Genomic DNA, 55093 nt, shown 5'->3' on the forward strand with positions numbered 1-55093 from the left:
CGCGGGCCGGCGCGCCCGCCCCCCCCCCCTCCCGCGTTTGGGGGCCGGGGGGGGGCCGGGGGGGGGGGGCGGGGGGGGGGGGGGGGGGGGTCTGGGGGGGGGGGGGGGGGGGGGCCCCCCCCCCCCCCACCAAAAGGGGTGAACGGTCGTAACTTTCCCGCGCGGGCGGCGTTCCGTCGCGCTAAGAGACGAAACGAACGCGAAACGTCACGCCTCGCGGGATGCGGAGGATTCCGTGGACGCGGAGGCGCCGTCCGGGCGCGCCGCGGTCGGCGCCCCGCCGTTCGTCAGTCGTTCGGGTAGGGCCAGGGGTTGGGCAGGCAGCGGATGCCGTCGTGCTCCAGGAACTTCGTCTGCTGCTGCATGACCGGAGCGAGGTCGCCGTCCTTGTCGCAGGTGACGTGGCCGTAGCCGAGCCGGTGGCCCACCTCGTGGTTGATCAGCATCTGACGGTAGGCGTACATCTCGTCGCCATAGGTCGCGGATCCCTGCGCCCACCGGTAGGCGTTGATCATCACGCGCTCGGTGGCGGCCGAGTCGCAGGAGACGTTGTCCTCGGTGGTGTCGAGGCCGGACTTCGCGCACCAGTCGGCGGTGGTGGCGGGGCCGGCGAGCGTGATGACGAAGTCCGGCTCCCCCGAGTGGATCCGCTCGAAGGTCCGCGCACCGCCGTGGGCCCAGCTGCGGTCGTCGTTGAGCGTCCTCTGCACGGCCTGTGCGAACAGTTCGGCGTCGAGTCCGAGCCCCTGCTCGACGTCCACGCGGTAGGTGTACTTCTGGCCCGTGCCGGGCGCCTTGTCGATCCCCGGCACGGCGTCGAACTTCCCCGACGCCGCGGACGTGGCCCCGAAGCGGTAGCGCACGTTCATCATCTGGTCGTACGTCAGCGGCACCGCACTGGGTGACGCCGACGGGCTCGGCCGCTCGGCGCCGCGCGCCGCGGCTTCATGGGCGTCACGGGCGGCCTTGTCGGCCGTGGTGCGCGACGGGGCGGAGTCCTCGTCGCGCGCGTCGGTGACCTGACCCGCGACGACGATGGCGAGCACGGTGGTGACGGCGGCGGCCGCGATACCGGTGAAGGCCCGGCCCTTGCCGCCACCGGCCGCCGGTTCACCGGTGGGCGGCTCGCCGTCGGCCCCGTCTCCCCCGTCGCCCTCGGGAGTCGGACGGGGGCTCGTGTCCCGGTCGGTGACGGAGGCGTAGGCGTCGGTGGGACGCGGGACGGCACCCGTGGCCGTGGCGAGTGCCGTGGCCGCCGCCACGGGCGCGCGGCGCTCGAAGACGCTGTCCTCGGTGAAGGCGTCGAGGTAGTCCTGGCGCGGACCCGCCGCATCGGCCGGTCGCCGGCGGGCCCCGGCCGCGGACTCGGGACGCTGGCGGGGGATCAGCGGGCCGGATCCGCTCGCCGTACGGCCCCGCAGCTCGCCCCAGGCGCCCCCGGCCTCCCGCTGCTCGGGGTGCCCGCCGCGGACCTGCGGGACGCCGTGGGCGGGAGTGCCGCCGGGGGCGCGGCGGGCGCCCGGGAGGGGCGTGCCGCGTGCCGGGGTGCCGTCGGACGGTCCGGGCACCCCCCGCGCGGGGGTGCCGTCGGGAAGCCGCGGCACACCGCGGGCGGGAGCGCCGTCGGGGGACCCGGACTTCGCCGGGGGCGCGTCGGCGGACCGGGCCGCCCCCCGGGGGCGGGCGTCCTCCTCCTCGCCGGGAGCGGCGTCCCGGGGGGCACCGCCGGTGCCCTGCTGTGCTGTGTTCCTGGGCGCGGGTCCGCGCCGGCTGTGACGTCCCACGGCCCCCTCAGCTCCCCGCGCCCGCGGATCCGCCGGCCCGTTCGGTGAACGCCCCGGCGCCCGAGCCGGTTCCGGGGCCCGCCTCCGGGCCCGCCCCGGCGTCCGTCTCCGGCCACGCACCGGCACCGGCGTCCGGCGCCGTCCCGTCACCCGCGGACCGCCCGGACCGCGCCCGCGGGGCCTTCCCGGCCCGCGCCTGCGCGGCCGCCCCGGTGTCCGCCTCCGTGACCGGCCCCGGGTCCGCCGTCTGCTCCAGCAGTTCACGGAACGCCGTGGCGACCGTCTCCGGGTACTCCATCATCGCCACGTGTCCGGCGTCCGGCAGGGTGAGCATGCGGGAGTCGCGGAAGGCGCGCGCCGCCCGCTGGGCCATGCGGAAGCCGACGAGCTGGTCGCGGCCGCCGTAGACGAGGAGGGCCGGGGCGAGGACGCGTTCGGCCTGGCGCCACAGGCTGTGCTGGCCGCCCAGCGTGTAGGCGCTGACCAGCCCGCGGGCGGAGCGCGACATCGCGTCCCAGAAGTACGGCAGCCGCATCCGGCGCTCGAGTTCCTCCACGGCGTGGTCGAACGCCTCCGGGGTGACCCGCCCGGGATCGCCGTAACACAGGGCCGTGACGCCGCGGACCCGCTGCTCGGCCGTCCACTCCCGGGTGAGCCGGGTGAACAGCGTGGCCACGCCGGGCACGCCGAGCAGGCCGGTGGGCACCGCCGTGCGCTGGACGCGCAGCTCCGGGAGGGCGGGCGAGACGAGGGTCAGGGTCCGGACGAGGTCGGGGCGGACCGCCGCGACCCGCGTGGACACGGCGCCGCCCAGCGAGTTGCCGAAGAGGTGGACGGGACCGCGGCGGGAGGCGTCGAGGTGACGGATCACGGCACGCGCGTGTGCCGTGACGGAGTAGTCGCCGTCGTCCGGTGGCGGGGAGTCCCCGAAGCCGGGCAGGTCGACGGCCTCGCTCTCGACGACGCCGTCGAGCTGCGCCATCAGCGCGGACCAGTTCTGCGAGGAGCCGCCGAGGCCGTGGACGTACAGTGCGGGCTGCAGTCCCGCGCGCGCGGCCGGCCTGGAGCGGACCGTCAGGGTGACGCCGGGCAGGCGGACCGACCGCAGCCTCTCGCCCTCCGCGATCCGGACCGACGCGGCCTCCGGCAGCACGCTGGTCGGCGGTACGGACGGCAGCTCTGTCGAAGACATGCCGCAATGTTACGAGACGATCACACGCGAACTCGTGTGTTCGGCGTCACAGGAGGCAGGTCGCGCGTCGCGCAGTTGACGGCGCGATTCCCGGGCACCTCGCATAGCGTCCGAAATGGGTGTCTCCTAGGGTCATACAGAGGGCACCCGCGTGTGACCCCTGCGTTTACAGGGACGTTCGTAGGAAGGGAGCCCGTCATGGCCGTCGACCCCACCGATCCCGAGGCGTTCGCGGACGAGGAGGAGGCCGCCGCGGAGATCGACGTCGAGGCGCCGGAGAACGACGCCGCCGAACAACAGGCCGCCGTCATGCCGGAGAGCGACGATCCGCTGGACGAGGTGGATCCGAGCCGGGCCAACGAGGCGGACGTCATCGAACAGGCGCGGGTCGTCTCGCAGGACGAGGACGACTACCGCTGAACAGGGCCGGGCCACCGCCCGGAGGGCACCCCGGAGAACATCGGGGACCGCCGTACGCCCGGCCGGAGCGGAGCGCCATTGTGCCCACTACGCCCCGCTATGAAACCTTACTTACTGCTTCTGCCGTCGTCCGGTCCGTGAAATTCTGCGCTCGCACCGCGCACACCACGGTTACCGAAAAGTACGATGGCGACGCGGCGGCACACCGCAAGAGGGACGACATTGGGAGGCGGCGTGACAGCCATCGAGCAGACCGAGGCGGCGCGCCCGCGAGGCACGCGCCTGCCGCGCCGTGCCCGACGGAACCAACTGCTGGGCGCCGCCCAGGAAGTCTTCGTCGCGCAGGGCTACCACGCGGCGGCGATGGACGACATCGCGGAACGCGCCGGCGTCAGCAAGCCGGTGCTCTACCAGCACTTCCCGGGCAAACTCGACCTGTACCTGGCGCTGTTGGACCAGCACTGCGAGTCGCTCATCCAGGCCGTGCGCAGCGCGCTCGCCTCGACGACCGACAACAAGCAGCGCGTCCGCGCGACGATGGACGCGTACTTCGCGTACGTCGAGGACGACGGCGGCGCCTTCCGTCTGGTCTTCGAGTCGGACCTGACGAACGAGCCCGCCGTGCGCGAGCGCGTCGACAAGGTCACCACCGAGTGCGCCGAGGCGATCTGCGAAGTGATCGCCGAGGACACCGGTCTCTCGCGCGCGGAGTCGATGCTGCTGGCCTCCGGCCTCGGCGGTCTCGCGCAGGTGGTGGCGCGTTCCTGGCTGCACAGCGACCGCAGCGTGCCGCGCGACCAGGCGGTGCAGTTGCTGGCCTCCCTGGCCTGGCGGGGTATCGCCGGATTCCCGCTGCACGGCATCGAGCAGCACTGAGGGACGCCGTCCCGGGCGTTTGTTCCCGTTCGCTGTTCGCTCCTGGCGTGGACGGCCGCGCCGTGCGCGTCCCCTCACCGGGCTAATGTGTGCAGCGTACGGCGCGGACGTCCGCGCACCTCGTGATCGTCGGAGGGACTTAGCCGTGGAGGTCAAGATCGGCGTGCAGCACGCGCCCCGCGAGATCGTTCTGGAGAGCGGTCAGACTCCCGAGGAGGTCGAGCGCGTGGTGGCCGACGCCCTGGCCGGGAAGTCGCAGCTGCTCAGCCTCACGGACCAGCACGGCCGCAAGGTCCTGGTTCCGGCCGACCGCCTGGCCTACGTGGAGCTGGGCGAGCCGGCCCCGCGCAAGGTCGGCTTCGGCGCACTGTAGGGCACGCTCGACGGAAGGGGCCCGGCGGCCGATCGGCCGCCGGGCCCCTTCCGCGTCCCGCCGCGCGGGAGCGCACCCGCGTTCCCGCACCGCGTCCGCCACGGACGGAGCACGGCCCGGCCGCGCGGGAGGATTGCCTTCCGCAGGTCACGGGTAGGACGGGCTACGACCTTGGTGCACGGCCCGGCCGCCTGGAGGGACCTCGGATGATCTTGGAAGCGCTCGGCTCCGCTGTGCTCGGTCTCCTGCTCGCGTGGGCGGCGGTCCACCGCCTGTCCCACCGGCTGCCCGTCCGCACCCTGGTGGTGGCGACGGGCGTCGCCGGGGCCCTGTTCGGCGACTTCGTCACCCACAGCGCGCTGGGCCCCGGCTCCGTGGTCGTCAGCCTCGCGGGCGCGGCGATCGTCTCCACCGCCTCGCTCTCACTGCTCCTGCGCCCGGCGGCAGGACTCCGCCGCCGGTCGGCGACCGCATAGCCACACCGGTCACGCGGAGCCCGGGCCGGGAAGGGACGCGGCGATCCGCGCCACCGACCGGGCACGGTCCGCGCCTGGCCCGCGCACGGCTCGCGGCCGCCCGGCGGGACCCGCGGGACGGCCCCTCTCCGGGGCACCGGCGCCGGCAGTTCCCGCGGAGTGCTACGCGGCCAGCCCCAGCGCGGCCATCCGCTTCGTGTGCGCCTCGGTGATCCGCGAGAACATGCGCCCCACCTCCGCGAGGTCGAACCCGTCCGCGACACCGCCCACGAGCATCGTCGACAGCGCGTCGCGGTCGGCCACCACCCGCTGGGACTGCGACAGGGCCTCGCCCATCAGCCGCCGCGCCCACAGCGCGAGCCGCCCGCCCACCCGCGGGTCCGCGTCGATCGCGGCGCGCACCCGGTCGACGGCGAAGCCGGCGTGGCCGGTGTCGTCGAGCACGGCCAGCACCAGGGCGCGGGTGTCGGTGTCCAGACGGGCCGCGACCTCGCGGTAGAAGTCGCTGGCGATCGAGTCGCCGACGTAGGCCTTGACGAGGCCCTCCAGCCAGTCCGACGGGGCGGTCTGCCGGTGGAAGCCGTCGAGCGCGGCGACGAACGGTTCCATCGCGCGCGTCGGCTCCTCGCCGACCTCCGTGAGCCGGTCGCGCAGCCGCTCGAAGTGGTGGAACTCGGCCGACGCCATCTTCGCCAGTTCCGCCTTGTCCTCCAGCGTGGGCGCCAGCTTGGCGTCCTCGGCGAGCCGCTCGAACGCCGCGAGCTCGCCGTACGCGAGCGCGCCGAGCAGGTCCACGACCGCGGCCCGGTACTGCGGATCGGCGGAGGCCTTCGCCCAGTCCTGGGCGGCGATACCGGTGGCGGCGTTCTCAGGCTTGTCAGAGCTCGTCATGAAGCGCACAATAGCCCGCTCGTCACGGGAGGGAAGTCCCTGGTCAGTCAGTGTGACGACGACGACGCGAAGGACCATGTCCGACGATGTGACAACCACAACGTGACCGGATCGGCCATCGCATGTGCGCGAATCCGGGGTATGGTGGTAATGCGCCTGCCGATTATTCGACGGGCCGCACGTATGAGGATGCCCGGTCGGTGGCCCGATCGGCTCCGACCCGACAGCCCTCCCTGGCCGTACGGCACATCGCGTACGACGACCGGAGGGACCCCTCAGCGGTACGAACGCTAGAGCGTCGGCAGAGGTCCCGCGTCTTGCCGGCTTCGCCCACAGGGCAGCCGACGTCCCCGGCGCGGTCCGCCACGACCCCCGCGCTCGCCTCGCACCGCGCACACAGAAGAGGCAGCACCCTGACTACCACGTTCCGAGAGCTCGGGATCCTTCCCGAGACCGCCGAAGCCCTCGAAGCCGTCGGCATCATCACCGCCTTCCCCATCCAGGAGATGACGCTCCCGGTCGCCCTCACGGGCACGGACGTCATCGGACAGGCCAAGACCGGCACCGGCAAGACGCTCGGTTTCGGCCTTCCGCTGCTGGAGCGCGTCACCGTCCCCGCCGACGTCGAGGCCGGGCGCGCCAGGCCCGAGGACCTGACCGACGCCCCGCAGGCGCTCGTCGTCGTCCCCACCCGCGAGCTCTGCACGCAGGTCACCAACGACCTGCTCACCGCGGGCAAGGTGCGCAACGTGCGCGTCCTCGCCATCTACGGCGGCCGCGCCTACGAGCCCCAGGTCGAGGCCCTGCAGAAGGGCGTCGACGTGGTCGTCGGCACCCCGGGCCGACTGCTGGACCTCGCGGGCCAGAAGAAGCTCGACCTGAAGCACATCCGCTCGCTCGTCCTCGACGAGGCCGACGAGATGCTCGACCTGGGCTTCCTGCCCGACGTCGAGAAGATCATCAACATGCTTCCGGCGAAGCGTCAGACCATGCTGTTCTCGGCGACCATGCCGGGCGCGGTCATCGGTCTCGCCCGCCGCTACATGTCGCAGCCCACGCACATCAACGCCACGTCGCCGGACGACGCGGGCGCGACCGTCGCGAACACCAGGCAGCACGTGTACCGCGCGCACAACATGGACAAGCCCGAGATGGTCGCGCGCATCCTCCAGGCCGAGGGCCGTGGCCTCGCCATGGTCTTCTGCCGCACCAAGCGCACCGCCGCCGACCTCGCCGACCAGCTCAAGCAGCGGGGTTTCGCCTCCGGCGCGGTCCACGGCGACCTCGGCCAGGGCGCTCGCGAGCAGGCGCTGCGCGCCTTCCGCAACGGCAAGGTCGACGTCCTGGTCTGCACCGACGTCGCCGCCCGCGGCATCGACGTCGAGGGTGTCACCCACGTCGTCAACTACCAGTCCCCCGAGGACGAGAAGACGTACCTGCACCGCATCGGCCGCACCGGCCGCGCGGGCGCCAAGGGCATCGCCGTCACCCTCGTCGACTGGGACGACATCCCGCGCTGGCAGCTGATCAACAAGGCGCTGGACCTGGGCTTCCCGGACCCGCCGGAGACGTACTCCACCTCCCCGCACTTCTTCGAGGACCTCGACATCCCCGCCGGCACCAAGGGTGTCCTGCCGCGTTCGGAACGCACCCGCGCCGGACTCGACGCGGAGGAGCTGGAGGACCTCGGCGAGCCGGGCGGCCGTGGTGGACGCGGCCGTAACGACCGGGGTGACCGCCGTGGCGGCGGCCGTGGCGAGTCCCGCTCCGCCGAGCGCGAGCGTCCCGCCCGTACGCCGCGCCGTCGCCGCCGCACGCGCAACGGCGAGCCCCTCGACGCGTCGGCCCCCGCCACCGCCGCACCCGCGGTGCCCGAGCAGGCACCCGTCGCGGAGGAGGCGGCCGCGTCGCGCACGCCGCGCCGTCGGCGCCGTACGCGTGGCGCGGTGGCACAGGAGGCCACCACGGCGGCGTCGGTGACGTCCGCCGACGTCCCCGAGGCCGCGCAGGCCGCCGTGGCGTCCGCGGAGGCCCCGGCCCTCGACGCCCCGGACGCCGCGAAGCCGCGCCGCCGCCGCACCCGCCGGAACGCGGACGCGCCGGCGGACGTGACGGAGACGGCCGTCGAGACCGTGGTGGAGACCGCGGTGGAGGTTCCCGCCCAGGCACCGGTCGCGGCCCCGGCCCCCGAGGCCGAAGCCGCCGTCGGGACGGCGGAGGCGACGGAGACCAGGCCGCGCCGCCGCACCCGCAAGACGGCGGCACCGGTGACGACCCCGGCGGAGGCCGCGGTCGACACGGCCGAGAGCCCCGCGGTGGCCACCGAGGCGAAGCCGCGCCGCACCCGCAAGACGGCGGCCGCCGCACCGGCCGTCGACACCGCCGGGACGGCCGAGGCCACGGAACCGAAGCCCCGCCGCACCCGCAAGGCCGCCCAGCCGGAGACGACCACCACCGTCGCCGACATCCCGGCCCAGACCACGCAGGAGCCGGAGCCCAAGCCGCGCCGCACCCGCAAGACCACCGCCGCGGTGGCGACGGAGGCCGTCGCGGGCGTCGCCGACGCGGTCGAGCCCAAGCCGCGCCGCACCCGCAAGACGGCGGCACCGGCCGCGGAATCCGCGGTCGACACCGTCGAGGCCGCGGAGCCGAAGCCCCGCCGGACCCGCAAGACGGCGGCCACCGCACCGGAGGCCGCCGCCGAGACGGCCGAGGCCGCGGAGCCGAAGCCGCGTCGCACCCGCAAGACGGCGGCCGCCGCACCGGCCGTCGACACCGCCGGGACGGCCGAGGCCACGGAACCGAAGCCCCGCCGCACCCGCAAGGCCGCCCAGCCGGAGACGACCACCACCGTCGCCGACATCCCGGCCCAGACCACGCAGGAGCCGGAGCCCAAGCCGCGCCGCACCCGCAAGACCACCGCCGCGGTGGCCGAAGCCGGTGCCGCCGACGAGGCGAAGCCGAAGGCCCGGCGCACGCGCAAGGCGGCGGCCGCCGCGGAGTCCGCGGAGGGCTGACCGTCCGCAAGGGCACCGTACGACGGCCCGGCCCCTCCCCCGTGGAGCGGCCGGGCCGTTGGCGTTGCCCGCACCGGGCGTCGTCCACCGACGCTCCCCCGCGCGGGCGGTCCGTCGAAGTGGCCCGGTAGCCTCGCCGTGTGACCGTCCCGACCGCCTTCACCCCGCCTTCCGGCGCTCGCGCTTACCCGCTGCGCACCGCGCGCGGCGAGTTCGCCGTCGTCGACTCGCCCGTGGCCGACGGTGTGGTGCCGCGGGGCGTCGTACTGCTGCTGCCCGGGTTCACGGGCAGCAAGGAGGACTTCCACCTGCTGCACGAGCCGCTCGCGGCGCGGGGGTACCGCACGGTCGCCGTGGACGGACGCGGACAGAACGAGAGCGACGGGCCCGCGTTCGACGAAGCGCCTTACGCACAGGATGAGTTGGCGCGGGACGTCCTCGCGCAGGCGGCCGCGCTCGGTGCCCCGGTGCATCTGGCCGGGCACTCCCTGGGCGGCCAGATCGCCCGGGCGGCGGTGCTGCTCGACCACTCCCCCTTCGTGTCGTTCACGCTGGTCGCCTCGGGCCCGGCGCGGATCTCCGACGCGCAGCGGCAGCGCGTACGGCTGTTGCACGACGCGCTCGCGCTGATGACGATGCCGCAGGTGTGGGAGGCGATCCTGGCGATGGGACCGCCGGAGGAAGTCGGCGGACCGGCCCGCGGGTTCGGCGAACTGCCGCTGCTGCGGCAGCGCTGGGTGAACCACAAGCCCGCCCAACTCCTCACCACTGGCAGGCAGTTGCTCATCGAGCCGAACCGCGTCGCGGAACTCGCCGCCGTGCCGCTGCCCTTCCACGTGCTGTCGGGCGCGCGCGACGACACCTGGCCGGTGACCGTCCTGGACGACATGGCGATGGACCTGGACGCGCACCGGACGGTCGTCACGGGAGCCGAGCACTCCCCCCATCTGGACCAGCCCCTGCCGACGGCCCACGCGCTCGCCGACTTCTGGGACAAGATCCGCCCCGACGGCGACTAGCCGACCTGCGACGATCCGGCCGACACCACCGGTACGGCCGGCACCACCGGTACGGCCGGTGCCACCAGTACGGCCGGTACCGCTACCGCTAGTACTGCGTCTGCAGGTGCTCCCAGAACCCGTCCCGCAACGCCCGCCTGAGGTCCGACTGGCCGCGCAGCGAGTACTGGAGCATGCCCTCCGCCTCCACGAGGAGGTCCTGGTCGACGGAGCCGGGCAGGTAGGGGTGGCCCGGCAGCAGTTCCGCCAGGGACTCCCGGCCCCGCGCCGCCAGCCACTTCGCCGCGATCTGCGCGCCCACGAAGCGGACGTCGTCGCGGGTGGGCCGGGCCGCGCCGGCCGGCTCGTAGGTCTGGGCGGTGCGCCGTGAGACGTACGGCTTGAAGAAGTCGAGGTCGAGGGTGCGCTGGCTGTCGACCTCCCACAGCAGGGGTTCCGCCTGGTTGCGGCCCTCGGGGGCCTCGATGCCCCAGAGGTGGACGCGGGCGCCGTACCCCTGCGCGGCCTCCACCGCGGAGACCAGGTCCTCGTCGCCGCCCAGCAGCGCGGCGTCGCTGATGGCGCGGTGCCGGGCGAGGGACTCCAGGTCGCTGCGGATCAGGGAGTCGACGCCCTTCTGCTGGTTGTTGGCGTTGAGGTTGCCCAACCGGACCTTGACGTCCGGGAGTTCGGCGATGGACTGCTGCTCGGCCGTGTGGATGCGGCGGCGGGCGCCGTCGTACCAGTAGACGCGCAGCAGCCGGCTGTCGGCGAAGATCGTGCGGGCGCGGTCGATGAGGGCGTCGATCAGGCCCTCGGCGTCGAGGTCGAAGGCCCGGCGGTCCTCGGTCCCGGCGACCAGCCGGCCCGCCGCCGCGTAGAGGTACCCGGCGTCGACGAAGATCGCGTGGGTCGAGGGCGTCTTCGCCACCTCGGCGAGCATGCGGTTCAGCAGCTCGTTCGTGCGGTCGATGCGGGCGGCGAGGGCCGTCAGGTCGTCGTTCATCACGTCCATTGTCCCGGCGGTCACGCTGCGAACACAACCAGTCCCGTTCGGTCCGTACGGGCTCGGTCGCCGCCTACGGCGGGCGGCCGGAGGGGCGTTGGCGGCGACAGCTCCCTTACCGGTCAGTAATTAGACGTTCGAAAATTTTCTTTAGCGTAGGGAATGTTCGTAACACGCGCCGCGTTGACTCTTCACGTACAGCAATTCTCCTCAGGAGGATGACCAGACGAAGGGAGAAGCCCGTGCGCTTCGAAATCATGCGACTCGACGACGTCGACGGCACGCCCGTGGACAGCACCGTCGTGGACGCCGCCTCCGTCAACCGGATCGTTCAGCAGGCCGCCGCCATAGGGCAGCGGCTGTGGATCCGTCCGGCCGACACCTCGGCCTCGTAATTTTCACGGGTCTCACCCCGGACGTCGGAGCCCCCTGCGGCATGGTGCCGCAGGGGGCTCTTGTGGTCCCCGCGAGGGCTCCGGGCGGATCGGGGGGACCCGGGCGCGCGCACCCGGAGGGGCTCAGGCCCCCTGGATCACCTGCGTGACACCGTTGATGATCTGCTGCACCGCGATGGCGGAGAGCATCATGCCCGCGAGGCGCGTCACCAGGACCACGCCGCCGTCCTTGATGACGCGGATGATCAGCAACGAGTAGCGCATCACCAGCCACAGCACCGCGTGGATGGCGAGGATCGCCGTCCACACCGACACCTGCGTGGCGGCGCTGTCCGCCTTCTGCACGGCGAGGATGACCGACACGATCGCACCCGGCCCGGCCAGCAGCGGCATGCCGAGCGGGACCAGGGCGACGTTGACGTCCTTGGTCTGCTGGGGCTCGTCGGTCTTGCCGGTCAGCAGGTCGAGGGCGATCAGCAGGAGCAGCAGCCCGCCGGCGATCATCAGCGCGGGCACGGACACGTGCAGGTAGTCCAGGATCTGGTGGCCGAGGAGCCCGAAGACGGCGATGACACCGCCGGCCACACAGACGGCCTGGAAGGCCATCCGCTTCTGCACCTTGGCGGGACGCCCGGCGGTCAGCGCGAGGAAGATCGGGGTGATCCCGGGGGGATCCATGATGACGAAAAGGGTGAGGAAGAGGGAGCCGAAGACGGCAACGTCGAACATCAGTGCTAAAGCCTTGCGAAAAGAGGGTGGAGGGTGACAGGTCGGGGGAGCCTCAGGCCCCGCCGGTCCCCGGCACCGGGAACGCGCCGGTCGCGCGTCGGGTGATCTCCCCGTAGACCTCGGGGTCCGTCGCGTACTCGCCGAGCACGCAGGTCTTGCGGCTGCCGTGGTAGTCGCTCGATCCGGTCACGAGGAGCCCCAGGTCGGCGGCGAGCCCGCGCAGTCGCGCACGGGTGTCGTCGTCGTGGTCCATGTGGTCGACCTCGATGCCGTCGAGGCCGGCGGCGGCCAGTTCGGCGATCACGGACTCGGGCACCGTGCGGCCCCGCTTGCTCGCGCCCGGGTGGGCGAAGACGGTGACCCCGCCCGCCGCCTTGACCAGCCGGATCGCCTCGAAGGGGTCGGTCTCGTGCTTCTCGACGTAGGCCCGGCCGCCGTCGGCCAGCCACTCCCGGGTGAACGCGTCGCTCACGGTCGGCACGACGCCGAGCTCGACGAGCGCGGTGGCCACGTGCGGGCGTCCGACGGAGCCCTCCCCGGCGATCCGCGCGACCTGCTCCCAGGTGACGGGCACGCCCAGCTCGTTGAGCCTGGCGACCATCCCGCGCGCCCGCGGTACCCGGTCGTCGCGCACCAGCTCGCGCTCGGCGAGCAGGGCGGGCTCGTCGGGGTCGAAGAGGTAGGCCAGCATGTGCATGCTGGTGCCGTCGACACGGCAGGACAGCTCGGCCCCGGTGACGAGGGTGAGCCCCGGCGGCAGCGCGGCGATCGCCTCGGCGTGCCCCCGGGTGCTGTCGTGGTCCGTGAGCGCCACGACGTCCAGTCCGGCCGCGGCGGCGTTGCGCACCAGCTCGGCCGGGGTGTCCGTACCGTCGGAGGCCGTGGAGTGGCAGTGCAGGTCGATGCGCACGACGCGGGCTCCCAGCGGTGACGGACGGACGAGGACGCTCAAGGATAACCGGATTTCCGGACTTCTCCGTCAGACCCGAACCAGCCGAGCGCCCCCTACACGCACGCTCCCTCAGGCTCACCCGCCGCGACTTCACCGGCTTTCCCTCCCGCGCGCTCCCGGCCGGCCGCCACGGCTCCACGCGCCCTTCCGCACTCCCGGCCGGCCGCACCCCCGGCCGGCCGCCCGCCCGGCCGCCCACGAAGGCGCCGCGAGCGCTCCCGCCGACCGCCGGCTACGGCTTCAGCAGCCGCGGCGAGAGCGCCCCGCAGGGCACCAGCTCGACCTCGGCCCCGGCGTCGCGCAGATCGGTCAGCACCAGCTCGTCGTACATCAGCAGTCCCGACCGCTCGGGCCAGACGACCGCCCACAGCCACAGCCCCCGCGCCTCGCCCGCGAAGACCGCGCGGTCGTCCGGGGCGCCGTCGACCAGCCAGAGCGGGGTGGGGCGGCCGGCGGCGAGAAGTTTGGCCTGGGGCGGCTTCTCGACGTCCAGGTACGGGCCGGGGTCGGGGCCGTCCGTCCCGGCGTACCGCGCGCCGAGCCCGACGCCCAGCTCCTCCGCGACGAGGATCAGCTCCCCCATGCCGCCGAGCGGGCCGGGGCCCGTGCAGGCGACGGCGGTGGCGCGGCCGCCGCTGCGGTCGTCGCCGGCGTAGGTCACGCCGGTGAAGAGCCAGCCGACCGGCAGGGGCCACGGCATCCACACCGGCACCCGGGTGCGGTGCACGACAACGCCGAGGGCCTCGACGCTGGGCGGGATCACGGGCTGGAGCGGATGCACGGCCCCGTGCACATCGCACTGCCAGGAATCGGCGAAGAGGCCGGGAGCCCTGACCCGGCCACCACACTTCGGGCAACTGGGTTCGCCCCTCATAGGGCCCCACGGTCCTACCCGATCCGGTCCACGTCAAGGACGATCACCCGTCCGGACGGAACCCCGCCCGGACGGCCGATATAGATGTAATTTGCATTCATTAGCTTGGCTAACTTAGTATGTGTAAAAACCAACCATCTGTCGGGACGGGAGCAAGCATGGACCCCTTCGAAGCGGGAACAGGTGGCCTTCTGCGCCAGCCCAAGGCGGTCTGGGCGACCGCCGGCGCGTCCGTCGTCGCCTTCATGGGCATCGGACTCGTCGACCCGATCCTGCCGTCCATCGCCCGGGGGCTGGACGCCACGGCCGGCCAGGTCTCCCTCCTGTTCACCTCGTACTTCCTGATCACCGCCTTCGCGATGCTGCTGACCGGCTTCGTCTCCAGCCGGATCGGCGGCCGCAGGACCCTGCTGCTCGGCCTCGCCCTCGTCGTCGTCTTCGCGGGCCTGTCCGGCACCTCCGACACGGTCGGACAGCTCGTCGGGTACCGCGCGGGCTGGGGACTGGGCAACGCGCTGTTCGTCTCCACCGCCCTCGCGGTGATCGTCGGCGCGGCGGCGGGAGGCAGCGCCGCGGCGATCCTGCTGTACGAGTCCGCCCTCGGTCTGGGCATGGCGTGCGGGCCCCTGCTGGGCGCGCTGCTCGGGGACGCCAGCTGGCGCTACCCCTTCTTCGGCACCGCGCTGCTGATGGCGATCGGCTTCCTGTGCATCACGGCGTTCCTCGGGGAGCAGCCGAGGCCGGCCCGCAGGATCTCGCTACTGGACCCGCTCAAGGCGCTCGGCCACGGCGGTCTGGCCTCGGCGGCGGTCTCGGCGTTCTTCTACAACTACACGTTCTTCACCGTGCTGGCCTTCACGCCGTTCGTGCTCGACATGACGCCCTACAGGTCGGGCGCGGTGTTCTTCGCCTGGGGCGTGCTGCTCGCCGTCTTCTCCGTGCTGGTGGCCCCGCGCCTGCAGAAGCGGTTCGGCTCGCTGAAGGTGCTCGGCGGCTCCCTGCTGCTGCTCGCCGCCGACGTCCTGGTGCTCGGCTACGGCGACCACACCACCGCCGTGGTGTGCACGGTCCTGTCCGGCGCCTTCATCGGCGTGAACAACACCGTCTACACCGAACTGGCGCTGGGCGTGTCGGACGCGCCGCGGCCGGTCGCGAGCGCCGGGTACAACTTCGTGCGCTGGTTCGCCGCGGCCGCCGCGCCGTTCTTCGCGCCGCGGATCGAGGAGTGGACGGACATCCACGTCCCGTTCGTCGTCGCCGCGGTCACCGCGGCCCTCGGCGCGGTCGTGGTCCTCGTGCGGCGCGGGGCGCTCACCGCGGAGGCGGAACACCTGGAGCCGACGCACGCGACGCAGGACGGGGTCGCCGTCTTCGCCGACTGACGTCTCCTTCCGGCCGAAACGTGACTTCGGTCACTCCAGCGGGACGGACCCGCGGGACGGATCCCGCAGGTCCGTCCCGTGCGTCAGCCACCGCTCCTGGAGGGCCTGCGCGCCGTGCACGCGCTTCCAGGCGGCCTCGTTCGGGGTCATCGGCAGCAGCGGCAGGAAGTGGACCGGGTCCAGGGGGGCGTCGAGGTCCAGGTCCTCGACCAGGCCGCCGGGCTCGGCCACCAGCACGGAGGTGAACGGGGCGCCGGGCCACAGGGGTTCACCGACGTCGAGGGAGGCGCCGGGCGCCACGACCACGCCCTCGACCTGCGGGGAGGCGGCGAGCACGGCGAGCGGGCGGAGCACCTTGTCGGTGTCGGCGAGACCCGCCCGCACGGACAGGACCAGCTCGGCGCGCGGCCCCTTCACCGGATCGGCGAGCACCGCGGTGGGGTCGCTCATCGGCTGCGCGGACATGCCGAGCGTGGCGTAGCGGACGACGTCGCCCTCCTGGAAGCGCAGGACCTCGATGCGGTCCGTACCCAGGAAGGTGACCGCCGCGCGGGCGTCCGGCTCGCCCAGCGCGCTGCGCAACCGGGCCTCGACCAGAGGAAGAACATCAGCCATGCCGCGAGCATAGAACTCGCCGGTACCGGGCAAAGCAGCGCCTTGACACTTCGGTCGGCTGATACTCTTGCCCGGTGGTTCGGGGCAGCACGCAGAAGCGTCGCGGTCAAGCCCCGACGCCGAGGTAGTCCCCCACGGGGGACCGGCTGGAGGAGGTGGGGCTGTCATGGATCGAAGTCGACCGTGCAGTACCACTCGCTCTTCCCGCCGCTGATGTAGCTCTGGCTCCGGCCGACCGCCGCCTCTCGCGTTCTCGTCCTCACCCGGAAGAGCACTTCGTTTCGTTGTACCGGATCTGCCCGATGCCCTCGGTCCGCGCGATCCGTCTGATCTGAAGCAGTACCTGAATCAGTAGCGAAACCCGCCACCGCGACGGAGCGGTGCTCCCCGCTTTGTGGACGTGCCAAACATCCTTCCCTGCCTCGAAGGGCGGGAGACTCCTCGTCAGGACGTCCCCATTCCGGGTGGTTCCACCCGTCGTCGGCATCTTTCGCTGCCTGTCGCGAAGGAGCCTGCCATGTCGATGATCCGCGACCTGCGTGCCGTGGTCCGCCCGTCCCGCCCCGGTCTGCGCAAGGACGGCGGCGCGTACGACACCACCCGCGACCCCGCCACCCCCTCGGCCGTCGTCGACTGCGCCGTCTACCGTGACGGCGCCCGCGTCGAGACGGCGGCTCCGCTGGCCCCGCACGAGGCGATGCGCCAGGTGCGCCGCGACGGCGGCTTCGTGTGGATCGGCCTGCACGAGCCGACGGAAAGTGAGTTCGCGGGCATCGCCGGGGAGTTCGGGCTGCACCCGCTGGCCGTGGAGGACGCCGTCCAGGCCCATCAGCGCCCCAAGCTGGAGCGCTACGACGACTCCCTGTTCACCGTCTTCAAGACCATCCACTACATCGAGCACGACCAACTCGACGCCAACAGCCAGGTGGTGGAGACCGGCGAGGTCATGTGCTTCACCGGCAAGGACTTCTTCATCACCGTCCGGCACGGCGGCCAGGGCTCGTTGCGCGCGCTGCGCCACCGCCTGCAGGACGACCCGGAGTTGCTCGCCAGGGGCCCCTCGGCGGTGCTGCACGCGATCGCCGACCACGTCGTCGACGGGTACATCGCGGTCGCCGACGCCGTGCAGGACGACATCGACGAGGTCGAGACGGAGGTGTTCTCGCCGGGCCGCAAGGGCAGCCCGCGCGGCACCGACGCCGGCCGTATCTACCAACTCAAGCGCGAGGTACTGGAGTTCAAGCGGGCGGTGTCGCCCCTGCTGCGGCCGATGCAGTTGCTGAGCGAGCGGCCGATGCGGCTGGTCGACCCCGACATCCAGAAGTACTTCCGGGACGTCGCCGACCACCTCGCCCGCGTCCAGGAACAGGTCGTCGGCTTCGACGAGCTGCTCAACTCCATCCTCCAGGCCAACCTCGCGCAGGCGTCCGTCGCGCAGAACGAGGACATGCGCAAGATCACGTCCTGGGCGGCCATCATCGCCGTACCGACGATGGTCTGCGGGGTCTACGGCATGAACTTCGACCACATGCCGGAGCTGCACTGGCGCTACGGCTACCCCGTCATCATGTCGGTGACGGTGATGCTCTGCGTGGGCATCCACCGCACCCTGAAGCGCAACGGCTGGCTGTGAGGACCGCCTGGATAGGGTGGGCCCCATGACACGCGAGCTGCTCGAACCGGCCCTCGTCGAGGAGGCCACCAAGAAGTCCGGCCTCGTCTGGGTCGAGGCGGCCGGTGAACGGAGCGCACGGCCGCTGTGGCACGTGTGGCACGAGGGCGCCGCCTGTCTGGTGGGCGACGGGCCGGGCGAGCAGCCGCTGCCGGGACTGGCGGACGGCGTGACGGCCGAGGTGACCGTCCGCAGCAAGGACAAGGGCGGCCGGCTGGTCACCTGGACGGCACGGGTCGCCCAGCTCACCCCCGGCACCGAGGCGTGGGAGGCGGCCGTCGCCGACCTCAAGGGCAAGCGGCTGAACGCACCCGACGGCGAGGCGATGACGGCGCGCTGGGCACGGGAGTGCCGGGTGATCCGGCTGGAGCCCACCGGGGGCACGTCCCCGCTGCCCGACGGGGACCTGGCGGCGGCGCCGGCGCCGTCCCCGGCGACGACCCGTCAGCCGGTCCCGGCGGGCCTCCCGCGGCTGCTGCTGAAGAAACGCGGGAAGCGCACGCGCGGGTAGCCGGTCACGACGTCGGCAGTTCCCTGCCGTAGTCCACGGTCTCGCTCTCCGCCGGCTCCTCCAGGGCGAAGTCCTTGCCCCAGGCGGAGAAGGCCAGGGTCCCCGCCCCGCCCGCGCGCACCAGGCGCAACGGGTACGGCTTGTCCTCCAGGGACACGTCCAGCGTGCCGCCGGAGCCCTCGTCGCCCGTGATGCGGACGGTGCGCACCCCGGCCTGCTCGTGGTACCCGTCCTTGCCCAGCGAACCGTGCAGTGTCAGCACGCTGTCGAGAAGGAGGTCCTTGTCCGTGAACCCGCTGAACTTCTTGTACGAGGGGTCACCGGTGGGCACCTTCACGTACTTGTCGTCGAGTTTGCCCGCCGCCTCGGTGTCGGAGCCGGCGTCGTCGGACGTGCCGTCCTCGTGCTTCCAGAACGCGGCGTCCGCCTTGAGGTACAGCTCCTCGCCGACCCGCAGCAGGTGGAAGGTGCCGCCCTCGGCGGTGACCGATCCGGTCGCGCCGTCCGACTTCAGGCTCATGTCGAGCTTGTACGACTTCCCGCCGGCGACCACGGTCCCGGACAGCCGCACCGCGTCCACCGCCGCGGCGGCCGCCCGTGTCCTCGCCTGGATCTTGTCGGCGGCCAGCTTGCCGACCCCGTTCGTCCCCGCGTCCGGGTCCTCGCTGCACCCGGTGAGCCCCAGGCCCGTCACGGCCAGCGCGCACAGCGCGCTCACCAGTGCGGCCCGGCGACGGGTACGGCCCTGGGCGATCGCAGTCACAGAGGGAGCTGCCTTTCTGCGGGGGACTCCTGAGCGGCGTACCGCAGCGTACCGGGGTCCCGGCGGGGGAACGGAGCCAGTCCGTCCGGACCGCTCACCAGGGCGTACCCGATCGGGACGGGCTAGCCTGAAGCCCGCACCAGCGGGCAATTGGGAAAAGAGCCTCACCCGCAACAGCGCGGGGAGCACGAGAGCGAACGCCCCGTACCGGCGCGCACGAGAAGGAGGCCCGGACATGGCAGCGGGCGCCCCCCGGATCTTCGTCTCCCACCTCGCCGGAGTCGCCGTCTTCGACCCCAACGGCGACACCGTGGGCCGGGTGCGCGACATGGTCGTCATGCTGCGGGTCGGCCGCAAGCCGCCCCGGCTGCTCGGGCTGGTCGTCGAACTCCCCACCCGCCGCCGGATCTTCCTGCCCATGACCCGGGTGACCAGCATCGAGTCCGGCGAGGTCCTCAGCACCGGCGTGCTCAACGTCCGCCGCTTCGAGCAGCGGCCCACCGAGCGGCTCGTCTTCGGCGAGCTGCTCGACCGGCGCGTCACGCTCGCCGAGACCGGCGAGGAGGTCACCGTCCTCGACCTGTCGGTGCGGCAGCTGCCGGCCCGCCGGGACTGGGAGATCGACCGGATCTTCGTGCAGAAGGGCAGGAAGTCGGGCGCCTTCCGGCGCGGCAAGGGCGAGAAGCTGACCGTGGAGTGGTCGGCGGTCACCGGCTTCTCCCTGGAGGAGCACGGGCAGGGCGCCGAGAGCCTCCTCGCCACCTTCGAGCAGCTGCGCCCGGCCGACCTGGCGAACGTCCTGCACCACCTGTCCGCCAAGCGCCGCGCGGAGGTCGCCGCCGCCCTCGACGACGACCGGCTCGCCGACGTCCTGGAGGAGCTGCCGGAGGACGACCAGATCGAGATCCTCGGCAAGCTGAAGGAGGAGCGCGCCGCGGACGTCCTGGAGGCCATGGACCCCGACGACGCGGCCGACCTGCTCTCCGAACTCCCCGAGCGGGACAAGGAGCGGCTGCTCAGCCTGATGGAACCCGACGACGCCGCCGACATGCGCCGGCTGATGGCGTACGAGGAGCACACGGCGGGCGGGCTGATGACGACCGAGCCGATCGTGCTGCGGCCCGACGCGACCGTCGCCGACGCCCTCGCCCGGGTCCGCAACCGCGACCTCTCCCCCGCCCTCGCCGCCCAGGTCTACGTGTGCCGCCCGCCCGACGACACGCCGACCGGCAAGTACCTGGGGACGGTCCACTTCCAGCGGCTGCTGCGCGACCCCCCGTACACGCTGGTCAGCGCGCTCCTCGACGAGGACCTGCAGACCCTCGCCCCGGACGCGACGCTGCCCGTGATCGCCGGGTTCTTCGCGACGTACGACATGGTCGCGGCGCCCGTCGTCGACGAGGCGGGCTCGCTGCTCGGCGCGGTGACGGTGGACGACGTGCTGGACCACATGCTGCCCGAGGACTGGCGCGAGACGGAGTTCCACCTGGCCGAGGGGGAGGTGGCCGATGGCTCCCGAGCGTGAACCCGCCCGCGCCGAGCGCGTCCCGGTCGGCGCCACGGCGGCGCCCCGCTCCCGGGTCCGGCTGGACCAGCCGCGCCCGCCCCGGCGCCGGATCCTGCCCGAGTGGGACCCCGAGGCCTTCGGACGGCTCTCGGAGCGCATCGCGCGGTTCCTGGGCACCGGACGGTTCATCGTCTGGATGACGATCGTCATCATCGTGTGGGTGCTGTGGAACATCTTCGCCCCGCGCGACCTGCGCTTCGACAACTATCCCTTCATCTTCCTGACGCTCATGCTGTCGCTCCAGGCCTCCTACGCGGCCCCGCTGATCCTGCTCGCGCAGAACCGCCAGGACGACCGCGACCGGGTCAATCTGGAGCAGGACCGCAAGCAGAACGAGCGGTCCATCGCGGACACCGAATACCTCACACGGGAGATCGCCGCCCTGCGGATCGGGCTCGGCGAGGTCGCCACCCGCGACTGGATCCGCTCCGAACTCCAGGACATGGTGAAGGAACTGGAGGGGATGCGGGAGGGCCACGTCGTATTCCCGGCGGAACGGTCGCACGGACGTGACGTAGACGACCGCTGACGACCATGCCGAGGCTCTAGTGGGGCGCCGTACCATCGTCCCTATGGCTACGGAAGACGCGGTGCGCGAGGCACTGGCGACGGTGAACGACCCCGAGATCAACCGTCCCATCACCGAACTCGGGATGGTCAAGTCGGTGGACGTCGGGGCGGACGGGGCGGTCGCGGTCACCGTGTACCTGACGGTCTCCGGCTGCCCGATGCGCGAGACGATCACGCAACGCGTCACCGAGGCGGTCTCCGGCGTCGAGGGCGTCACGCGGGTCGACGTGACGCTGGACGTGATGAGCGACGCACAGCGCAAGGAGCTGGCCGCGGCGCTGCGCGGCGGCCAGACCGAGCGCGAGGTGCCCTTCGCGAAGCCGGGCTCGCTCACGCGCGTGTACGCGGTCGCGTCCGGCAAGGGCGGCGTCGGCAAGTCCTCGGTGACGGTGAACCTGGCGGCGGCGATGGCGGCCGACGGCCTGAAGGTGGGCGTCGTGGACGCCGACATCTACGGCCACAGCGTGCCGCGCATGCTGGGCGCGGAGGGCCGTCCCACCCAGGTCGAGAACATGATCATGCCGCCGTCGGCGAACGGTGTGAAGGTCATCTCGATCGGCATGTTCACCCCCGGCAACGCCCCGGTCGTCTGGCGCGGTCCGATGCTCCACCGCGCGCTCCAGCAGTTCCTGGCCGACGTGTACTGGGGCGACCTGGACGTCCTGCTGCTGGACCTCCCGCCGGGTACCGGCGACATCGCCATCTCGGTGGCCCAGCTGGTCCCGAACGCGGAGATCCTGGTCGTCACCACGCCGCAGCAGGCCGCCGCCGAGGTGGCCGAGCGCGCGGGCTCGATCGCCGTCCAGACCCACCAGAAGATCGTCGGCGTCGTCGAGAACATGTCCGGGCTGCCCTGCCCGCACTGCGACGAGATGGTCGACGTCTTCGGCACCGGCGGCGGCCAGTCCGTCGCCGACGGTCTGACCCGCACGACGGGCGCCTCGGTGCCGGTCCTCGGCTCCATCCCCATCGACGTCCGTCTGCGCGAGGGCGGCGACGAGGGCAGGCCGGTCGTCCTCAGCGACCCGGACTCCCCGGCGGGCTCCGCGCTGCGGGCCATCGCGGGCAAGCTGGGCGGCCGTCAGCGCGGGCTGTCGGGTCTGTCCCTCGGCATCACCCCGAAGAACAAGTTCTGACCCGTCGTCCGCGCACGACACCCGGACCCAGGTACGCCGACGGGGGCGCCGTCCGTCAGGACCGCGCCCCCGTCGTCGTCACGGCTACGCGTACTCCGCGATGTCCTTGATCACGGCGAAGCCGAGCCCGTACGCGCTCATGCCCCTTCCGTACGCCCCCACGTGCACCCCTTCCGGGGTCGAGCCGGCCAGCACCCAGCCGAACTCGGACTCGCGGTAGTGGAAGGGGGTCGGCACGCCGTCGACCGGCAGGGACAGGGTGGACCAGTCCGCGCCGGACAGGTCGTCGGCCAGCACCCACGCCGTCTCGGTCTGCTGCTCCAGCCAGTCGTCGCGCAGGCTGTGGTCCATCTGGCCCGGCCAGGTGAAGGACAGCAGCCCCACTCCCGCCAGCCAGGCCGCCGAGGACACCGAGGTGGCCTCCAGCACCCCCGTGCCGTCCGCGCTGCGCCGGACGGGGTTCGCGGCGACGGTCACGACCACCGCGAACCTCCCGCGGTCCTCTCCCGCCGTCTCGTGCCGCACGGAGGGCTCGTCACCGTGCCCGATCGAACCGTGCTCGACGGCACCGTCGGCCGCCGTTCCGACCTGCATCAGCCAACGCGGCCCCGTGAAGGCCTCGTCGAGGCCGTACCAGGGGAACGGCGCCTCCAGGTACCCGTCGACCGTGCGCCGGGCGGAGGGGACCTGTCGTCCATCCTCCGCGGCCGGCGCCTGTACGACCGCCCGACTCGTCGTCTCCATGCCCGGACGCCTCCTCGCTCTCGCCGGACCGTACGGCCCGCCCCCCTTCGGGCGGCTTGCCCGTCTGGGTACGGCCCGCACAACAACCAGGCAGCATAGCCACCCCGCTCGCGGCTGCGGGGAAGCCGCCCGGTGCGGGGGACGTGCGCCCCCTCACATTCGGGGGCTCGGGGGTCTCGGGTGGGGTCCGCGGAGGACTCAGGTGGCGTCCGCGTCGAAGGGCGGGCGGTCGTCCTTGCCCGGCGCCTCCGGCTTCTTCGTCATGTCGATCCGGCCGCCGGACGAGCCGGACGAGGAGGGCTCCTGGTCGCGGCTGTGGACGGCGTCCGTGACCTCGGCCATCTCCTTCTTCAGGTCGAAGCCGTTGCGGATCTCCTTCAGCCCCAGATCCTCGTTGTCCAGCTGCTTGCGGATGAAGGTCTTGGGGTTGAGGTCCTCGAACTCGAAGTCCTTGAACTCCGGACCGAGTTCCTGCCGGATGTCCTGCTTGGCGCTCTCGGAGAACTCACGGATCTTCCGGATCGTGCGCATCACGTCCTGGATGACCTTCGGGAGCTTGTCCGGACCGAAGACGAGCACGGCCAGGACGACGATCGTCACCAGCTCGAGCGCCCCTATGTCATTGAACACCTGAAAGCTCCTTGCGATGTCCGCGGTCCTCGGTGGCCCTGGTGGCCCTCGGCGGTCGGTGCGGGTCTTCCGTGGTCCGGGCCGGGTCCACGGTACCTGTCGCACCTGTCGGACCGGTACCGTCCCGAAGTGTCCGGCTGGTTGCGGAAGGCCTGTCTCCCGTGCCGTCCGCCGGGCGGACGGCACGCGGGTGGCCGGACGGTGAGGTTCCCGTGCGGCGGGCGGGGGCCGGCCCGGTTCAGCCGCTGCCGGAGGAGCCCAGCACGAGGGAGAGGGCGCGTTCCTCCCCGTCGCGTTCGACGGTCAGCTCCAGGCGGTCGCCGGGGCGGTGCGCACGGGTCTTCACGATCAGTTCCTCGCCGGAGTGGACGCGTCGGCCGTCGACCGCGGTGATGACGTCCCCGGGCCGGATGCCGGCCCGGTCCCCGGGACCGCCGTCGGTCACCGGATCGCTCCCGCCGGAGTCCTCGGTGCCGACGCGGGCGCCGTCGCCCGGGTAGTCCATGTCGAGGGTCACGCCGATGACCGGGTGGGTCGCCCTGCCCGTGTTGATCAGTTCCTCGGCGACGCGCTTGCCCTGGTTGACGGGGATGGCGAAGCCCAGGCCGATCGAACCGGCCTGGGCGCCGTCGGAACCGGCACCGTCGGCGGCGGAGCGGATGGCCGAGTTGATGCCGATGACACGGCCCTGCGTGTCGAGGAGGGGGCCGCCGGAGTTGCCCGGGTTGATGGGCGCGTCGGTCTGCAGGGCGTCCACGTAGGACACGTCGCTCGCGTCGCCGTTCCCGCCGCCGGCGGTGATGGGCCGTTCCCTGGCGCTGATGATGCCCGCGGTGACGGTGCCCTCCAGGTCGAAGGGGGCGCCGATGGCGACGACCGGGTCGCCGACCCGGACGCTGTCGGAGTTGCCGAGGGGCAGGGGCCGCAGGCCCCGCACGCCGGTCACCCTCACCACGGCGAGGTCGTACCCGCTGTCCTTGCCGACGACCTCGGCCTCGGCGGTCTGGCCGCCGTTGAAGACCACGGTTATGCCGCCGCCGGACCCGGCGGGGTCGACGACATGGCTGTTGGTCAGGATGTGCCCCCGCGTGTCGAGCACGAAGCCGGTGCCGGTGCCGCTCGCCCCGCTGCCGCTCACGTGCAGCGTGACGACGCCGGGCAGCGCGCGGGCGGCGATCCCCGCGACGCCGTCCGCGTCCCGGTCCCCCGCTTCGACGGGGGCCTGGGGCAGCTCCACCACGCCCATGCCGCCGTTGCGCTCCAGGTACGCCCCGACGCCCCCGCCGACACCGCCGGAGACCAGCGCCAGCAGCAGCGCCCCGCCGATCAGGCCGCGCCGCCGGCGTCGGCGCAACTGCTCCAGGCCGGCGACCGCGGCCCCGGTCTGCTGCAGCGGCCCGGCGGCCACGGGGCCGCCGGCCCAGGGATCGTAGCGGCGCCACGGGTCGGCGGGAGCCGCGGCGGGCGGAACGGGCCCGGAGTGCGCTTCGGGGGCCGTGACGGGGGCGCCCGGCACGGGCCGGGACGTGTCGGGGCCGGGCACCGGGGTGGGCACCCCCGTGTCCGCCCCCGGCGCCACTGGCCCACCGGGGACGACGGCGGGCGACGACGGGTGGAGACCGCCGGGAGCGGGCCCGCCGGGTACGGCGGGGATCGGCGCGGGCGCGGCCGAGACGGCCGGGCCGGGGGCCGGTGTCGCCGCGGGGTGCTGGACGGGTGGTGCGGGCGCCCAGGGGCCGGGTTCGCCGTACGGCGGGGTGCTGTAGGGGTCGGGATCGTGCAGGGGCCCGGGGTGGTCGGTGACGACCGGGGGCCGGGGCGCCGGGTCCGCCGGCTCCGGCGGCGACACGGCGTGATCGACCACGGGAGGGTGGGGTTGCTCGGCCGCGGCGGGGTGTGCCGGAGGACGGTGACCGGGGGTGACTCCGCCGTCGGGGAAGGGGCTGTGCCGATCCGCCAGGGCTTCCTCGCGGTCCCCCGCGGGACGGGGGCCGTCGGGGAGGGGGCCGTCGAGGAGGGGGCCGTGCCGACCGGCCACGGTCTCCTCGGCGCCCCCTGTCGGGCGGGCCGGCCGGTGGTCGTCCTCGGGGGTCGCACCCCGCGCGGACATGTTCTGCGGTTCCCCTCCGGTCCGCCCGGCGGGGTTCCCCTCCGCCGGGTGCCCTTCGACCGGGCTGCCCCCGGCCGCTTCGTCCTCGGCCGGGTGCCCCGTCGTCACTCCCGGGTCGCCCCCGTCCGCCCGTCCGGAAGGACCTTCGGTGGGCTTGCCCTCGTTCATGCTCTCCCCGCGGTCAGGCTCGCGCTCCGCCCCGTGCCGCAGGGGCGTGGTTCACCCTGGATTCAACCAGGTTCGCGGATCAGCGTGCCTGGTGCGGCGACGGGGCGGGGGTGGGGGTGGCGTCGGGGACGGGTGCGGCGAGCAGACCGGGGGAGGCGACCTCCGGGGTGGTGGTCCAGGAAGTCAGCGAGACCGGCGGGGGGGTGCCGAGCGGGCGTATCAAAGGGGACATGGCGGCGGCGCCGGCCATCACGGGGGTGGTCAGCCGGTGCAGCGACTGCTCGGGGCGGACCGCCGGGGACGGCACTCCGGGCAACAGCGGGGCGGAGGCCCGGGTCGGGGCGATGGCGGTGTCGCCGAACATCTGCCCGCCCTGCGGGAGCAGGGGCCCGACACCACGGCGGCGCTGGCTCTCGGGGGCCGTCGCGGAGCCGCCGCCCGGCGTGCGGGCGGGTGTCGCATTGCTGCCCGCGCCCGTGCCGCCACGGGCCTCCGTGTCGGTCGGGACGCCGGTGTTCATGCCGCCGAGGGCGATCGCGGCCAGTGACACCGCACCGGCCGCGACGAAGGCGAACCGCAGTCCGCGCGAACGCTCGGCGTCGGACCGGCCGGCCGGGTGGATGCGGAAGCCGCGCCCGGTGAGTACGGAGCCGTGGTCGCGGGCGGGCACGTAGCCGAACTCGAACCGCTCGTCCCGTCCGGCGCCGAAGACCCCGGTCGCTCCGGGGCGGGCCCCGAACGCGTCACCGAAGTCCCCTGCCGGCGGCGGCAGGCCCTCCTTGCCCGGGTCGCCTCCTGCGGGCAGCCCCTGAAGGCGCGCCAGGAAGCTCTCCGAGGGGGCGGGCGGGGCCACTTCGGCGAAGACGTTCTTCAGCCGGCGCTGCGCGTCGACCTCCGCCTTGCATTTGGAGCAGGTCGCCACGTGCGCCAGCACGCGCTCGCGGGTGTCATGGCCCAGCTCGCCGTCCACGAGGGCGGAGAGCCGGTCACCGAGGTGCTGCTCGGCCGGGGTAGGACGGGTTCCACTCACGCGGTCGCGCCCCCTCCTCCCAGAACCGGCACACGGGGCACGAACGAGCGACGCTCGGAGCGCGCCTCGGGCGAGCGGTGGGCCAGTGCCTTGCGCAGCTGCGAGCGGCCGCGGTGGATGCGCGAACGGACCGTGCCGAGCTTGACGCCCAGGGTCGCGGCGATCTCCTCGTAGGACAGTCCCTCGATGTCGCACAGGACGACCGCGGCGCGGAACTCGGGTGCGAGGGTGTCGAGGGCCTGCTGGACGTCCGCGTCGAAGTGGGCGTCGTTGAAGATCTGCTGCGGGGTGGGTTCCTTGCTGGCCAGCCGCTCGGCCGCATCGTCGCCGAGCGAGTCGAAGCGGATGCGCTGCTTGCGGCGGACCATGTCCAGGAAGAGGTTGGTGGTGATGCGGTGCAGCCAGCCCTCGAAGGTGCCCGGCGTGTACGTCGACAGCGAGCGGAAGACGCGGACGAAGACCTCCTGAGTGAGGTCCTCGGCGTCGTGCTGGTTGCCGGTGAGGCGGTAGGCGAGCCGGTAGACGCGGCCGCTGTGCATGCTGACGATCTCCTCCCACGTGGGCGGAGTCCACGCCTGCCCGTCCGCGTCGGTGGAGAAGGTCGCGGTCTGGGCGGTGCCGGCACCGGGGCCGGCGGCGTGACTGTGGTCAGCGGTGTCGTTCACGGATTTCGGCCTGCCTGCCGAACCGAGGAGGCGCCGGAACGCTCCTGCCCGGTCCACGGGCGCAGCCGCACCTCCCCTGTCGGCTCTGGTGGTGTCCAGCGGAGCCCCTACCATAGCCACCTCGCCCGTTAGCTCCGGATAAGCGGTTTTACGAGAATTTGATCTGGGCTGACACGGCTCATACGACTGCGTCAGCACTTGCTCGGCGTCCCGTCGCCCGTCGTGATCCAACCGTGTCCCCCTCAGTCCGTCCCACCTCTTCAAACGCGCGGTCCCATCTGCGGGTTCCCGGCACCAACGGATACAGTCACGCCCAGGCAACCACGGGGACAGGAGAGGGTCATTAGCGGCAACCGGCAGACGAGCTGGGCGTTCGCCGACGCCTATGTCGCCGAGGACGAAGCGCTGCTCTGGGCCCGTGACCGGGCCCGCGAAGCGGGGCTGCGCTCGGTGTCGCCCAGCACGGGCGCCGCGCTGCGGTTGCTCGCCGCCACCGTGGACGCCAAGGCGGTCGCGGAGATCGGCACCGGTACCGGCGTGTCGGGGATCCACCTGCTGCACGGCATGCGTCCGGACGGCGTCCTGACGACCGTCGACCCCGAACCCGAGCACCAGCAGTCGGCCCGGCAGGCCTTCCGGGCCTGCGGGTTCGCCAGCAACCGGGCCCGCTTCATCCCCGGCCGCGCGCTGGACGTCCTGCCGCGGCTCGCGGACGCCGGCTACGACCTCGTCTTCTGCGACGGCGACCGGCTCGAGGTCATGGACTACCTCGCCGAATCGTTGCGCCTGCTGCGGCAGGGGGGTCTGGTGGTGTTCGAGGGCGTGTTCGCGAACGGCCGGACGGTCGACTCGGGCCCGCAGCCCACCGAGGTCATCAGGGTGCGCGAGCTGCTGCGCACGGTGCGCGAGAGCCAGGAGCTGGTGCCGTCGCTGCTGCCGGTGGGCGACGGCCTGCTCTGCGCGGTCAAGCGCTAGACCGGGACCCCGCGCGTCGCGGCCCCCCGCCCGCAGGGCCGCCTGCCCGCAGGGCCGCCCGCCCCGCTCGCATCCCCGCCCGCGCGGACGGCACGCCCACGCGTCCGCCGCCCGCATGCCTGTCCGGCCGGTACGCCGTACGGGTCACGGCCCCGGAGTCCCCCACGGAAAACAGGTCTCCCCGGCATCCTCGAGGATGCCGGGGAGACCTGTTTCCGCAAGGGGTGTGGTCGCTTGCGCGTCAGCCGACGACCTTCTTGAGGGCGTCGCCGAGCGCGTCGGCCTCGTCAGGCGTCAGCTCGACGACGAGCCGACCGCCGCCTTCGAGCGGAACGCGCATGACGATGCCCCGCCCCTCCTTGGTCACCTCGAGCGGGCCATCGCCCGTCCGCGGCTTCATGGCCGCCATGCTCGTTCCCCTTCCTGAAACCAGCTCATCGTCAAAGCCGACGGCCCCTGAAGGGCAAGGCGCGGCCCAGCATGGGACCCACGACACCGGCATCGAACACATTGCTTCCCAGCCATTATCCCGCATGGCAGGACCCGATGACCAACATCGGTAGGCATCGCTTGGGCAACGCGCGCGAGCAAAACCACCCAATTCGGCGATGTGACTGCGATACTGCGCGCCCGCACGGACTTCCACCCACCGGAAATCGTCCGGATTTCTTTGACGCAGGTCACACGTCCCGCGCGCTCGTCGTCCTTCATGCTGTCCTTCGGACACCGCGTACTGATCAGTACGTCGGCCGCGACACCGGAGGGGACATCCCATGACCGACACCGTGCTCTACGAGGTGAGCGACGGACTCGCGACGATCACCCTGAACCGCCCGGAGGCGATGAACGCGCTGAACATCGCGGCCAAGGCCGCCCTGCGGGAGGCGGTGGAGTCCGCCGCGGCCGACGACGCCGTGCGGGCGGTGCTGCTGACCGCCGCGGGTGAGCGGGCCTTCTGCGTGGGCCAGGACCTCAAGGAGCACGTCGGGCTGCTGATGGAGGGCTCGGGCGCGGTCATGAGCACGGTCAAGGAGCACTACAACCCGGTCGTACGGGCGCTGACCGAGGCGCCGAAGCCGGTGGTCGCCGCGGTGAACGGGGTCGCCGCAGGAGCCGGTTTCGGTTTCGCGCTGGCCGCCGACTACCGGATCGTGGCGGACACCGCGTCCTTCAACACCTCGTTCGCGGGGGTCGCGCTGACCGCCGACTCGGGCGTCTCCTGGACCCTGCCGCGCGTGGTGGGCCCCGGCCGGGCCACCGACCTGCTGCTCTTCCCGCGCAACGTCACGGCGCAGGAGGCGTACGAACTGGGCATCGCCAACCGGGTCGTACCGGCGGACGCGCTGCGCGAGGAGGCCGGGAAGGTCGCGCGGGCGCTGGCCGAGGGGCCGACGGTCGCCTACGCGGCGCTGAAGGAGGCCGTGGCGTACGGGCTCTCCCACTCGCTGGCCCAGACGCTGGAGAAGGAGGACGAACTGCAGACCCGGGCGGGGGCCTCGCAGGACCACACGATCGCCGTGCGGGCGTTCGTGAACAAGGAGAAGCCGAAGTACCTGGGCCGCTGAGGTCCGGCGGCCGGGGGCCGCTGGTTCGTCACGCGGCCCTCCGGCTCCCTCCCGGGGCGCTCCTCGACACACAGGCGGCCAGGTGGTCGTCCACCAGCCCGCAGGCCTGCATCAGCGCGTACGCCGTGGTGGGGCCGACGAACCGCAGGCCCCGCTTCTTGAGCGCCTTCGCCAGGGCGGTCGACTCCGGGGTGACCGCCGGGACGTCCGCGAGGGTCTCGGGGACCGGGCGGGCCGCCGCGTCCGGGGCGTGCGACCAGATCAGTTCGTCGAGGTCGCCCGGGGACCAGCCGGCCAGCACGCGCGCGTTGGCGAGCGTGGCGTCGATCTTGGCACGGTTGCGGATGATGCCGGCGTCTGCGAGCAGGCGGGTGCGGTCCTCGTCGGTGAAGGCGGCGACCGCGTCGATCTCGAAGCCGGCGAAGGCGGTGCGGAAGCCGGGACGGCGGCGCAGGATGGTGATCCAGGACAGACCGGACTGGAAGGCCTCCAGGCTGAGGCGCTCGAAGAGGGCCTGGTCGCCGTGGACCGGGCGGCCCCACTCCTCGTCGTGGTACGTCACGTAGTCCGCCGTGGACAGGGCCCAGGGGCAGCGCGGCGCTCCGTCGGGGCCGGCGAGGGCGGCGCCGTCGCTCACTGCTCCTCCTCCCGCGCGGGCTTGTCCATGGAGACGTGCGGCTCGGGGGTGCGGGCGGCGGAGAGCGCGGACTCCAGTTCGCCGATGCGGGCGTCGCGCTCGGCGAGTTCGGCGCCGAGGCGGTTGAGGGCGTCGTCGACGTCGGCCATGCGGTAGCCGCGGGCGGCGAGCGGGAAGCGCAGCCGGTCGACGTCGGACCGGTCGACGGGACGGTCGGCGGGCAGCGGGTCGTGCAGCCGCTCGGGCGCGGCCTCGGGCAGCGGACCGGTGCCCTCGCCGCCGCCCACCACGGCGAGTGTCACCGCGGCCACCACGACGGCGAGCGCGATGACCAGGAAGAAGAACATAACCATCGGTGGGTCCCCACGCTCGCTGTGCTCGTTGTCGGATGTGTCAGGCTCCGATCGTGCCATGCGGGTGCGACCGTTAGGGTCGCAGGCGGCGGATGTCCGGGACGTACGAGGAGAGGTCACAGGGGATGCTCAGGCTGGGCGGGCGGGAATTCGGCACCCACGAACCGGTGATCATGGCGATCGTGAACCGGACCCCCGACTCCTTCTACGACCAGGGCGCGACCTTCCGTGACGAGCCGGCCCTCGCGCGCGTGGAGCAGGCGGTGGCCGAGGGCGCCGCGATCATCGACATCGGCGGCGTCAAGGCCGGGCCCGGCGAGGAGGTCACGGCCGAGGAGGAGGCGCGGCGCACGGTCGGTTTCGTGGCCGAGGTGCGGCGGCGTTTCCCGGACGTCGTGATCAGCGTGGACACCTGGCGGGCCGAGGTCGGCGAGGCGGTCTGCGAGGCGGGCGCGGATCTGCTCAACGACGCCTGGGGCGGGGTCGACCCGCGGCTGGCCGAGGTCGCGGCGCGGTACGGGGCCGGGCTGGTCTGCACGCACGCGGGCGGCACGGAGCCCCGGACGCGGCCGCACCGGGTGGTGTACGACGACGTCATGGCCGACATCCTGGAGGTGACGGTGGGGCTGGCGGAGCGGGCGGCCGGACTGGGGGTGCCGCGGGAGTCGATCATGATCGATCCGGGGCACGACTTCGGCAAGAACACGCGGCACAGCCTGGAGGCGACGCGGCGGCTCGGGGAGATGGTGGGGACGGGGTGGCCGGTGCTGGTGTCGCTGTCCAACAAGGACTTCGTCGGGGAGACGCTGGACCGGCCCGTCAAGGAGCGGGTGGTGGGGACGCTGGCCACCACCGCGGTGTCCGCCTGGCTGGGGGCGCAGGTGTACCGGGTGCACGAGGTCGCCGAGACGCGGCAGGTGCTGGACATGGTGGCGTCCATCGCGGGGCACCGGGAACCGGCGGTGGCCCGGCGGGGGCTGGCGTAGTTCCCCTCCGCCCCCGCCGCCGGCCACCGGTCGGCCGTGCGAACGACCCTGCGGGTCAATACACCTAGCGGCTCGTCTCCTTCGAGACCAGGGCCACCGCTTCGGCCACGTCGTCCGTGACGTGGAAGAGGAGGAGGTCCTTCTCCGAGGCCTTGCCCTGGGCGATCAGGGTGTTCTTCAGCCAGTCGACCAGGCCGCCCCAGTACTCCGTGCCGAAGAGGACGATCGGGAAGCGCGTGACCTTCTGGGTCTGGACGAGGGTGAGGGCCTCGAAGAGCTCGTCCAGGGTGCCGAGGCCGCCGGGCAGGACGACGAAGCCCTGCGCGTACTTCACGAACATCATCTTGCGGACGAAGAAGTACCGGAAGTTCAGGCCGATGTCGACGTAGGGGTTCAGTCCCTGCTCGAAGGGCAGCTCGATGCCGAGGCCGACGGAGACTCCGCCCGCCTCGCTGGCGCCCTTGTTGGCCGCCTCCATGGCGCCGGGGCCGCCGCCGGTGATCACGGCCCAGCCGGCCTCGACCAGCGCGCGTCCGAGCCGCACGCCCGCCTCGTACTCGGGGGAGTCCGCCGCCGTCCGGGCGGAGCCGAACACGCTGATCGCGGACGGGAGCTCGGCGAGGGTGCCGAAGCCCTCGATGAACTCGGACTGGATGCGCAGGACCCGCCAGGGGTCGGTGTGGACCCAGTCGGAGGGGGCGCGCTCGTCCAGCAGCCGCTGGTCGGTGGTGCTCGCCTGCACCTGGTCCCGTCGCCGGAGGACCGGTCCCAGGCGCTGTTCCTCCGGTGGCCGCCGCTTGCCCTCCGGATTGCCTGTAGCCATGTGAACTCCCTCCGCTTGCAGTCGTTCCACCTCAGCGTAGATCTACGCGGGTTACGGGCGGGGGACGTCGGCGTGTCCGCCGCGCAGCGTCCCCCGGCACGGATGCCCCGTGATCACGCGGTCAGCCAGGCCCGCAGCCGTTCCTCCCCCGCCAGGATCTTCGCGGTCTCCACGCGCTCGTCCCGCCGGTGCGCCAAGTGCGGGTTGCCCGGCCCGTAGTTGACGGCGGGGACGCCGAGCGCCGAGAAGCGGGAGACGTCCGTCCAGCCGTACTTGGGCTGCGGGGTGCCGCCCACCGCCTCGACGAAGGCCGCCGCGGCGGGGTGCGAGAGGCCGGGCATGGCCGCCCCGCTGTGGTCGTCGACGACGAACTCCTCCACCCCGCAGCCGGCGAACACCTCGCGGACGTGGGCGACGGCCTCCTCCGGGGTGCGGTCGGGCGCGTAGCGGAAGTTGACGGTGACGACGCACTCGTCGGGGATGACGTTGCCGGCCACTCCGCCGGTGATGCCGACGGCGTTGAGGCCCTCGCGGTACTCCAGGCCGTCGATCACCGGCCGGCGCGGCTCGTAGGCGGCGAGGCGGGCCAGGACCGGTGCCGCGGCGTGGATCGCGTTGGAGCCCATCCAGCCGCGCGCGGAGTGCGCCCGCTCGCCGCCGGTCTTCAGCAGGACCCGCAGGGTGCCCTGGCAGCCGCCCTCGACCTGGCCGTCGGACGGCTCCAGGAGCACCGCGAAGTCGCCCTCCAGCCACTCCGGGTGCGCCCGGGCGACGTGCCCGAGCCCGTTGAGGTCGGCGGCGACCTCCTCGTTGTCGTAGAAGACGAAGGTCAGATCGCGGTTGGGGGCGGGGACCGTCGCGGCGATGCGGAGCTGGACGGCGACGCCGGCCTTCATGTCGCAGGTGCCGCAGCCCCACAGGACGCCGTCCGCGTCCAGCCGGGACGGGAGGTTGCCGGCCACGGGGACGGTGTCGAGGTGGCCGGCGAGGATCACCCGCTCCGGACGGCCGAGGCGGGTGCGGGCGATCACGTTGTTGCCGTACCGGTCCACGGTGAGGTGCGGCAGCGCGCGCAGGGCCGCCTCGACGGCGTCCGCGAGCGGCTTCTCCGTGCCGCTCTCGGAGGGCAGGTCGACGAGCCGCGCGGTGAGCAGGGCGGCGTCCAGCGTGAGGTCAAGCGGGGTCTCGGCCATGCCGTCGACCCTAACGCGCCGACCGCCGCGCCCGCCCGGCCCCGCCTTTCCCCGTGACCTCCCCCGTTTCCGTACTCTCCAGTACCTTGTACGCGTGCCAGAGCCGTCAGCCTCCCCCAAGCGCCGCGGCCGTCTCCTGCGTTGCGGGGCGGCCTGTGCGGTCCTGTCCGCCGTCGCGGGTTACGTCGTGGTCCAGTACGTCACCGGTGACGCCGGGGACCCCGGGTGCAGAGTCGTTTCCGCGGACACCGCGGCGGCGTACGAGTTCACGCCCGAGCAGGCGGTGAACGCGGCCACCATCGCCGCCGTCGGCACCGACCGGAACATGCCCCGACGGGCCGTGACCATCGCGCTGGCGACCGCGCTCCAGGAGTCGGCGCTGCGCAACCTCGACCACGGCGACCGGGATTCGCTCGGCCTCTTCCAGCAGCGTCCCTCGCAGGGCTGGGGCAGCGCCCGGGAGGTGACGGACCCGGCCTACGCGGCGAACATCTTCTACGAGCACCTCGCCAAGGTCCCCGACTACACCGAACTGCCGCTCACCGTCGCCGCCCAGCGCGTGCAGCGCAGCGGCTACCCCGAGGCGTACGCCAAACACGAACCGGACGCGGATCTGCTGGCCGCCGCCCTCACCGGGACCTCCGCGGCCTCGCTGACCTGCGACGGCCGCCCGGCCGCCACGACGGCCACCGGTGCGGACGCGGTCCGCGCCGCCCTCGTGCGGGACTTCGGGCACGACGCGCTCCGGCAGGCGGGCGCCGAGGTGGGCGGCGCGGAGCCCTCCGCCGCGGACGGGGCCCCGCCGGTCGCCGGGACCGACGGACGGACCGTGACACTGCCCGTGGCCGGACGGACCGCCGCCGACGGGCGCGAGGCCGTCGAACGCGGCTGGCAGTTCGCGCACTGGGCGGTCGCCAACGCCTCCGCGCTGCGCATCGAGCGCGTCACCTACGCCGGCCGGGAATGGGTCGCCGGGCGTACCGGGAGCACCTGGCGGCCCACCGGCTCGACGGAGGCCGCCGGCACCACGGGCGCGGGCGGCGGCACCGGGAGCGTACGGATCGTCACCGCGCGCTAGTACGGACCTTCCCACCCGCGGGTGACACCCGGGGCACCGGACGGCGGGGCGCCCGGGTGTTCGCGCCGTCACCGCCGAGGTCGCCGGACGGCCCGGGAACACTGGGCTCGACGGGTTCCGCCGACTTTCACACCGGGCGGCTTTCGCCCGCTTTTATCCAGAGCCGATTATGCGACGCATTGCCAACTCTTTACGTCGGCCGCCCGCAACCTTCGCGGGATTCGAGCGGTAGTCACTGCGTCCGGGCCCGGACAGATGTCACAGACCGTTCTTGTCCTCTCCGTCGAAGGAGCATCATGTCCCTCCCCCTGACCCGCAGGATCGCCCGTGCCGCACTGCTCGTCGCCGCGGGAGCTGCTGCCGGTGTCGGTGCGGCCGGCTCCGCCAGCGCTGCCCCCGACCTGCCCGCCACCCCGAACCTCGGCGGCCTGACCGCCCTGGACGGGGCGAGCGTCGGCACCACGGTCGACAGCGCGGCCCAGAACGTCGCCGGGACCGCGGGCGAGACCGGCGGCAGGACGGTCGAGCGGGCGGTGCCGGCCGCGGGCAAGAGCGGCGGCAAGGCCGTCAAGAAGGTGGCGTCGACGGCGCGGAAGGCCGCCGGCGAGGCGGCCGGCTCCACGGCGGGCTCCGCCGGTGACCTCCTCGGGAGCACCGCGTCCACGGCCGCCAAGGGCGGGCTGCCCACGGGCTCGCTGACGCAGGGCGGGCTGCCGGCGACGGGGACGCTGCCGGCCAAGGGCCTGCCGCTCGGCTGAGCACCGGGGCTTCGCGGCGACGGGGTCCAGGGTCCTCCCTGGACCCCGTCTCCCGTGTGCGCGGACACCCGGCGGCGGCCGCTCCGCGGGGCGGGACCCGCCGCTCCCGGTGGAACGGAACGCGGCCGCCCGCCGCGGGGCCCGCGTCAGGCCAGCCGTTCCACCGCCGCCCGCACCCGCTCGTCCGTCGCCGTCAGGGCCACGCGCACGTGCCGGTCGCCCGCCGGGCCGTAGAAGTCGCCGGGGGCCACCAGGACGCCCCGCTCCGCCAGGTGGGACACCGTGTCCCAGCAGGACTCGTCCCTCGTGGCCCAGAGGTAGAGGCTGGCCTCGCTGTGGTCGATGCGGAAGCCGTGGGCGAGGAGGGCCTCGCGCAGGAGGGTGCGGCGGGCGGCGTAGCGTTCGCGCTGCTCGCGGACGTGGGCGTCGTCGGAGAGGGCCGCCACGACCGCCGCCTGGGTGGGCGCCGACGTCATCATGCCGCCGTGCTTGCGGATCTCCAGGAGCGGGGCCAGGACCGCCGGGTCGCCGGCCAGGAAGGCGGCGCGGTAGCCGGCGAGGTTGGAGCGCTTCGACAGGGAGTGGACGGAGACGATCCCCTCGTGGGAGCCGCCGTTGACGTCCGGGTGGAGGACGGAGACGGGCTCCGCCTCCCAGCCCAGTTCGAGGTAGCACTCGTCGGAGAAGAGCAGGACGCCGTGCTCGCGGGCCCAGGCCACCGTCCGGGTCAGCTCGGCCTTGGTCAGGACCCTCCCCGTCGGGTTGGACGGGGAGTTCAGCCAGAGGAGCCTGAGGCCGGCGGGGTCCAGCGCGGTCGGGTCGTCGTAGGCCTCGTACGCGGCGCGGGCCAGGCGGGCGCCGACCTCGTACGTCGGGTACGCCAGGCGCGGGAAGGCGACCCTGTCGCCGGGGCCGAGGCCCAGCTGGGTGGGGAGCCAGGCGACCAGTTCCTTGGAGCCGACGATCGGCAGGACGTGCCGGTGGGTGACCCCGCGCGCGCCCAGGCGGCGCTCCAGCCAGCCGGTGATCGCGTCCCGCAGCGCCGGGGTGCCCCAGACCGTCGGGTAGCCCGGGGAGTCCGCCGCGTCGATCAGCGCCTTCTGGATCAGCTCGGGGACCGGGTCGACCGGGGTGCCCACGGAGAGGTCGACGATCCCGCCGGGGTGCGCCGCGGCCGTCTTCTTGTACGGCTCCAGCTTGTCCCAGGGGAAGGTGGGAAGTCGGTCGGAAACTGCGGACACGGTTCTCAGCTCGCTCTCTGACGGATACGGCCCCTGACGGGCGCGTCCTGCGGCCGCGGCCTGCGGCGGACACGGCGAACGCCTCGGTCCCGTACGGCGATCCGGGGCGACCGGACCGTACGGGACCGAGGCGGCGCGATGCGGCGGACCGCTCGCTCTGGGGCCGGTCAGCCGGCCTGCGGCGGCAGCGCGGCGATGAAGGGGTGGTCGCGCTCGATCAGACCCAGCTTGCTGGCGCCGCCGGGCGAGCCCAGCTCGTCGAAGAACTCGACGTTCGCCTTGTAGTAGTCCTTCCACTCCTCCGGAGTGTCGTCCTCGTAGAAGATCGCCTCGACCGGGCAGACCGGCTCACAGGCACCACAGTCGACGCATTCGTCCGGGTGGATGTACAAGGACCGCTGGCCCTCGTAGATGCAGTCGACCGGGCACTCCTCGATGCACGCCTTGTCCTTCACGTCGACACAAGGCTGCGCGATGACGTAGGTCACGCTGTCGTTCCTCCTCGATAGGGCGCTGGCGGGCCTCCCCAGGCTCCGCCGCCTGGCGCGCGGGAGCGCGGCGTCGTCGATGCCCGCCCCTAGTATCTCCGTTCTTGGCAATGATCCGAACAGGAGGGGTGGACCGACCTGTGGAAATCTCGGCCGCCGGACGTCTCGAGGTTCGCATCACCGCCGCTGACGTGGGGAAACGCGTCTCCGTGCGGCGCTTGAGCGAGACTGGAGCCACCGAGGGGAAATTCACCGACACGGTCGGTGTTCTCACATCATGGAACAGCGGTGTGCTGTGGATCACACGGAAGAGTGGTGAGAGCGTCCGCATCGCGGAGTCCTCCCTGGTCGCCGGGAAGGTCGTGCCGGCCGCTCCGGCCCGCCGCCGGGGGCCGGCCGCCTCCTACGGGGAACTCGCCCGGATCTCCGCGCGGGCCTGGCGGCCCGTGGAGAGCGAGCGGCTCGGCGAGTGGGAGCTGCGCGCCTCCTCCGGCTTCACCCGCCGCGCCAACTCCGTGCTGCCGCTGGGCGACCCGGGCCTGCCCCTCGACGCGGCGCTGGAGGCCGTGCGGCGCTGGTACGGCGACCGGGGTCTGCCCGCCTACGTGCAGACCGCGACCGGGGCCGAGGGCACCCAGGAGCTGCTCTGCGCCGAGCTGGAACGGCGCGGGTGGGTGCGTGAGGTGACCGCCGAGCTGTGGACCGGGGCGCTGGCTCCGGTCGCCGACCGGACCGGGGCCGAGGCCGACGGGGTGGTGCTGGCGCGCGAGGCCGACGAGGCCTGGCTGGCCCGGTATCAGCGCAAGGGGGCCGGCGAGGTGGCCCTGAAGGTGCTGGGCGGGGGGTCCCCCCGCCCGGGCGGAGCCGGGGACGGGGCAGGGCCGTCGGTGTGGTTCGCCTCCGTGCCCGGTGAGGGCGCGGTCCCCGCGGCCGTCGGGCGGTGCGTCGTGGACGGGCGGTGGGCCGGGTTCGCGGCGGTCGAGGTCGATCCGGCGCGGCGGCGACAGGGGCTGGCGACGGTCGTCATGGCCGCGCTGGCGCGCCGGGCGCTGGAGGAGGGCGCGTCGGCGGCCTGGCTCCAGGTCGAGGAGGACAACGCGGGAGCGCGGGCGCTGTACGCCGGGACGGGGTTCGGGGCGCACCACGCCTACCACCACTACCGGGAGCCGGAGGCGGGTACGCCGTGACGGGGATCGAGCGCGCGGAGCTGCGGCGCCGGTTCGCCGAGGAGGCGCGGTCCGAGCGGCCCGACCTGTCGCTGCTGTGCCTGCTGGTGGGGGCGGCGGCGGACCGGACGCTGGACGAGGCCGGGATGGACGGCGCACAGGTCGAACTGGACGCGCTGGCGGGTCAGGTGCCGTTCCGGCCGGGCGGGGCGCCGGCGTGGGCGGCAGCGCTGCGCGAACTGCTCGGTGAACGGCTCGGTTTCGGCGGCTCCGCGGCGGACTACGAGCGGCTGGAGTCGTCCCTGCTGCACCGGGTGCTGGCGCGGCGGCGGGGACTGCCCATCCTGCTGTCCGTGGTGTGGATCGAGGTGGCGCGGCGGGCCGGGGCACCGGTGTACGGCGTGGCCCTGCCGGGGCACTTCGTGGTCGGCTTCGGTTCCCGGGAGGAGCAGGTGCTCGTCGATCCCTTCGACGGGGGCCGGGTGCTGACGGGACGCGACGCCGAGCTGCTGGTGACGGGGGCGACGGGGGGCCCGCTGGAGCCCTCGATGCTGGAGCCGGCCGAGACGCCGGACGTGGTGCGGCGGATCCTCGACAACATCCGGGCGTGGGCCGCGGCCCGGCCGGAGCGGTCGGATGTCGCGCTGTGGGCGGTGGAGCTGGCGCTGCTGCTGCCGTCCCACCCCGCCCGGCTCCGGTACGAGCGGGGACAGCTGCTGGTCGGGCGCGGGGAGTTCGTGCGGGGGGCGGAGGAGATGGAGGAGTACGCGTCGCTGGTGGAGGTGGTGGACGAGGCACTGGCGGAGCGGGTCCGCCGGGAGGCCCGGGGGGCGCGGGCCCTCCTCAACTGAGGCCTCGTCCGGCCCGGTTCACAGCCAGCCCTTCTCCCTCGCCGTGCGGACCGCCTCCGCCCGGTTGCGCACCGCCAGCTTCTGGATCGCCGTCGACAGGTAGTTGCGGACGGTGCCCTGGGACAGGTGCAGGGACGCCGCCAGTTCGGCGTTGGTGGAGCCGTCCGCCGCTGCCCGCAGCACCTCGCGCTCACGGTCCGTCAGGGGGTTGGCGCCCTCCGCGAGGGCCGCCGCCGCGAGGGTGGGGTCGATGACGCGTTCACCGGCCAGGACCTTGCGGACCGCCTGCGCCAGCCGGGCCGCGGGGGCGTCCTTGACGAGGAAGGCGTCGGCGCCCGCCTCCATGGCGCTGCGGAGGTAGCCGGGGCGGCCGAAGGTGGTGAGGACGACCAGCTTCACCGACGGCAGTTCGCGGTGCAGCAGGGCCGCCGCCTCGATGCCCGTCGCGCCCGGCATCTCGATGTCGAGGAGCGCCACGTCGACGTCGTGGGCCCGCGCCGCCGCGAGCACCTCGTCACCGCGGGCCACCTGGACGACCACCTCGATGTCGTCCTCCAGGCCCAGCAGGGCGGCGAGCGCCTCGCGGACCATCGACTGGTCCTCGGCGAGGAGGACCTTGATCGTGCGGGTCATGAGCCGGATCCTACGTCGGTCACCGGGACGCGCGCGGTGAGCCGGAAGCCGCTCCGGGAGCCGCCCGCCTCCAGTGTGCCGCCCGTCTTCTCCAGGCGTTCCGTCAGGCCGGTGAGGCCGTTTCCGGGGGGTGCGGCGGGGGCCGCGCCCGGGCCCGCGCCGCCGTTGTCCTCCACGGACAGCTCCAGGACGGGGCCGTCGAGGGTCCTGCGGCGCAGCACCTCCACGGTGCAGCGCCGGGCGCCGCTGTGCCGCACGACGTTGGTGACGGCCTCGCGCAACGCCCAGGCCAGGGCCGACTCGCCGTCCTCGGGGACACCGTCGAGGCCGGGCGGGGCGGGGATCTCGGCGGTGATGCCGGCCGCCGTCAACGCGACCCGCGCTCCGGCCAGTTCGGCGGCGAGACGCGGGCGGCGGTAGCCGGTGACGGCCTCCCGGACGTCGACCAGGGCCTGGCGGCTGACCTGTTCGATGTCGGCGACCTGCCGGGCGGCCTCGTCGGGGTGGTCGGGGAGCATCCGGCCGGCGAGTTCGCTCTTGAGGGTGATCAGGGAGAGGGAGTGGCCGAGCAGGTCGTGCAGGTCGCGGGCGAGGCGCAGCCGTTCCTCGTTGGCGGCGAGCTGGGCGACGGTGGCGCGGGCCTCGCGCAGCGCGATCGTGGTGCGGACGAGTTCGCGCACTCCGGTCATGGCGAAGCCTCCCAGGAGGGCCGGGACGAGCAGTCCGGCCAGGTAGGCCCGGCCTTCCGGCACCGCGAAGGCGATCGCGGCCATCAGCGCGGACGCGGCCGGGATCGTCCAGCGGGCGAGCCGCAGCGGCAGGGCGGCGCCGGACGCGATCGACACGTAGACGAAGAGGACCAGCCACTCGCGGCCCAGGGTGAGGGCGAGGAGCGCGGACTGGGCGGCGAGGACGCCCAGCGAGCCGAGCACCAGGCGGTTGTGCTCGCCGCGGCCGGTGCGGAAGACCAGCACCATGTACCAGACGACGAAGGCGACGAGGCCGGTCCAGCCGAGGACCTGTGCGCCCGTGCCGTGTCCGCCGTGCAGCAGGTCGGTGACGGGAGCGCTCAGGTACACCAGCCAGATGCCGGTCCACAGGGACTTGACGGCCCGTTGTCTGCGGTTCTCCGGGCGCTGCCCGATGCCGACGCCGCTCACGCCTTCGCCGTGTCCTTCCGGTACAGCCACGCCGCGCCGCCCGTGAACAGGACGAAGAAGACGGCGAGGACGGCGATGTCCCGGGCGTGCGGCGCCCGGTTCTGCTCGATCGCCTGGCCCAGGGCGGCGTAGGCGTGGGTGGGGACCCAGCGGGCGACGTCCTGGAGCCAGCCGGGGAAGGTGGTCGTCGGCATCCACAGGCCGCCGAGGATCGACAGCCCGAAGTAGGTGATCATCGTGACGGGGCGGACCGCGTCCCCGTTCGCGAGGTACCCGAGCGCGACGCCGAGGGCGGCGAAGACGAGGCTGCCCGCCCATATCGCACCGGTGAGGGCGAGCCACTGCCAGGCGTCCAGGCGTACGCCCTTCACCGCCGCGGCGACGGCGAAGACGACGACGACGGACGGCAGGCTGACGACGGCGGCGCTCGCGGTCTTGGCGAGGACGTACCCGCGGCCCGGCAGCGTGGTCAGCCGCAACTGCCGTACCCAGCCGCTCTGGCGCTCCTTGGCTATGCGCTCGCTGTTGCCCATCAGGACGGCCGTGAGGGCGCCGAAGGAGGCCATGGAGACCATCATGTAGGCCGGCAGGGTCAGTCCGGTGCTGTCGATCTCCGTGGTGGCGTCGGCGCCGCCCGCGATCAGCAGGAAGAGCACCGACGGGTAGACCACCGAGAAGAACAGGAACTTGCGGTTGCGCAGGGCGCGGACGATTTCGAGCCTGATCAGGGCGTTCATGCGGTGCGTGCCTCCTCGGCGGCGGTGAGGGCGACGAAGGCCTGCTCCAGGCCGAGGCCGGCGACCTCCAGGTTGCGGGGGTACAGGCCGAGTCCGTAGAGCGCGTGGACGGTGGCGTCGGCGTCGGTGGACTGGATGCGGACCGTGCGGCCGGTGACCGTGAGGGCGGTGAGGAACGGCAGCTTCCGCAGGACGTCCTCGTCGATCCCGCCGGCCGCCGGGGTGGCCGGGGTGTCCGGGGTCCCGCCGTCCAGGTCGAAGGAGATGCGGCGGGCGCCGGCCTTCGCCTTGATCTCGGCGGCGGTGCCGTCGGCCAGCAGGCGACCGCGGTGCAGTACGACGACGCGGTCGGCGATCGCGTCGGCCTCCTCCAGGTAGTGCGTGGCGAAGAGCACCGTGCGGCCCTGGTCCGCCTGTTCGCGCATGGTGTCCCAGAACGCCCGGCGGGTGGTGACGTCCATTCCGGTGGTGGGCTCGTCCAGGACGATCAGGTCGCTGTCGCCGGCGGTGGCGAGGGCGAACCGAAGGCGCTGGGCCTGGCCGCCGGAGAGCTTGTCGGCCTTGCGGCCCGCGAGCTTGGTGAGGCCGGCACGGGCCAGGACGTCCGCGGCCCGGTAGGGCCGCGGGTGCAGGGCGCAGGCGAGCGCGACCAGTTCGGCGACGGTCACCTCGTCCATCAGCCCGCCGCTCTGGAGCATGGCTCCCACCCGGCCGGCGACGATCGCCTCGCGGGGGCTGGTGCCGAACACGCGGACGGTGCCGCTGTCGGCCTGCTTGAGGCCGAGGAGGAGGTCCAGGGTGGTGGACTTGCCGGCCCCGTTGGGGCCCAGCAGCGCCACGGTCTCCCCCGCGTGCAGGGCGAGGCCGAGCCCGTCCACCGCCCGTACGTCCCCGTAGCCCTTGGTCACCTGGTCGAAGGTGACCACCGGTGTCGTCGTCGTCATGCGTCGATCTTCGCCGTCCGGGCGGCGCGGACGGCAGTGTCGGTCGTCCGGTGTGCCGTATGACAGATGTCATGCGGCGGGTGGCCGGCGGGCGGTGCGGGCGGCGGACCGTGCCGGCCGGCGGCGGGCGACGGACGCCGTGCGACCACGACCCCGGCCGCAGTCACAACCACAACCACGGCCACGGCCACGGCCCGTGAACGCGCGGGGCACCCGGCGCGACAGCCGCCGGGTGCCCTGTGCGGAGGTGTCCGCCTCGCGTCAGCTCGGGTCGGTGTCGATGACCGCGAGCCGGTCCGTCGTGCTCATCAGGGCCGGGCGCAGGGCGCTGATGACGTCCTGGACCGTGACGGGCGTCTTCTGGCCGGTGCCGCGGGTGATGAGGACACCGTCGAAGGCGCCGCCGTACAGCTCCTCCAGCGCGGCCTCGTCGTAGTGCTCGACGAGTTTGCCGTCGACGGCCTTGACGCCCAGGAACTTCCACAGGGAGTTCTTCGGGCTCATCGGCACGGAGTGCGCGGCGTCGGTCTGGACGGTGACGTTGCCGGACATCGCCGGTTCGGCGAACTTCTTCATCATCCGGTCGACCTCGGCGTCGGACACCGTCGGCTGCTTCGTCGTCGTCGGGACCTTCACCGCGGTGGGCCTGCCGGTCTCGACCTGGCCGCGGTAGGCCTGTGCGACGGCCGTCTGCGCCTTGGCCGCGTCGATGCCCTTGCCCGCCTTGCCGTAGACGGCGACGGCCTTGCCGGACGTGAACTCGATCGTGCCGTCGGTGGCCGAGCCGGAGCCGCTCGCGGCGTTCTTCAGGGCCGCCTGGAGCTTCTCCTCGTCGACCGGCATCACGGGCTCGATCTCGCGGTGCTCGCCGAAGAGCGAGCCGATCACCGAGACGGGGTTGTAGTCGCTCTTGGCGGCCGCGTCGACGGTGGCCTGCACGTCGAACTGCAGGCCCGCCTGGTCCGGCTTGAGGGTGACGGTGCCGCCGTCCACGGACAGCTTCAGCGCCTGGTCCACCCGGTCCTCGAAGGCGTCGTCGAGCTTCTTGACGGCGTCGTCGCGGGTGCCGCCGCCGATGTCCACGCCGAGCACGGTGGTGCCCTTGGGCACGTCGGAGTGGTTCATCAGCAGTCCGGCTCCGTAGGCGCCGGCCGCGGCGACCACCACCAGGCCGCCGAGCAGGACCAGCTTGCTGCGGCCCTTCTTCTTTTTCTGCTTCGGGCCTGCCGCGGGCGCGTTCTGCGCGACGGGCTCGGGTGCCTTGGGCGGGGTGTGCGGCAGCGGCCCGTCGGGGTGCTCGTCGAAGTGCCCACCGGGTGCGAACGGCCCACCCGGCCCGCCCGGCCCGGGGCCCTGGCCGACCGGGGGGACGACCGGGATGCCACTGGTGACGGTCTGTCCGGAGACGTTGTCGTGCCGGCCGTGGCCGCCGACGCCGTGCTGCTGCGGGGTGAGGATCGCGGTGTCGTCGCTGAGGCCGCCGCCGGGGTGGCGGCCGGCGCCCGCGGCGGCGCCCGGAGCCGCGCCGGGGGCTCCGCCGTTCATCGGCGGCACCATCGGGCCGTCACCGGTCACCGGGCCGCCGGTGGGGCCGTCGGGGCCCTGCGGGCCGCCGCGGCCGCCCCGGCCGACGGGACCCTCCGGTCCGTTGAAGTCGTAGGTGGCGCCGGGGCCGCTCGGCCCGGGCCGGCCGGCCTGGCCGTTGCCGTTCCCGTTCGGGCTGCCGTTCCCGTTCGCGTTGCCCGCGAAGTACGGCAGGTCGTCGCGGCGCGGCACGGGACCGCCGCCCTGCGCGGGACCGCCGCCCTGGGACGGACCGCCCTGCGCGGGGCCGCCTTGTGCCGGACCGCCCTGCGCCGGGCGGCCTCCGTTGCCGAGGGGGCCCACGGCGAGGGCCTCGGTCACGTCGAAGGAGCCCGTGCCGCCGCCGTGCCCGGGGGCCACCGGGCCGCCGGTGGCACCGGTCATGCCCGCACCGCTCGGGCCCGCACCGGGCACGCCGGCGCCGTTGGTGCCGCCGGGGCGGGCGGCGCCCGGTGCACCCGGGGAGCCGGTCGCACCGCCGGGCCGCCCGGTCCCCGGACGCGCGCCGCCGGGCGCACCGGCGCCCGCGCCGGGCACGGGCGGGGCGGCGGGGGTTCCGGAGGACGCGCCGGGACCCGGCACGGGCGCCGGGTCGGCGCCGCCCGCGGGACCGCCGCCCTGACCGCCCTTGGCGGGGCCGGACTTGCGCGGCGCGAACCAGTCGCTGGGCGTCTTCTCCTCGGCCGTGGGCGCGCGGTCGCCGGGTGCCTCGGCGGCACCGTCGGCTCCCGGGCGTCCCGCGGCTCCCGCCGCGGGGGCGCCGGAGGGGCCCGCGCCCCGGGCGTCGGCGCCGTTGTCGCCCGCGTCGTCCGCCTCGTTGACGGGCTTGCGGACGACGACCGGCGGGATGGGCCGCGACCCGGGGATGTTGATCCGGATCCGGGTCGTCAGCGTGGTCTCGGTCTTGCGTTCCTCCGGCCGTGCGGCCGAACGGCCCGCGTCCGGGCCGCCGTCGGACACCATCGGGGTGCCGTAGGGCGGCGTTCCCGAGGGGTAGGCGGCTCCGCCGCGCCCGTTGGACCCGTTGGGCCCGGAGGACGGACTGTCAGTTTCACGACTCAAGGCAGGTTCTCCAGGTTGGCTCCGCCGCCCGCCACGACCTCACGGGCAGCTCGGCGGCGCGCACCACCATACTGGCCACTTATGGCCGGTATCCCATGACCGCCGTCGAAACCGTCACGGGACTCGCACGTCCGTGCCGCGGCGAAGTGGTACGTCACTTCTCAAGTCGGACGCCGTCGCCGACAGGTTGCCGTCCCCGGCCGATGGTGGCGCAGATCACAGCGAGCGCCATGCCACCGAGCAGGAAGAGGTAGGAACCGCCTCCCGCGCCGAACAGGAAGTCCCCTTCGGGGCGGCCCGCGGTGAGCAGGACGACGGCGATCATCCAGCCGGCCGCGGGGGCGACGGCCCCGGCCCGGCTGCCGAGGGCGCGGGCGCCGCCGAGGAACAGCCCCGCGGCGGCCGCGAGCGCGAGCAGCAGGCCGCCGGGGAACCAGCCGGCCTGCAGGAGCGCCCCGGCCAGCGCGGTGAGCGCGCCCAGCAGCAGGAGCCCGAGGCAGGCGGCGATCCGCGCGGCGGGGGGCCGCTGGAGGGGCTGGGCGAGCAGGGAGCCGTGGTCGGGCATCAGAGGGCCTCCTCGCCGCCGGCGCCACCCGCACCGTCACCGTCGAGACCGGCGAACAGGTCGGTCTCCCGTCCCTGGGGCCGCCGCCCGCGGACGAGTTCGTAGTACTCGGTGGTGAACAGCGGCTGGGCCAGCTCGTTGGAGAGCGCGAAGTGCCTGCCGTCCGGGGCGACCTCGATCTGGGTGGCGTGCGCGCGCATCGCGGCGGCCTTGGCGGCGGCGTACGCGCCGCCGTCGATCTCGGTGGTGACCCGCTCGTCGTCGACGACGCCGGGTACGTCCGCCACGGCCGCGGTCCGGTCGAAGGGCAGGTCGGGCAGCTCCTGCGCGAGCCGGGCGAAGGCGGCCTCGGCCACGGACCGCGGGAGCCGGTTCCAGTACACCTTGGGCACGCTCCAGCCGGCCCGGTCGGCGAGCTCGACGGCCCGCATGGCGACGCGGTGGGCCTGGATGTGGTCGGGGTGGCCGTAGCCGCCGTGGTCGTCGTAGGTGACGAGGACCTGGGGGCGCAGGGCGAGGATCACCTCGACCAGAGCTCCGGCGGCGGCGTCGACGTCGGCCTGCCAGAAGGCGGCGGGGTCGTCGTTGTCGGGCAGGCCCATCATCCCGGAGTCGGCGTACCGTCCGGCGCCGCCGAGCAGCCGGAAGTCGTCGACGCCCAGTTCGCCCATGGCGGCGGTGAGTTCGCGCAGGCGCCACTCGCCCAGGGCGGCACCGGTGAGGTGCCGCAGCCGCGGCGGGATGACCTCGCCGCGCTCACCGAGGGTGCAGGTGACCAGGGCCACCCGGGCACCCTCGGCCGCGTACCTGGCCATGGTCGCGCCGTTGTTGATCGACTCGTCGTCCGGGTGCGCGTGCACCAGCAGCAGACGCCGGGCTGGCAGTTCCGTCATGGGACAACCCTACGAGGCGTGCATGCATCCGCGCCGCAGGGGCAGACGCACAGACGGACGAGGGGTCGCGCCGGTCAGAACTTGATGCTGCTGATCATGCTCGCCACGCTCGTCGTCAGGTCGTTGATCGTCCCCGCCATCGTGGAGGAGGCGAGGTAGAAGCCGAGGAGCATGCAGACAACCGCGTGACCGCCCTTCAGTCCTGACTTCTTGATCAACAAGAAGACGATGATCGCCAGCAGCACCACCGCCGAAATCGAGAGTGCCACGGCGGCTCACCTCCAAGAACCCGGTTACGTGGGGGACGACAGAGCTAGGGAAGCTGTAAATCCGTACAACAGCCAGCAGGTTCATACCCACACAGCGCTAGTGATCATAACTGTCGGTGCGTGCGCATCTCTCGGCGCACAGCCGCACAAGGGGGCGCATGGCCAATATGGTCATGCCATGACGACCGAGTCCGACTCCTTCCCCCGCCGGCACGCCCGGACCCAGCGCTTCACCCTCGGCGCGCCGCGTTCGTTCACGGTGGCGCCCGACGGCTCCCGTGTCGCCTTCCTGCGCTCCTCCGCCGGTGACGACCGCAGCAACGCGCTGTGGGTGCTCGACCCGGCGGACGGCCGGGAGCACCTGGCCGCGGACCCGCGTCTCCTCCTCGGCGACGTCCCCGAGGACCTCTCGCCCGAGGAGCGGGCACGCCGCGAGCGCAGCCGCGAGGGGGGCGCCGGCATCGTCGGGTACGCCACCGACGCGGCCGTGGAGCTGGCGTCTTTCACCTTGTCAGGGCGGCTTTTCACGGCGGAACTGCGGGCCGGCACGGCGCGCGCGATCCGCGTCCCCGGGCCGGTGATCGACCCCCGCCCCTCCCCCGACGGGCGGCTCGTCGCGTACGTCGCGCGGGGCGCCCTGCGGGTCGTGGGCGCCGAGGGCGAGGGCGACACGGTGCTCGCCGAGCCGGAGTCGGAGGGGGTTTCGTACGGATTGGCCGAGTTCATCGCGGCGGAGGAGATGGGCCGTTCGCGGGGGTTCTGGTGGTCTCCGGAGTCCGACCGGCTGCTGGTGGCGCGGGTGGACGACACGCCGGTGGAGCGGTGGTGGATCTCGGATCCGGCCCAGCCGAAACGTGAGCCACGACACGTCCCCTATCCGGCTGCCGGGACGGCCAACGCCGACGTGCGGCTGTTCGCGATCGGCCTCGACGGGATCCGCACGGAGGTCGTCTGGGACCGGGCGCGCTACCCGTACCTGGCGCGAGTGCACTGGTCAGCGGCGGGTGCTCCGCTGCTGCTGGTCCAGGCGCGCGACCAGCGCAGTCAGCTGTACCTGGCGGTGGACACCGCCTCCGGGGCGACCCGGATGGTGCACGCCGACGAAGATCCGATTTGGCTGGATCTTTTCCCCGGGGTGCCCTGCTGGAGCCCCTCCGGGCAGCTGGTGCGCATCGCCGACGAGGGCGGCGCCCGGGTCCTCGCGGTCGGCGAACGCCCGCTGACCGGAGCCGCGTTGCACGTCCGCGCGGTGCTGGACGTGACGGCCGACGACGTGCTGGTCTCGGCCTCGGCCGGGGAGGCGGCGGAGGACCCCGAGATCGGCGAGGTGCACGTCTACCGCGTCAACGAGCTCGGTGTGGAGCGCGTGTCCGACGAGCCCGGGGTGCACTCGGCGGTGCGGGCCGGGGGCGTGACCGTCCTGGTCTCGGCGACCCTGGACCGGCCCGGGAGCCGGGTGCGGGTGCTCAGGGGCGGCGACCGGAGGGAGAACGGGGCCGCCGGGAGCGGGGCGACGGCGGTCACCGTCCGGTCGTACGCCGCGGATCCCGGCCTCTCCCCCCGCGTGCGGCTCACCCAGGGGGGCGCACGGCGGATCCCGTGCGCCGTGCTTATGCCTACGGACTACCCCGGTGACACCTCGCTCCCGGTCCTGCTGGACCCCTACGGCGGCCCGCACGGGCCCCGCGTGCTCGCCGCGCACAACGCCCACCTCACCTCGCAGTGGTTCGCCGACCAGGGGTTCGCCGTGGTCGTCGCCGACGGGCGGGGCACGCCGGGGCGCTCACCGGCCTGGGAGAAGGCGATCAGGGACGACGTGGCGGCCGTCGTGCTCCAGGACCAGGTCGACGCCCTCCAGGGGCTCGCCGGCGACTTCCCGCTCGATCTGAGCCGGGTCGCCGTCCGCGGCTGGTCCTTCGGCGGCTACCTCGCGGCCCTCGCGGTGCTGCGCCGCCCGGACGTGTTCCACGCGGCGGTGGTCGGCGCCCCGGTCACCGACCTGCGCCTGTACGACACGCACTACGAGGAGCGCTACCTCGGGCATCCCGCGCAGCAGCCGGAGGTCTACCGGCGGAACTCCCTGGTGGACGACGCGGGACTGGTCGACCCCGCCGAACCGGCCCGCCCGATGATGATCGTCCACGGCCTCGCCGACGACAACGTGGTGGTCGCCCACTCCCTGCGGCTCTCCTCGGCCCTGCTCGCCGCCGGCCGCCCGCACGAGGTGCTGCCGCTGGCCGGCGTGACCCACATGACCCCCCAGGAGACGGTCGCCGAGAACCTCCTCCGCCTCCAGCTGGACTTCCTCCGCCGCTCCCTGGGCCTGGTCTGATCCAGACGAAAGACCCCAGGCACGGCAACGGGCCGGGAGACATGGCGCTCCCGGCCCGTTTCACGGCACCCGCACGGCCGTACGCTGTTCAGCGTGACGTGTCCGTATATCGGAATCGCGTCGGTCAAGTTGCCTGTGTGTTAACGGAATCGCGGCTCGAACGCGCCGTCACGTCCGCTCTTCCCCCTGGTCTCCCCGGGGTTCCTCGGGCGGCACCACCTGTTTCTCCTCCGCGAAGTGGCAGGCGGAGTCGTGGGCCGCGGGGCCGCCGGCGCGGCGGAACTCCGCCGGGACGGCGAGGGCCGGCACCTCCACGGCGCACCGTTCCCGCGCCTTCCAGCAGCGGGTGCGGAAGCGGCATCCGGAGGGGATGTCCGTCGGCGAGGGCACGTCCCCGGAGAGGATGATCCGTTCCCGGTGCTCGCGCGCCTCCGGATCCGGCACGGGCACCGCGGAGAGCAGCGCCTGGGTGTACGGATGGGTGGGGTGGTCGTAGATCTCGGCGTCCCGGCCGGTCTCCACGATCCGTCCGAGGTACATCACCCCGACCCGGTCGGAGATGTGCCGGACGATCGACAGGTCGTGCGCGATGAAGACGTACGAGAGGTCGAACTCGCTCTGCAGGCTCGCCAGCAGGTTGACGACCTGCGCCTGGACGGACACGTCGAGGGCGGACACCGGCTCGTCGGCGACGATCACCTCGGGGCGCAGGGCGAGCCCCCGCGCGATGCCGATGCGCTGGCGCTGGCCGCCGGAGAACTGGTGCGGGTAGCGGTTGATGTACTCCGGGTTGAGGCCGACCACGTCCAGCAGGTCCCGGACCTTCGCGCGCCGGTCGCCCTTGGGCGCCACCTCGGGGTGGATCTCGTACGGTTCCCCGATGATGTCGCCCACCGTCATGCGGGGGTTGAGGGAGGTGTACGGGTCCTGGAAGACCATCTGGATGTTGCGGCGCACGGCCCGCAGGGCCCTGCCCGACAGCCGGGTGATGTCGTCGCCCTTGTAGCGGATCGTCCCGGCCGTCGGTTTCTCCAGGTTGACCAGCATCTTGGCGACCGTGGACTTGCCGCAGCCGGACTCCCCCACGATGCCGAGGGTCTCGCCGCGACGGAGGGTGAAGTCCACGCCGTCGACGGCCTTGACCGCGCCGACCTGCTTCTTGAAAAGGATGCCGCGGGTGAGCGGGTAGTGCTTGACGAGTCCGGTCACCTCGAGGATCGGCTCGGCCGACGCGGTGGCCGGGGCGGCCGTGTCAGCCCGGGTACTGGCCATGCAGGCACTCCCTCCAGAAGTGGCAGGCGCTGCCCCGCTCCTCGTCCACCTCGTACAGCGGCGGCTCGTCGGTGCGGCACACGTCCCGGGCCATCGGGCAGCGCGGGTGGAAGGCGCAGCCCGGCGGGATGTGCATGAGGTTGGGCGGCAGGCCCTTGATGGCGTACAGCTCCTGGCCCTTCTGGTCCAGGCGCGGGATGGAGTCGAGCAGGCCGCGGGTGTAGGGGTGGGCGGGCGCCTTGTAGATGTCGTGGACGGGCGCCGACTCCACGATCCGGCCCGCGTACATCACGGCGATGCGGTCGGCGACGTCGGCGACCACGCCGAGGTCGTGGGTGATCAGGATGAGCCCCATGCGCAGCTCGCGCTGGAGTTCCGCGAGCAGGTCCATGACCTGGGCCTGGACGGTGACGTCGAGGGCGGTGGTCGGCTCGTCCGCGATGATCAGCGCGGGTTCCAGGGCCATCGCCATCGCGATCATGATGCGCTGGCGCATGCCGCCGGAGAACTGGTGCGGGTACTGGCCGACCCGTTCCCCGGCCGCCGGGATGCGGACCCGGTCCATCAGCTCGACGGCCTCGGCGCGGGCGTCCTTCCTCGACATGCCGCGGTGCACGACGAACATCTCGCCGAGCTGGTCGCCCACGGAGAGCACGGGGTTGAGCGAGGACAGCGCGTCCTGGAAGATCATCGCCATCCCGGCGCCCCGGACCTTGCGGCGCTCGTCCTCCTTGAGGGTCAGCAGGTCCCGGCCCTGGAAGAGGATCTCCCCGCCGGTGATCCGGCCGGGCGGGACGTCCAGGATGCCCATGACGGCCTGGGCGGTGACGGACTTGCCGGAGCCGGACTCCCCCAGCACGGCGAGGGTCTCGCCCGCGTCGACGCCGTAGGAGACGCCGTTGACGGCCTTGGCGATCCCGTCACGGGTACGGAACTCCACGTGCAGGTCGCGCACTTCGAGCAGCATCGGGACGTCACCTCAGCTTCGGGTCGAGGGCGTCGCGCACCGCGTCGCCGAGCATGATGAAGGCCAGCACGGTGAGCGCCAGGGCGCCGGAGGGCCACAGCAGCGCGTGCGGCGCGTTGCGGATGTACGGCGAGGCGGCGGAGATGTCGATGCCCCAGGAGACGGTCGGCGGCTTCAGGCCGACGCCGAGGTAGGACAGGGTCGCCTCCAGGGCGATGTAGGTGCCGAGCGCGATGGTGGCCACGACGATCACGGGGGCGACGGCGTTGGGCGTGATGTGCCGCAGCAGCATCCGGGAGTGGGAGGCGCCGAGCGCCCGCGCGGCCTGGACGTAGTCGTTCTGCTTGGCGGTGATGACCGAGCCGCGGGCGATGCGGGAGATCTGCGGCCAGCCGAGCAGCACCATGAACCCGATGACGGGCCAGACGGTGTTGCTGGTGACCACGGAGAGCAGGACCAGGCCGCCGAGGACGACCGGGATGGCGAAGAAGATGTCGGTGATCCGGGACAGGACCGAGTCCCACGTCCCGCCGAAGAAGCCGGCGAGCCCGCCCAGGACGCTGCCGAACAGGGCGACGCCGAGGGTGGCCAGCACGCCGACCGTGACGGACGTGCGGGCGCCGTAGACGGTGCGGGTGTACACGTTGCAGCCCTGGCCGTCGTAGCCGAACGGGGCGCCCGGCTGGGAGCCCTCCTGGGCCTTGGCGAGGTCGCACTTCAGGGGGGAGCCGGAGGCGATCGCCGAGGGCCACAGGGAGATGAACACCAGGAAGAGGATGACCAGGGCGGAGACGATGAAGACCGGGTTGCGGCGCAGGTCGCGCCAGGCGTCGGACCACAGGGAGCGGGCCTTCTCGTCCGGGCCGGTGCCGTCCGGGCCGCCCGGCCCCCGCTCCAGGGTCTCGCCCTCGGAGGTGGCGAGGTCCATCGCGCCGCCCATGCCCGTCGCGGCGACGGCTCCGTCCTCCTCCGGAGCGGGGCCCCCGCCGGAGGGAGGGCGGGGCTCGGGCGGCATCGGTTCAGGCATAGCGGATCCTCGGGTCGAGTACGGCGTACAGGAGGTCGACGAGCAGGTTGGCCACCAGGAAGACCAGGACGAGGACGGTCACGAAGCCGACGACGGTCTGGGTGTTCTGGCGGAGGATGCCCTGGTAGAGCTGGAAGCCGACGCCGTGGATGTTGAAGATGCGCTCGGTGACGATCGCGCCGCCCATCAGGGCGCCGATGTCGGTGCCGATGAAGGTGACGACCGGGATGAGCGAGTTGCGCAGCAGGTGGCGGGTGACGACGCGGCGCCTCGGCAGGCCCTTGGCGACGGCCGTGCGGACGTAGTCGGACCGCTTGTTCTCCGCGATGGAGGTGCGGGTCAGGCGGGTGACGTAGGCCAGGGAGACGCTCGCCAGCACCAGGCCGGGCACGATCAGCTCGTCGAAGGGGGCGTCCGGGGACACCGACGGTTTGATCCAGCCCCACTCGACGCCGAGCAGCAGCTGGAGCAGCAGGCCGGTGACGAAGGTGGGGACGGAGATCACGACGAGGGTGACGAGCAGGACGCCGGTGTCGACGGGGCGGCCGCGGCGCAGGCCGGTGACGACCCCCAGGGTGATGCCGATGACGATCTCGAAGAGGACCGCGACGATCGTCAGCCGGATGGTGACGGGGAACGCCGAGGACATCAGCTCGGTGACCGGCTGGCCGTTGAACGCCGTCCCGAAGTCACCGGTGAAGACGTTCCCCATGTAGGTCAGGTACTGCTGCCAGACCGGCTTGTCGAGGCCGAACTCCTTCTTCAGCTGGGCGGCGGTGGCGGGGTCGCACTGCCGGTCGCCGCAGAGGCCCGCGATGGGGTCGCCCATCACGTTGACCATCAGGAAGATCAGCAGCGTGGCCCCGATGAACACCGGGATCATCTGCAGGAGACGCCGGATCACGTACCGCCCCATGGCGGGTCAGCTGACCTTGATCTCGTTGTAGACCGGGACGGAGAACGGGTTGAGCTTGACGTCGGAGAGGCGCTGCGAGTAGCCGGCGCTGCCGTTCTGGTACCACAGCGGGATGGCGGCCATGTTGTCCCGGACGACCCCCTCGGCCTGCTGGAACGTCTCGACGGCCTTGCCGGTGTCGGTCTCGGCGTTGGCCTTGTCGACGAGGTCGTCGAACTCCTTGTTCGACCACTTGCCGTCGTTGGAGGAGGCGTTGGTGTAGTAGAGCGGCTGGAGGAAGTTCTGGATGAGCGGGTAGTCCATCTGCCATCCCGCCCGGAACGGGCCGGTCATCTTCCGGTCGCCGATCTGGCTGCGGAAGTCGGCGAAGGTGCCGACGGGGTTGCCGACGCAGGCCTTGTCGTTGCCGAGGGCGTTGTTGATGGAGTTGCAGACGGCGTCGACCCACTGCTTGTGGGAGCCGGTGTCCGCGTTGTACGTGATCTTGACCTGGCCGCCGGGGAGGCCGCCGCCCTCCTGGATGAGCTTCTTGGCCGCGGCCGGGTCGTAGTCGCAGGCGTCCCCGCACAGGCCTTCCTTGAAGCCGCCGTCCTCGCCGAGCACCGGGGAGGTCCAGTCGGTGGCGGGGGTGCGGGTCTTCTGGAAGATCGTCTGGGTGATCTGCTCGCGGTCGATGGCGCGCGACAGGCCGGTGCGGACCTTGTCCGAGCCGCTCTTGTTCCAGTTCGGGTCGTAGAAGGGGAACGCGAGGGTCTGGATGATGCCGGCGGGGGTGTTGAGGTAGCGGTCGCCCAGGTCGTTCTTGACGTTCTTGAGCTGGGCCGCCGGCACGTCGTCGACCAGGTCGAGGTTGCCGGCCAGCAGGTCGGTGTAGGCGGTGTTGTTGTCGGTGTAGACCTTCAGGTCCACGCCGCCGTTCTGCGCCGCGTCGTCGCCGGGGTAGTCGTCCCACTTGCGCAGGCTCATCTGGGAGCCCTTGGTGTAGGAGTCGATGGCGTAGGGCCCGTTGCCGACCGGTTTGGCCAGCCAGCCCGCGTGGTCGGTGAAGAAGGCCTGGGGCAGGGGGGCGTAG

The 55093-nt window shown here is 73.2% G+C and carries 55 protein-coding genes (1 of these 55 cut by a window edge); 21 read left to right on the plus strand and 34 right to left on the minus strand.

Annotation, left to right across the window (positions count from 1 at the left end):
* Nucleotides 1-287: 287 nt before the first annotated feature.
* Nucleotides 288-1784, minus strand: coding sequence for a DUF3152 domain-containing protein (locus tag ACZ5FU_RS02600; protein WP_451775421.1), 1497 nt, complete (start codon nucleotides 1782-1784; stop codon nucleotides 288-290).
* A gap of 7 nt (nucleotides 1785-1791) precedes the next feature.
* A complete protein-coding gene (locus ACZ5FU_RS02605; protein WP_451525442.1) occupies nucleotides 1792-2976 on the minus strand; it encodes an alpha/beta fold hydrolase in 1185 nt (394 codons plus the stop codon).
* Between the two features lie 198 nt (nucleotides 2977-3174).
* Here ACZ5FU_RS02605 and ACZ5FU_RS02610 point away from each other — a divergent pair, with 198 nt between their 5' ends.
* The 4 genes from ACZ5FU_RS02610 (at nucleotide 3175) to ACZ5FU_RS02625 (ending at nucleotide 5121) form a co-directional block, all read left to right on the plus strand.
* Nucleotides 3175-3396, plus strand: a complete 222-nt coding sequence (locus tag ACZ5FU_RS02610) for a hypothetical protein (protein WP_451775419.1) — start codon at nucleotides 3175-3177, stop codon at nucleotides 3394-3396.
* 234 nt (nucleotides 3397-3630) lie between these two features.
* Entirely contained in the window at nucleotides 3631-4272 is a 642-nt protein-coding gene (locus tag ACZ5FU_RS02615) for a TetR/AcrR family transcriptional regulator (protein ID WP_451525440.1), read from the plus strand.
* A 145-nt stretch (nucleotides 4273-4417) separates the two neighbouring features.
* On the plus strand, nucleotides 4418-4645 hold the full coding sequence (locus ACZ5FU_RS02620) for a DUF3107 domain-containing protein (RefSeq protein ID WP_073493074.1): 228 nt from the start codon (nucleotides 4418-4420) through the stop codon (nucleotides 4643-4645).
* A gap of 206 nt (nucleotides 4646-4851) precedes the next feature.
* Nucleotides 4852-5121: a hypothetical protein gene (locus ACZ5FU_RS02625; RefSeq protein WP_451525439.1), complete on the plus strand. Its 270-nt coding sequence runs from the start codon at nucleotides 4852-4854 to the stop codon at nucleotides 5119-5121.
* A 162-nt stretch (nucleotides 5122-5283) separates the two neighbouring features.
* Here ACZ5FU_RS02625 and ACZ5FU_RS02630 read toward each other — a convergent pair whose 3' ends face one another.
* The gene (locus tag ACZ5FU_RS02630) at nucleotides 5284-6021 is read right to left on the minus strand and encodes a ferritin-like fold-containing protein (RefSeq protein WP_451525663.1); all 738 of its coding nucleotides are present in this window, start codon (nucleotides 6019-6021) and stop codon (nucleotides 5284-5286) included.
* A 497-nt stretch (nucleotides 6022-6518) separates the two neighbouring features.
* Here ACZ5FU_RS02630 and ACZ5FU_RS02635 point away from each other — a divergent pair, with 497 nt between their 5' ends.
* Nucleotides 6519-9029 carry a DEAD/DEAH box helicase gene (locus tag ACZ5FU_RS02635; RefSeq protein WP_469044278.1) on the plus strand — a complete coding sequence of 837 codons (2511 nt, stop codon included), beginning with the start codon at nucleotides 6519-6521 and terminating at the stop codon, nucleotides 9027-9029.
* A gap of 140 nt (nucleotides 9030-9169) precedes the next feature.
* A complete protein-coding gene (locus ACZ5FU_RS02640; protein WP_469044280.1) occupies nucleotides 9170-10048 on the plus strand; it encodes an alpha/beta fold hydrolase in 879 nt (292 codons plus the stop codon).
* 88 nt (nucleotides 10049-10136) lie between these two features.
* Here the strand turns inward: ACZ5FU_RS02640 and ACZ5FU_RS02645 are convergent, their stop codons facing one another.
* Nucleotides 10137-11042 (minus strand): NYN domain-containing protein, encoded by a 906-nt coding sequence (locus tag ACZ5FU_RS02645; RefSeq protein WP_451525662.1) that lies wholly within the window; start codon nucleotides 11040-11042, stop codon nucleotides 10137-10139.
* A gap of 209 nt (nucleotides 11043-11251) precedes the next feature.
* Between ACZ5FU_RS02645 and ACZ5FU_RS02650 the strand changes: the two genes are divergently transcribed.
* Nucleotides 11252-11428 (plus strand): hypothetical protein, encoded by a 177-nt coding sequence (locus tag ACZ5FU_RS02650; protein WP_363092505.1) that lies wholly within the window; start codon nucleotides 11252-11254, stop codon nucleotides 11426-11428.
* A 123-nt stretch (nucleotides 11429-11551) separates the two neighbouring features.
* Here the strand turns inward: ACZ5FU_RS02650 and ACZ5FU_RS02655 are convergent, their stop codons facing one another.
* From ACZ5FU_RS02655 to ACZ5FU_RS02665, 3 genes are all read right to left on the minus strand, one after another.
* A complete protein-coding gene (locus ACZ5FU_RS02655; protein ID WP_366062392.1) occupies nucleotides 11552-12157 on the minus strand; it encodes a MarC family protein in 606 nt (201 codons plus the stop codon).
* Between the two features lie 52 nt (nucleotides 12158-12209).
* A complete protein-coding gene (locus ACZ5FU_RS02660; protein WP_469044281.1) occupies nucleotides 12210-13067 on the minus strand; it encodes a PHP domain-containing protein in 858 nt (285 codons plus the stop codon).
* 274 nt (nucleotides 13068-13341) lie between these two features.
* The gene (locus ACZ5FU_RS02665; RefSeq protein ID WP_451525436.1) at nucleotides 13342-13983 is read right to left on the minus strand and encodes a DUF6758 family protein; all 642 of its coding nucleotides are present in this window, start codon (nucleotides 13981-13983) and stop codon (nucleotides 13342-13344) included.
* A gap of 158 nt (nucleotides 13984-14141) precedes the next feature.
* Between ACZ5FU_RS02665 and ACZ5FU_RS02670 the strand changes: the two genes are divergently transcribed.
* On the plus strand, nucleotides 14142-15365 hold the full coding sequence (locus tag ACZ5FU_RS02670) for an MFS transporter (RefSeq protein WP_451775408.1): 1224 nt from the start codon (nucleotides 14142-14144) through the stop codon (nucleotides 15363-15365).
* Between the two features lie 30 nt (nucleotides 15366-15395).
* On the opposite strand, the gene ACZ5FU_RS02675 is transcribed toward ACZ5FU_RS02670, so the two are convergent.
* Nucleotides 15396-15980, minus strand: coding sequence for a suppressor of fused domain protein (locus ACZ5FU_RS02675; protein ID WP_451775406.1), 585 nt, complete (start codon nucleotides 15978-15980; stop codon nucleotides 15396-15398).
* Between the two features lie 517 nt (nucleotides 15981-16497).
* On the opposite strand from ACZ5FU_RS02675, the gene ACZ5FU_RS02680 reads away from it, so the two are divergent.
* Nucleotides 16498-17613: a magnesium and cobalt transport protein CorA gene (locus ACZ5FU_RS02680; RefSeq protein ID WP_451775404.1), complete on the plus strand. Its 1116-nt coding sequence runs from the start codon at nucleotides 16498-16500 to the stop codon at nucleotides 17611-17613.
* A 25-nt stretch (nucleotides 17614-17638) separates the two neighbouring features.
* Nucleotides 17639-18163: a hypothetical protein gene (locus ACZ5FU_RS02685; protein ID WP_451525432.1), complete on the plus strand. Its 525-nt coding sequence runs from the start codon at nucleotides 17639-17641 to the stop codon at nucleotides 18161-18163.
* Nucleotides 18164-18167: 4 nt separating this feature from the next.
* Here the strand turns inward: ACZ5FU_RS02685 and ACZ5FU_RS02690 are convergent, their stop codons facing one another.
* Nucleotides 18168-18926: a hypothetical protein gene (locus tag ACZ5FU_RS02690; RefSeq protein ID WP_451525431.1), complete on the minus strand. Its 759-nt coding sequence runs from the start codon at nucleotides 18924-18926 to the stop codon at nucleotides 18168-18170.
* Between the two features lie 235 nt (nucleotides 18927-19161).
* On the opposite strand from ACZ5FU_RS02690, the gene ACZ5FU_RS02695 reads away from it, so the two are divergent.
* From ACZ5FU_RS02695 to ACZ5FU_RS02705, 3 genes are read left to right on the plus strand one after another with little or no spacing between them, the layout of a single operon-like run.
* Nucleotides 19162-20451, plus strand: a complete 1290-nt coding sequence (locus ACZ5FU_RS02695) for a magnesium transporter MgtE N-terminal domain-containing protein (RefSeq protein ID WP_468839359.1) — start codon at nucleotides 19162-19164, stop codon at nucleotides 20449-20451.
* Nucleotides 20435-21022, plus strand: coding sequence for a DUF1003 domain-containing protein (locus ACZ5FU_RS02700; protein WP_468839362.1), 588 nt, complete (start codon nucleotides 20435-20437; stop codon nucleotides 21020-21022). The genes ACZ5FU_RS02695 and ACZ5FU_RS02700 overlap by 17 nt, the downstream gene beginning before the upstream one ends.
* 43 nt (nucleotides 21023-21065) lie before the next feature.
* Nucleotides 21066-22199, plus strand: a complete 1134-nt coding sequence (locus tag ACZ5FU_RS02705; RefSeq protein WP_451525428.1) for an Mrp/NBP35 family ATP-binding protein — start codon at nucleotides 21066-21068, stop codon at nucleotides 22197-22199.
* Between the two features lie 84 nt (nucleotides 22200-22283).
* Here ACZ5FU_RS02705 and ACZ5FU_RS02710 read toward each other — a convergent pair whose 3' ends face one another.
* The 5 genes from ACZ5FU_RS02710 to sigE all read right to left on the minus strand — a co-directional run bounded on the left by ACZ5FU_RS02710 (nucleotide 22284) and on the right by sigE (nucleotide 27660).
* Nucleotides 22284-22943, minus strand: coding sequence for a hypothetical protein (locus tag ACZ5FU_RS02710; RefSeq protein WP_451525427.1), 660 nt, complete (start codon nucleotides 22941-22943; stop codon nucleotides 22284-22286).
* Between the two features lie 198 nt (nucleotides 22944-23141).
* Nucleotides 23142-23573, minus strand: coding sequence for a sec-independent translocase (locus ACZ5FU_RS02715; RefSeq protein ID WP_451525426.1), 432 nt, complete (start codon nucleotides 23571-23573; stop codon nucleotides 23142-23144).
* A 238-nt stretch (nucleotides 23574-23811) separates the two neighbouring features.
* A complete protein-coding gene (locus tag ACZ5FU_RS02720) occupies nucleotides 23812-25683 on the minus strand; it encodes a S1C family serine protease (protein WP_469044282.1) in 1872 nt (623 codons plus the stop codon).
* A 247-nt stretch (nucleotides 25684-25930) separates the two neighbouring features.
* Entirely contained in the window at nucleotides 25931-26881 is a 951-nt protein-coding gene (locus tag ACZ5FU_RS02725) for an anti-sigma factor family protein (RefSeq protein WP_468839368.1), read from the minus strand.
* Entirely contained in the window at nucleotides 26878-27660 is a 783-nt protein-coding gene (gene sigE / locus ACZ5FU_RS02730) for an RNA polymerase sigma factor SigE (RefSeq protein ID WP_451525423.1), read from the minus strand. Before sigE ends, ACZ5FU_RS02725 begins: the two co-directional genes overlap by 4 nt.
* Nucleotides 27661-27822: 162 nt before the next feature.
* Between sigE and ACZ5FU_RS02735 the strand changes: the two genes are divergently transcribed.
* Entirely contained in the window at nucleotides 27823-28521 is a 699-nt protein-coding gene (locus tag ACZ5FU_RS02735) for an O-methyltransferase (RefSeq protein WP_451525660.1), read from the plus strand.
* Nucleotides 28522-28762: 241 nt separating this feature from the next.
* Here ACZ5FU_RS02735 and ACZ5FU_RS02740 read toward each other — a convergent pair whose 3' ends face one another.
* On the minus strand, nucleotides 28763-28930 hold the full coding sequence (locus tag ACZ5FU_RS02740) for a DUF3117 domain-containing protein (RefSeq protein ID WP_003966491.1): 168 nt from the start codon (nucleotides 28928-28930) through the stop codon (nucleotides 28763-28765).
* A gap of 364 nt (nucleotides 28931-29294) precedes the next feature.
* On the opposite strand from ACZ5FU_RS02740, the gene chcB reads away from it, so the two are divergent.
* On the plus strand, nucleotides 29295-30086 hold the full coding sequence (chcB, locus tag ACZ5FU_RS02745) for a 2-cyclohexenylcarbonyl CoA isomerase (RefSeq protein WP_451525422.1): 792 nt from the start codon (nucleotides 29295-29297) through the stop codon (nucleotides 30084-30086).
* A 28-nt stretch (nucleotides 30087-30114) separates the two neighbouring features.
* On the opposite strand, the gene ACZ5FU_RS02750 is transcribed toward chcB, so the two are convergent.
* Both ACZ5FU_RS02750 and ACZ5FU_RS02755 read right to left on the minus strand, forming a co-directional pair.
* Nucleotides 30115-30723: a DNA-3-methyladenine glycosylase I gene (locus ACZ5FU_RS02750; RefSeq protein ID WP_451775390.1), complete on the minus strand. Its 609-nt coding sequence runs from the start codon at nucleotides 30721-30723 to the stop codon at nucleotides 30115-30117.
* Nucleotides 30720-31076 carry a DivIVA domain-containing protein gene (locus tag ACZ5FU_RS02755; protein WP_451525420.1) on the minus strand — a complete coding sequence of 119 codons (357 nt, stop codon included), beginning with the start codon at nucleotides 31074-31076 and terminating at the stop codon, nucleotides 30720-30722. The genes ACZ5FU_RS02750 and ACZ5FU_RS02755 overlap by 4 nt, the downstream gene beginning before the upstream one ends.
* A gap of 125 nt (nucleotides 31077-31201) precedes the next feature.
* On the opposite strand from ACZ5FU_RS02755, the gene folP reads away from it, so the two are divergent.
* On the plus strand, nucleotides 31202-32062 hold the full coding sequence (gene folP, locus ACZ5FU_RS02760; RefSeq protein ID WP_451525419.1) for a dihydropteroate synthase: 861 nt from the start codon (nucleotides 31202-31204) through the stop codon (nucleotides 32060-32062).
* A gap of 64 nt (nucleotides 32063-32126) precedes the next feature.
* Here the strand turns inward: folP and ACZ5FU_RS02765 are convergent, their stop codons facing one another.
* Together ACZ5FU_RS02765 and dapE are read right to left on the minus strand one after the other, a co-directional pair.
* A complete protein-coding gene (locus tag ACZ5FU_RS02765) occupies nucleotides 32127-32885 on the minus strand; it encodes an LOG family protein (protein WP_451525418.1) in 759 nt (252 codons plus the stop codon).
* Between the two features lie 113 nt (nucleotides 32886-32998).
* Entirely contained in the window at nucleotides 32999-34078 is a 1080-nt protein-coding gene (gene dapE / locus ACZ5FU_RS02770) for a succinyl-diaminopimelate desuccinylase (RefSeq protein ID WP_451525417.1), read from the minus strand.
* A gap of 94 nt (nucleotides 34079-34172) precedes the next feature.
* Between dapE and ACZ5FU_RS02775 the strand changes: the two genes are divergently transcribed.
* Together ACZ5FU_RS02775 and ACZ5FU_RS02780 are read left to right on the plus strand one after the other, a co-directional pair.
* Nucleotides 34173-35156: a VldE C-terminal domain-containing protein gene (locus ACZ5FU_RS02775; protein ID WP_451525416.1), complete on the plus strand. Its 984-nt coding sequence runs from the start codon at nucleotides 34173-34175 to the stop codon at nucleotides 35154-35156.
* A 296-nt stretch (nucleotides 35157-35452) separates the two neighbouring features.
* A complete protein-coding gene (locus tag ACZ5FU_RS02780) occupies nucleotides 35453-35914 on the plus strand; it encodes an ATP-binding protein (RefSeq protein WP_468642260.1) in 462 nt (153 codons plus the stop codon).
* A 146-nt stretch (nucleotides 35915-36060) separates the two neighbouring features.
* Here ACZ5FU_RS02780 and ACZ5FU_RS02785 read toward each other — a convergent pair whose 3' ends face one another.
* Together ACZ5FU_RS02785 and fdxA are read right to left on the minus strand one after the other, a co-directional pair.
* Nucleotides 36061-37155 carry a bifunctional succinyldiaminopimelate transaminase/glutamate-prephenate aminotransferase gene (locus ACZ5FU_RS02785; protein WP_468839373.1) on the minus strand — a complete coding sequence of 365 codons (1095 nt, stop codon included), beginning with the start codon at nucleotides 37153-37155 and terminating at the stop codon, nucleotides 36061-36063.
* 167 nt (nucleotides 37156-37322) lie between these two features.
* A complete protein-coding gene (fdxA, locus tag ACZ5FU_RS02790; RefSeq protein ID WP_130443832.1) occupies nucleotides 37323-37643 on the minus strand; it encodes a ferredoxin in 321 nt (106 codons plus the stop codon).
* 140 nt (nucleotides 37644-37783) lie between these two features.
* On the opposite strand from fdxA, the gene ACZ5FU_RS02795 reads away from it, so the two are divergent.
* Together ACZ5FU_RS02795 and ACZ5FU_RS02800 are read left to right on the plus strand one after the other, a co-directional pair.
* Nucleotides 37784-38830, plus strand: coding sequence for a GNAT family N-acetyltransferase (locus ACZ5FU_RS02795; protein ID WP_451525413.1), 1047 nt, complete (start codon nucleotides 37784-37786; stop codon nucleotides 38828-38830).
* Complete coding sequence (locus tag ACZ5FU_RS02800; protein ID WP_451775382.1) at nucleotides 38827-39660, plus strand: transglutaminase family protein; 834 nt, start codon at nucleotides 38827-38829, stop codon at nucleotides 39658-39660. Before ACZ5FU_RS02795 ends, ACZ5FU_RS02800 begins: the two co-directional genes overlap by 4 nt.
* Before the next feature lie 18 nt (nucleotides 39661-39678).
* Here ACZ5FU_RS02800 and ACZ5FU_RS02805 read toward each other — a convergent pair whose 3' ends face one another.
* The 8 genes from ACZ5FU_RS02805 to ACZ5FU_RS02840 form a co-directional block, all read right to left on the minus strand.
* Nucleotides 39679-40293 (minus strand): response regulator, encoded by a 615-nt coding sequence (locus ACZ5FU_RS02805; protein ID WP_451775379.1) that lies wholly within the window; start codon nucleotides 40291-40293, stop codon nucleotides 39679-39681.
* Nucleotides 40290-41453, minus strand: a complete 1164-nt coding sequence (locus tag ACZ5FU_RS02810) for a sensor histidine kinase (RefSeq protein ID WP_451775376.1) — start codon at nucleotides 41451-41453, stop codon at nucleotides 40290-40292. Before ACZ5FU_RS02810 ends, ACZ5FU_RS02805 begins: the two co-directional genes overlap by 4 nt.
* Nucleotides 41450-42190 carry an ABC transporter permease gene (locus tag ACZ5FU_RS02815; RefSeq protein ID WP_451525410.1) on the minus strand — a complete coding sequence of 247 codons (741 nt, stop codon included), beginning with the start codon at nucleotides 42188-42190 and terminating at the stop codon, nucleotides 41450-41452. The genes ACZ5FU_RS02810 and ACZ5FU_RS02815 overlap by 4 nt, the downstream gene beginning before the upstream one ends.
* Nucleotides 42187-43134 carry an ABC transporter ATP-binding protein gene (locus ACZ5FU_RS02820; RefSeq protein WP_469044284.1) on the minus strand — a complete coding sequence of 316 codons (948 nt, stop codon included), beginning with the start codon at nucleotides 43132-43134 and terminating at the stop codon, nucleotides 42187-42189. The genes ACZ5FU_RS02815 and ACZ5FU_RS02820 overlap by 4 nt, the downstream gene beginning before the upstream one ends.
* A gap of 261 nt (nucleotides 43135-43395) precedes the next feature.
* Nucleotides 43396-45780, minus strand: coding sequence for a peptidoglycan binding domain-containing protein (locus ACZ5FU_RS02825; protein ID WP_468642250.1), 2385 nt, complete (start codon nucleotides 45778-45780; stop codon nucleotides 43396-43398).
* Nucleotides 45781-45934: 154 nt separating this feature from the next.
* Nucleotides 45935-46345 carry a DUF6113 family protein gene (locus ACZ5FU_RS02830; protein WP_451525407.1) on the minus strand — a complete coding sequence of 137 codons (411 nt, stop codon included), beginning with the start codon at nucleotides 46343-46345 and terminating at the stop codon, nucleotides 45935-45937.
* On the minus strand, nucleotides 46345-47238 hold the full coding sequence (gene mshB, locus ACZ5FU_RS02835; protein ID WP_469044286.1) for an N-acetyl-1-D-myo-inositol-2-amino-2-deoxy-alpha-D-glucopyranoside deacetylase: 894 nt from the start codon (nucleotides 47236-47238) through the stop codon (nucleotides 46345-46347). The genes ACZ5FU_RS02830 and mshB overlap by 1 nt, the downstream gene beginning before the upstream one ends.
* 74 nt (nucleotides 47239-47312) lie before the next feature.
* Nucleotides 47313-47507, minus strand: a complete 195-nt coding sequence (locus tag ACZ5FU_RS02840) for a hypothetical protein (RefSeq protein ID WP_451525405.1) — start codon at nucleotides 47505-47507, stop codon at nucleotides 47313-47315.
* Between the two features lie 178 nt (nucleotides 47508-47685).
* Here ACZ5FU_RS02840 and ACZ5FU_RS02845 point away from each other — a divergent pair, with 178 nt between their 5' ends.
* Nucleotides 47686-49839, plus strand: coding sequence for a S9 family peptidase (locus ACZ5FU_RS02845; protein ID WP_468642247.1), 2154 nt, complete (start codon nucleotides 47686-47688; stop codon nucleotides 49837-49839).
* A gap of 168 nt (nucleotides 49840-50007) precedes the next feature.
* Here the strand turns inward: ACZ5FU_RS02845 and ACZ5FU_RS02850 are convergent, their stop codons facing one another.
* The 5 genes in view from ACZ5FU_RS02850 to ACZ5FU_RS02870 are tightly spaced (at most 7 nt apart) and all read right to left on the minus strand, a layout consistent with a single transcriptional unit that may run on beyond the window.
* Nucleotides 50008-51111, minus strand: coding sequence for an ABC transporter ATP-binding protein (locus ACZ5FU_RS02850; RefSeq protein ID WP_469044287.1), 1104 nt, complete (start codon nucleotides 51109-51111; stop codon nucleotides 50008-50010).
* Nucleotides 51092-52078: an ABC transporter ATP-binding protein gene (locus ACZ5FU_RS02855; protein WP_451775361.1), complete on the minus strand. Its 987-nt coding sequence runs from the start codon at nucleotides 52076-52078 to the stop codon at nucleotides 51092-51094. The genes ACZ5FU_RS02850 and ACZ5FU_RS02855 overlap by 20 nt, the downstream gene beginning before the upstream one ends.
* 7 nt (nucleotides 52079-52085) lie before the next feature.
* Nucleotides 52086-53093: an ABC transporter permease gene (locus tag ACZ5FU_RS02860; protein ID WP_451775689.1), complete on the minus strand. Its 1008-nt coding sequence runs from the start codon at nucleotides 53091-53093 to the stop codon at nucleotides 52086-52088.
* Nucleotides 53094-53097: 4 nt separating this feature from the next.
* Entirely contained in the window at nucleotides 53098-54021 is a 924-nt protein-coding gene (locus tag ACZ5FU_RS02865) for an ABC transporter permease (RefSeq protein ID WP_469044288.1), read from the minus strand.
* Nucleotides 54022-54027: 6 nt separating this feature from the next.
* Nucleotides 54028-55093: the 3' portion of a peptide ABC transporter substrate-binding protein gene (locus tag ACZ5FU_RS02870; protein WP_451525399.1), read on the minus strand. The gene runs 563 nt beyond the window's last position; the window shows 1066 of its 1629 coding nt (coding positions 564-1629); its start codon lies beyond the right edge, outside the window — the gene reads right to left on this strand; it ends in the stop codon at nucleotides 54028-54030.

It is taken from the genome of Streptomyces sp. NPDC031554, assembly GCF_055580685.1.

Excerpts from the sequence above, each read along its gene's own strand:
- ACZ5FU_RS02740 (WP_003966491.1), bottom strand. The coding sequence starts at position 28,930 with ATGGCGGCCATGAAGCCGCGGACGGGCGATGGCCCGCTCGAGGTGACC.
- ACZ5FU_RS02755 (WP_451525420.1), bottom strand. The coding sequence starts at position 31,076 with ATGGTTATGTTCTTCTTCCTGGTCATCGCGCTCGCCGTCGTGGTGGCC.
- ACZ5FU_RS02780 (WP_468642260.1), top strand. The coding sequence starts at position 35,453 with ATGTCCCTCCCCCTGACCCGCAGGATCGCCCGTGCCGCACTGCTCGTC.
- ACZ5FU_RS02710 (WP_451525427.1), bottom strand. The coding sequence starts at position 22,943 with ATGGAGACGACGAGTCGGGCGGTCGTACAGGCGCCGGCCGCGGAGGAT.
- ACZ5FU_RS02610 (WP_451775419.1), top strand. The coding sequence starts at position 3,175 with ATGGCCGTCGACCCCACCGATCCCGAGGCGTTCGCGGACGAGGAGGAG.
- sigE (WP_451525423.1), bottom strand. The coding sequence starts at position 27,660 with ATGGTAGGGGCTCCGCTGGACACCACCAGAGCCGACAGGGGAGGTGCG.
- ACZ5FU_RS02670 (WP_451775408.1), top strand. The coding sequence starts at position 14,142 with ATGGACCCCTTCGAAGCGGGAACAGGTGGCCTTCTGCGCCAGCCCAAG.
- ACZ5FU_RS02635 (WP_469044278.1), top strand. The coding sequence starts at position 6,519 with ATGACGCTCCCGGTCGCCCTCACGGGCACGGACGTCATCGGACAGGCC.
- ACZ5FU_RS02815 (WP_451525410.1), bottom strand. The coding sequence starts at position 42,190 with ATGAACGCCCTGATCAGGCTCGAAATCGTCCGCGCCCTGCGCAACCGC.
- ACZ5FU_RS02700 (WP_468839362.1), top strand. The coding sequence starts at position 20,435 with ATGGCTCCCGAGCGTGAACCCGCCCGCGCCGAGCGCGTCCCGGTCGGC.
- ACZ5FU_RS02685 (WP_451525432.1), top strand. The coding sequence starts at position 17,639 with ATGACACGCGAGCTGCTCGAACCGGCCCTCGTCGAGGAGGCCACCAAG.
- ACZ5FU_RS02605 (WP_451525442.1), bottom strand. The coding sequence starts at position 2,976 with ATGTCTTCGACAGAGCTGCCGTCCGTACCGCCGACCAGCGTGCTGCCG.
- ACZ5FU_RS02820 (WP_469044284.1), bottom strand. The coding sequence starts at position 43,134 with ATGACGACGACGACACCGGTGGTCACCTTCGACCAGGTGACCAAGGGC.
- ACZ5FU_RS02850 (WP_469044287.1), bottom strand. The coding sequence starts at position 51,111 with ATGGCCAGTACCCGGGCTGACACGGCCGCCCCGGCCACCGCGTCGGCC.
- ACZ5FU_RS02645 (WP_451525662.1), bottom strand. The coding sequence starts at position 11,042 with ATGGACGTGATGAACGACGACCTGACGGCCCTCGCCGCCCGCATCGAC.
- ACZ5FU_RS02655 (WP_366062392.1), bottom strand. The coding sequence starts at position 12,157 with ATGTTCGACGTTGCCGTCTTCGGCTCCCTCTTCCTCACCCTTTTCGTC.
- ACZ5FU_RS02865 (WP_469044288.1), bottom strand. The coding sequence starts at position 54,021 with ATGGGGCGGTACGTGATCCGGCGTCTCCTGCAGATGATCCCGGTGTTC.
- ACZ5FU_RS02720 (WP_469044282.1), bottom strand. The coding sequence starts at position 25,683 with ATGTCCGCGCGGGGTGCGACCCCCGAGGACGACCACCGGCCGGCCCGC.
- ACZ5FU_RS02625 (WP_451525439.1), top strand. The coding sequence starts at position 4,852 with ATGATCTTGGAAGCGCTCGGCTCCGCTGTGCTCGGTCTCCTGCTCGCG.
- ACZ5FU_RS02650 (WP_363092505.1), top strand. The coding sequence starts at position 11,252 with ATGACCAGACGAAGGGAGAAGCCCGTGCGCTTCGAAATCATGCGACTC.
- ACZ5FU_RS02830 (WP_451525407.1), bottom strand. The coding sequence starts at position 46,345 with ATGCCCGACCACGGCTCCCTGCTCGCCCAGCCCCTCCAGCGGCCCCCC.
- mshB (WP_469044286.1), bottom strand. The coding sequence starts at position 47,238 with ATGACGGAACTGCCAGCCCGGCGTCTGCTGCTGGTGCACGCGCACCCG.
- ACZ5FU_RS02765 (WP_451525418.1), bottom strand. The coding sequence starts at position 32,885 with ATGGCTACAGGCAATCCGGAGGGCAAGCGGCGGCCACCGGAGGAACAG.
- chcB (WP_451525422.1), top strand. The coding sequence starts at position 29,295 with ATGACCGACACCGTGCTCTACGAGGTGAGCGACGGACTCGCGACGATC.
- ACZ5FU_RS02860 (WP_451775689.1), bottom strand. The coding sequence starts at position 53,093 with ATGCCGCCCGAGCCCCGCCCTCCCTCCGGCGGGGGCCCCGCTCCGGAG.
- ACZ5FU_RS02855 (WP_451775361.1), bottom strand. The coding sequence starts at position 52,078 with ATGCTGCTCGAAGTGCGCGACCTGCACGTGGAGTTCCGTACCCGTGAC.
- folP (WP_451525419.1), top strand. The coding sequence starts at position 31,202 with ATGCTCAGGCTGGGCGGGCGGGAATTCGGCACCCACGAACCGGTGATC.
- ACZ5FU_RS02695 (WP_468839359.1), top strand. The coding sequence starts at position 19,162 with ATGGCAGCGGGCGCCCCCCGGATCTTCGTCTCCCACCTCGCCGGAGTC.
- dapE (WP_451525417.1), bottom strand. The coding sequence starts at position 34,078 with ATGGCCGAGACCCCGCTTGACCTCACGCTGGACGCCGCCCTGCTCACC.
- ACZ5FU_RS02845 (WP_468642247.1), top strand. The coding sequence starts at position 47,686 with ATGACGACCGAGTCCGACTCCTTCCCCCGCCGGCACGCCCGGACCCAG.
- ACZ5FU_RS02665 (WP_451525436.1), bottom strand. The coding sequence starts at position 13,983 with ATGAGGGGCGAACCCAGTTGCCCGAAGTGTGGTGGCCGGGTCAGGGCT.
- ACZ5FU_RS02805 (WP_451775379.1), bottom strand. The coding sequence starts at position 40,293 with ATGACCCGCACGATCAAGGTCCTCCTCGCCGAGGACCAGTCGATGGTC.
- ACZ5FU_RS02705 (WP_451525428.1), top strand. The coding sequence starts at position 21,066 with ATGGCTACGGAAGACGCGGTGCGCGAGGCACTGGCGACGGTGAACGAC.
- ACZ5FU_RS02680 (WP_451775404.1), top strand. The coding sequence starts at position 16,498 with ATGTCGATGATCCGCGACCTGCGTGCCGTGGTCCGCCCGTCCCGCCCC.
- ACZ5FU_RS02675 (WP_451775406.1), bottom strand. The coding sequence starts at position 15,980 with ATGGCTGATGTTCTTCCTCTGGTCGAGGCCCGGTTGCGCAGCGCGCTG.